The organism is Mesorhizobium sp. P3_A10 (assembly GCF_056403175.1).
Map to the genome: position 1 here is coordinate 1 of NZ_JBFUFZ010000004.1, position 54,281 is coordinate 54,281.

Consider the following 54,281-nt stretch of genomic DNA (forward strand, 5'->3'; position numbering starts at 1 on the left):
AGTCGGTCCGCAACGTCCTCTACATGGCTGCGCTCAGCGCCGGAGTGCATAACCCCATCTTCGCCGCCTTTCGCCAGCGCCTACGGGCCAAAGGCAAGGAAGCAAAGGTCGCCATTGTGGCCGTCATGCGCAAGCTTATCACCACCCTCAACGCCATGATGCGTACCAACAAATCCTGGAACCCCGCATCGATATGAAAGCACGGTTGCTCACCTGCCTGCCGGCATCCTCTCCCCGTATAGTGACGGGGAGAGGGGTCGCTGTCATCGACGATTTCGTCAATCGCCAACGTTGCAAGAAGAGCGCCGACGCTGCGGCCAGCCCTTTCTCCCCGGGGAGAAATGCCCGGCAGGGCAATGAGGGGCAGCGCCGGCTTGATAAGTGAAGGCCAATGCGACGGCCTCAGCCCTCGAGCACTTCCTTGGAAGCGACCGTGGAATCGGCATTGAGCTTGTAGATGACCGGCACGCCGGTGCCGAGTTCCAGCTTGACGATCTCCTCGCCGGATTTGCCGTCCAGCGCCATGATCAGCGCCCTGAGCGAATTGCCGTGCGCGGCGACCAGCACGGTCTCGCCGCGCAGCACGTGCGGCTGCAGATCGTGCAGATAGTAGGGCCAGACGCGGGCGCCGGTGTCCTTCAGGCTTTCGCCGCCGGGCGGCGAGACGTCGTAGGAGCGGCGCCAGATGTGCACCTGCTCCTCGCCCCACTTCTTGCGCGCGTCATCCTTGTTGAGGCCGGAGAGGTCACCATAGTCGCGCTCGTTGAGCGCCTGGTCGCGGATGGTTTTCAGATCGCTCTGGCCGACCGCGTCGAGAATGTGCTGGCAGGTCTTCTGAGCCCGGATCAGCGCCGAGGTGAAGGCGATGTCGAATTTCAGGCCGCGCGCCTTCAGCTTCTGGCCGGCCGCCTTGGCCTCGGCATGGCCCTGCTCGGTCAGGTCGACGTCGCGCCAGCCGGTGAACAGGTTCTTCAGGTTCCAATCGCTCTGACCATGGCGCACGAGCACGAGAGTTCCCGACATGTTTGCTCCTTCAAAAATCAGGGATATGGACGCGTCAGGCGAGCCCGAGCACGTCCCGCATTGAGTAGAGTCCAGGCTTCTTGCCGCGCGCCCAGAGCGCGGCCTTGACCGCGCCGCGGGCAAAGATCGCCCGGTCCTCGGCATGGTGCGACAGCGTGATGCGCTCGCCGGTGCCGGCCAGAATGACGGAATGGTCGCCGACCACCGAGCCGCCGCGCAAAGTGGCAAAGCCGATCGAGCCGGTTTTGCGCACTCCGGTGTGGCCGTCGCGCACCCTGACATCGTTGCCGGCAAGCGGAATGCCGCGTCCAGCGGCGGCGGCTTCGCCGAGCAGCAGCGCTGTCCCCGATGGTGCATCGACCTTATGGCGGTGGTGCATTTCCAGGATCTCGATGTCGAAATCGTCGGCGTCGAGCGCCCGCGCCGCCTGCTCCACAAGCACCGCCAGCAGATTGACGCCGAGGCTCATATTGCCGGATTTGACGATCGTCGCGTGGCGCGCAGCCGCCGCGATTTTTTCATTGTCTTGCGCCGAACAGCCGGTGGTGCCGATGATATGGGCAATGCGCGCCTGCGCGGCAAAGCCGGCGAACTCGACGGTTGCGGCCGGGGCGGTGAAATCGAGCACCCCATCAGCCTTGGCGAAGACCGGCAGAGGGTCGTCGCCGATCGGCACATTGATGATGCCGATGCCGGCCAACTCGCCGGCATCCTGTCCGAGATAGGGCGATCCGGCCCGCTCGACCGCGCCGGCGACGCGTGCGCCCGGGATCGTGTGGATGGCGCGGATCAGCGCCTGGCCCATACGGCCGGCCGCACCCACCACCACCAGGCCCATGTCGCCCGTTTCGCTCATACGTTCACCTTCTTTCCACGCGTGCGCGGCAGCGGAGTTTGGATTGGCTTGCTGTCATCGACAAGCCCCAGCCCCTTTTTGCCCTGCACCCGGTGGAAGCGGGCGTAGACGCTGTGCGGGTCGGCCATCAGCGAGGCATGCGTGCCCTGCTCGACCAGATGGCCCGATTCCAACACGATGATGTGGTCGGCATTGACCACCGTCGACAGCCGGTGGGCGATGACGATGGTGGTGCGCCCTTCCATGACATGGGTTAGCGCCTGCTGGACGCGCGCTTCCGCCTCGTTGTCGAGCGCCGAGGTCGCCTCGTCGAGCAGCAGGATCGGCGCATTGCGCACGATGGCGCGAGCGATCGAGACGCGCTGGCGCTGGCCGCCCGACAATGTGACGCCGTTTTCGCCGACAGGCGTGTCATAGCCTTCCGGCTGCTGGCGGATGAAATCGTCGGCCGCCGCCTGTTGCGCGGCCAACTCGATCTCGGCGTCGCTGGCGTCGGGCCGCCCGTAGCGGATGTTGTCGCGAATGGTGCCCTCGAACAGATACGGCGCCTGCGAGACATAGGCGATCGAGCCGCGCAGCGACTGCTTGGTCACCTGCGAAATGTCCTGGCCGTCGACCGTGATGCTGCCCTTGTCGACATCGTAGAAGCGCTGCAGCAGCGCCACCAGCGTCGACTTGCCGGCGCCGGACGCACCGACGATAGCGGTCATCTTGCCGGCAGCGGCGACGAAACTCAAATCTTGCAGGACCGGTGCCTCCTCGACATAGCGGAAGGACACATTGTTGAAGCGCACCTCGCCCGTGGTCACAGTGGCCTGGACCGCATTTGGTACGTCGCCCTGCTTCGGTTCGATATCGAGAAGCTCGTAGATCATGCGCGCATTGACCAGCGCGCGCTCCATGCCGACCTGCACCCGGGCCAGACGGCGAGCCGGATCGAAGGCAAGGCCCAACGCCGTGATAAAGGCAAAAACCGAGCCGGGCGGCTCTCCCAGCGCGACCGCCCGATAGCCGGAATAGGCGATGACGCCGGCAAAGGCGAAGCCGCCGAGAAGTTCGGTCACCGGGCTCAACCGTTCGGAAACGCGGGCAATCTTGTTTGACCGCTGTTCCGCGTCGTCAGCCAGTTTGCTGACCCGCTGCGACAGCTGGTCTTCCATCGTAAAAGCCTTGACGATGGCGATGCCTTGCGTCGCCTCCTGCATGCTGCCGATCAGCCGCGAATTGATCTGAACTGATTCGCGCGTGATCTTTCGCACCCGACGCATCAGATACACCACCGTGTAGATAAGCGGCGGACCGATCAGCAGCGACATGACCGACAGCAGCGGATCGTAGTAGACCATGACGCCGACCAGCGCGATCAAGGAGACGGCGTCGCGTGCCAGCGAGGTCAGCGTAAGGCTGAGGAGATCGCGGATGCTGTTGACGTTCTCGTTGATCTGCGCGGCAAGCCGGCCGGAGCGAGTTTCGCTAAAGAAATCGACGCCAAGCTTCATCAGATGGTCGAAGATGCGCTTCTGGTAGCGCGCCACCAGATTGTTGCCGATCTTGGCCAAGCTCACAGCCTGGCCATAGGTGGCGAACCCGCGCAGCACGAAAGCGCCGAGCACACCCAGGCAGATCGGAACGATGAGATCGCCGCGCTGCTTGTAGAAGATGTCGTCGACAACGTATTTCATCACCGCGGCGGTGAAGGCGGACGTCAGCGACACCAGGATCAGGCAGACGATCGCGAAAACATAGGTGCCGCGATACTCGCGGCTGTTCTCTTCAAGGATACGGCGAATGACCGCGATGATCTCGTCGGGTCGCGCCTTCCGGTTTTGCGGCTGAAGTGTCAAGTCGGGGGCATTCCGTGATTTCGGTTCATGGGCGCCGCAAGGGCGCAATTTGGCACCCCTCTTAACGCCATGACGGCGGCTTGCCTATGGCCGGGGGTGGCGAAACTTCGTCGCGGACGTATCTGTGGCCTAAGCGCGCCAGCGCCGCCCCGCCGTCTGCACGCCGAACAGGGAAGGGTTTCTGGCGTAGGCGGCAAGGCCGAGAAGCGCCGCCAGCGGGTGGGTGATGACATAGACCGGCATCGAGCGCATCAGCTCGCTGTGCGGCGCCTTGTCCTCGAAAGCGGCGCGGAAATTGCCGGCTTTCAGCGCCGGCACGATCTTTTGCGCGATGCCGCCGGTGAGAAAGACGCCGCCGCGGCTCATGAACACCAGCGCCAGGTCGCCGGCGGTGCGCCCGAGACAAGTGACGAACATCGACAGCGCTTCTTCGGCGATCCGGTCGGTTTTCGCCAGTGCGGCGGCGGTGATCTCGGCCGGCGTGGTGAAAGGCGCTGGCTTGCCGTCGGCTTTGGCCACCGCCCGGTAGACGTTGACGAGGCCACGTCCGCACAGGATCTGTTCGCCGGAAATGCGGCCCTCGAGCTTCTCAATATGCGCAAACACCTCGAAATCGCGGGCCGTGCGCGGGCCGATGTCCATATGGCCGCCCTCGCCGGGCACCGGTATCCAGTGATTGAGGGCGTGGATCAGCCCTGCGACACCGAGCCCGGTTCCCGGGCCGAGCACCACCCGTCCGGCATTGGGTTCCGGCGTGCCGCCACCGATCTTTTCCATATGCTCTTCGCCGAGCGCGACGACGGCCAGCGCCTGCGCCTCGAAATCATTGAGCACGACGATGTCGCTCAGGCCGAGATTGGCAAACATCTGCTTCGGCTTGACGATCCACGGGCAGTTGGTGAGCTGGATCTCGTCGCCGTCGACCGGCCCGGCCACCGCCAGCACCGCCGAATTCGGCCGCACCGACGAGCGGTCGAGCACGGCCGCCTGGATCGCCTCGTCGATGGTGTTGAAATTGGCCGTCTGCACGATCTGCGGCTCGCTCGGTTCGGAATTCGCGTCGAGCACGATCGAAAAGCGCGCATTGGTGCCGCCGATATCGCCGATCAGGATCGGAAACCGCAGCACCGTGTCGTCGTCACCTTGCATGGCTCTTGGTCGTCCCCATTCCGGCAGTTCGCCGCTGTTTATCGTGACTAGCGCATGACTTCGGAAAGGGAAAGCCGCTTCCGCGTCAGTTGGCCTTTACCCATCCAGACCCGACATCGGCGACCAGGACGTCTCCAGCATTGAAACCGGGGCGTTCCTCTGGCGTCAGTTGCCCGGCCGCGGGCGCGGCAGCGGAATGTGGACCTCGGGGGTCGCCGCGAAGGCATTGGCCGCAGCCGGCAGCACCGTTCCTGGGCTTTCGGCTGGCGGGGCCGGCTCTGCATCGGCAAGAGCAGGCGCAGCCGCGATCGGCACGTCGCCGCCATGATAGGTGGCGGCTTCCGCCGAGGCCGGCGCCGGCGCGTCGAGCACGGCCTGGCACTGCTTGGGCAGGTTCGCCATCGTCATGATGTCGCGCGCCTTGGGCGCATCCGGGTTCTTGTTGGGGCGCCACGGTTCCTCGGTGAACCACCAGGCCAGCGACTTGTCGCAGCCGTCGCCCGGCGTCGTCGCCTCTTGCGCCTTGCAATTGGGCGAGCCCGGCTGGCAGCCGATGCGCATATGGAAATGATAGTCGTGGCCCCAGAACGGCCTGATCTTCTGCAGCCAGCTGCGGTCGCCGGTGACGGTGTCGCAGAGCTTCTTCTTGATCCCCGGATTGACCAGGATGCGCTCGACTTCCGGATAGCTCGCCGCGCGCTTGAGAAGCCGCATATGCGCCGGCGTCCACAGCGCGTCCTTCACCAGATGGGTCTTTTCGTCGACCAGCAAAGTGGCGCTCATCGATTCGCGCTTGTCGGTCGAAAGCTTTTGCGCCGGCATCGGCGTCAGCCAGATGTCGGCGTCGAGACCGATCTGGTGCGAGGCATGGCCGGTCATCATCGGGCCGCCGCGCGGCTGCGAGATGTCGCCGATCAACAGGCCCGGCCAGCCGTCGGCCGCGGCATCGCGCGACAGTTTCTCGATCAGCGCGATCATCGTGGGATGGCCCCAGCGGCGGTTGCGCGACGGCCGCATCACCTCCCAGTTCGGACCGTCCATGGGAATGGCGACGCCGCCGGCAAAGCAGCCCTTGGAATAGAAGCCGATCGATTGCGCCGCCACCGCCGCCGGCAGTTTCTTGGCGCCGAACAGATCTTTTGCCCGTTCCTCGGCCGCCGCCGGCTGCGCGGCGGACAGGACCAGCGCCGCCAATGCCGCTACAAGCGGCATCCTGCCGGGCAATGATCGCATCGCTGTCTTCATGAAACCGGATCCCCACCGCAAGCTCGAATCATAACACGCAACGCACGACGCTTCGATCAGCGCTTCATCGGGCTGCGCGCCTCGCCGTCGCGCCAGTCGCCGCTGGCCCACATATGGTCAAAGGCGGCGCGGTAGTCCGGAAAGCGAAAGCGATAGCCCGCCGCCTTGATCGCCGTGTTGGCGACACGCTTGTTCTCGCCATAGAAGGACCGCGCCATGGGCGAAAGTTGGGCGGTCTCGAACGGAATTTCCGGCGGCGGCGTGACACCCATCAGCGAGGCGGCATAGGTAACGACATCCTGCGGCGGCGCCGGCTCGTCATCGGTGACGTTGAAGATGCCGCCTGTATTGCTCTCTGCCAGGTGCCACAGCGCACCGGCAATGTCGTCGCAATGGATGCGGTTGAACACCTGATCGGGCTTGACCAGCCGTCTAGCTGAGCCGTTGTCCAGATTGACCAGTGCATTGCGGCCCGGCCCGTAAATGCCGGACAGGCGCAGGATCGCAGTCGGTACGTGGACTTTCCGGCCGAGCTTAAGCCACTTCTTTTCAGCGGCAACGCGCATGGTAGAGCGCTTCGACACCGGTCGGCACTCCGTAGTCTCATCGACCCAAGCACCACCGTGGTCGCCATAAACCCCAACAGTTGAAAGATAGCCCATCCATTCGAGCTTGTTCGTCCATTGCTCTATTGGCTCGCTGTATGTGAGCCCGGGATCAGCTCCCGTTTCATCGGGTGGAATCGAAACGATGAGATGGGTCACATCGCTTATCTCGTTGCAAATATCGATTGCGTCGAAATTGATAGGCGAGATGCCCGCTTGCCTGAGCGCTTCGAATTTCTCCGGAGACCTTGTGGTCCCAAGGATCTTCGTGCCCGAATCCTTATTTGCGCGCGCGAACGCCATGGCAGAATAGCCGGCGCCGAATATCAGAACTTTCTTGCTTGTCATGCATGCGTCTCGATTGGAGGGGGCAACGCCAGAAGCCATTCGTTGCGCACGGCTTCTTCGCTTTCTGTTTTGACCGCCGTGGCGGCACGTTCCGCAAATTCGCTCTCAGGCACCAGCCGCGCCAGCGCCCATACGGCCGCACCGCGCACCAGCGGCGAGGCATCATCGAGCAGCGTGCGTACCGAATCGAGGAGCGAAAAATCGCCGGAATTGCCGGCGGCGATCAGCACATTGCGGACAAAGCGGTCGCGGCCGATGCGTTTGATCGGCGAGCCGGAAAAGAAAGTACGGAAGGCGACGTCGTCGAGGCTGAGCAGTTCGGCCAGCGGCGGCTCGCGCAAATCCGCACGCGCGGCAAGCTTCGCCTCCGAGGCCACCCTGGCAAACTTGTTCCACGGGCAAGCGGCCAGACAATCGTCGCAGCCATAGATGCGGTTGCCGATCTTTTCGCGGAATTCGTGCGGGATCGGCCCCTTGTTCTCGATGGTGAGATAGGAAATGCAGCGCCGCGCATCGAGCCGGTAGGGTGCCGGAAAGGCGTCGGTCGGGCAGGCGTCGAGACAGGCGCGGCAGGAGCCGCAATGGTCGATCTCGGCGGTATCGGGTTCGAGTTCGGCCGTGGTGAAAATGGTGCCGAGAAACAGCCAGGAGCCGTGTTCGCGGCTGACCAGATTGGTGTGCTTGCCTTGCCAGCCGAGCCCCGCGGCTTCGGCCAGTGGCTTTTCCATCACCGGCGCGGTGTCGACGAACACTTTCACGTCGCCGCCGGCGCGCGCCACGATCTTGCCGGCGATCTCCTTCAGCCGGCCCTTCATCACCTCGTGATAGTCGCGGTTCTGCGCATACACCGAGATCGCCCCCCGGTCGCGCCTGGCCTGCAGCGCGCGCGGATCGTTGTCGGGACCATAGTTCATCGCCAGCACGATGATCGAACGCACCTCCGGCCATAGCGTCGAGGGTTCGCTTCGGCGCGCAAGCGTCTCGGCGATCCAGTCCATCGAGCCATGAAAACCGTCGGCGACGAATTCGGCGAGCCGGGCCGGGGCCAGCGGGATCGCACCGGGCGTGGTCACGGCGACCGCATCGAAACCGGCGCGCCGCGCTTCACGGTCGATCAGCGCCCGCAGGGTTTCGCTCTTAGAAGTCGAGGTCCGCATAATGCGACACCGGTGACAGGCCGCGCACCCGGTCGGACAGAAGCGGCCGGAACGATGGCCGCGATTTGACCCGCGTGTACCATTCGCGCGCTGCCGTGTGTTCGCGCCAGTCGATCTCGCCGAGATAATCCAGCACCGACAGCGTCGCCGCCGCCGCGAGGTCGGCATAGGTGACCCTTGAGCCGGCCAGCCAGTGGCGGGTGCCGGCCAGCCAGTTGGTGTATTTCATATGCTGGCGGATGTTGGCGCGCGCCGCACGGATCGCCGCCGAATCGGGTGAGCCGCCGCCCGCCGTTTCCGGCATGACCGGCTTCAGCACGCGTTCGCGCACCAGATGCCTTGTCACTTCGCCTTCGGCCTTGGTGAGATACCAGTCGGTGAGACGGCGGATTTCGGCGCGCTCCATCGGGTCTTCGGCAAACAGCCTTTTGTCGCGCTTCAAGACGCCGCGCGTCTCGTCGAGATATTCGGCGATCACCATGGCGCCGACGATCGGTACGTCGCCTTCGGCCAGCAGGATCGGCAAGGTTCCGGCCGGGTTCAGCGCCAAAAACTCCTTGCGCCGCGTCCACGGCTTTTCCTCGATCAACGCCAGTTCCTCGCCATACTCGCCAAAGGCGAGGCGCACGAACCGGCAGGTGGCGAACATGGGGTGGTGGAAAAGCGTCAGCATGGTCCCGCGATAATAAGGCGCACTGGCGAATCGCCGGCGGCGCCGGTAAGTCTTGGCCGCCCGGATACCGGGCCGTCAGGGTGTTGCGACCTATAGGGGGACTTCCGCGCCGTGACAAGCAAGCCCTTTCGCAAGCCGTTTTCTCAAGCGCTCACCCAATGCCGAGGTTGCCATGGAAAGCCAGACCATCGTCGAAGCCCTGTTGCTCGGCCTGCTGGAGGGGCTGACCGAGTTCATCCCGGTCTCCTCCACCGGCCATATCCTGCTCGCCGGCCATTTTCTCGGCTTCCATTCGACCGGCAAGGCTTTCGAGATCCTGATCCAGCTCGGCGCCATCCTGGCCATCCTCAGCGTCTATTTCCGCCGCCTGTGGCAGATGCTGCTCGACCTGCCGCATGACCGGCTGACGCGGCATTTCGTCATCGGCATCCTTATCGCCTTCCTGCCGGCGGCCATCATCGGCGCCCTGGCGCATGATTTCATCAAGACGGTGCTGTTCGAATCGCCAAGGCTGATCTGCATCATGCTGATCATCGGCGGTGTCATCCTGCTCCTGGTCGATCGCATGAACCTCAAGCCGGTCTACCGCGATGTCGAGCGCTTCCCGACCCGGCTCTATCTGCAGATCGGCCTGTTCCAGTGCCTGTCGCTGATCCCTGGCACGTCGCGCTCCGGCTCGACCATCGTTGGCGCGTTGCTGCTTGGCGTCGACAAGCGGGCAGCGGCGGAATTTTCTTTCTTCCTCGCCATCCCGACCATGGTCGGCGCCTTCGCCTTCGACCTGTTCAAGAACCGCAACGTGCTGTCGAGCGCCGACCTGCCGATCATCGCCATCGGCTTCGTCGCCGCCTTCGTCACCGCCCTGATCGTCGTCCGCTTCCTGCTCGATTACGTCTCGCGCAACGGCTACTCACTGTTCGGCTGGTGGCGGCTGGTGGTGGGTATTGTCGGGCTGGCGGCGTTGTTCGTTTGGGGGTGAGTGGTCCGCAACCTCCGCGACTTCGTCATCCACGGGCGGAGCAAGGAGCGTAGCGACGCAGCGCAGACCCGAGGATCCATGCCGTGACGTCGATCGGAGAGTACAGCGATCGCGAATAGCCCGCCAGGCACCCTGCTTAGTCCTCCAGATTCTGCACCGCAGAAGCGCCGGTAGGTCGCGGCATGGATCCTAGGGTCTCCGCGACGTCGCTTCGCGACTGCTTCGCCCTAGGATGACGAAGGAAGGGCGCTGACCTCTGCTAATCCCGCCCATAAAACACATTCTCGACATGCACCGGCCAGCGCCAGGGCAGCACCGCCACCATGTCAAACCGCATCGACAGTTTGCCGTAGTCGCGCTGCCGCATCAGCCACAGATCGGCGGCGCCTTCGATGCGGCGCTCCGATTCATGAGCGATGGCCTCCATCGCCTCGATCAGCGTGCGCCGTGCCTTCACCTCGACGAACAGCACCAGATTGCCGCGCCGCGCGATCAGGTCGATCTCGCCGAGTTTCGTGCGGTAGCGGCGGGCCAGGATACGGTAGCCTTTCAGCATCAGCGCTGCCGCCGCCAGCCATTCGCCGCGATGGCCGCGCCGATAGGCTTTTTGGCGGCTGGCGGCGGGGCGCTCAGCCACCGCTGCTTTCTCCGCCGCCGTCCTTGAGTTCGAGCAGCCGGCGGTAAAGCGCCTGCTTCTGGCCGCCGGTCATTTTGGCGGCTTCCGCCGCCGCCTTCGAGGCCGGCATCTCGGCGGCGAGCGACAGCAGCAGCCGGTCGATGTCGGCGGGTTGGTCGGCCTTGGCCTCGGCGGGGCCGACGCAGATGACGATTTCGCCCTTCGGCGTATCGGCGGCCGCGTAGTGGTCGGCCAGCACCTGCAACGTTCCGGTCCGCATCTCCTCAAACGTCTTGGTCAATTCCCTGCCGATCGCGGCTTTCCGCTCGCCGCCCAGCGCTTCCACCATGGCGACAAGCGTCTCGGCCAGCCGGCGCGGCGATTCGAAAAAGATCAGCGTCGCCGGCACCGCCCTGAAGGTCTCCAGCTTGGTCAACCGCTGCCCGGTTTTCACAGGCAAAAACCCGGCGAACAGGAAGGCGTCCGACGGCAGGCCGGATGCCGTCAACGCCGCCAGCGGTGCCGACGGGCCGGGGATCGGCACGACGCGAATGCCGTGGTCGATGGCCTCGCCGACCAACCGGTAGCCCGGATCGGAGATCAGCGGCGTGCCGGCATCCGAGATCAGCGCCACGCTCTGCCCGGCCTGCAAGGCCGCGATCAGTTTCGGTCCGGCCTCACCGGCATTGTGCTCGTGATAGGCCGTGGTGCGCCGGCGGATGCCGTAGCGGTCGAGCAACACGCGCGAAACCCGCGTGTCCTCGCAAGCGACCATGTCGGCGGCGGCCAGCGTTTCCAGCGCCCGCAGCGTGATGTCGGAGAGATTGCCGATCGGCGTTGCCACCAGATAGAGCGCCGGCTCCAGCGGCCGCACTGAAATCTCGGTCTGCCCGATCACATAGCTGCGTTTGTCGCCGGTCACCGATACGTCTCCGTTAGAGCGCCGCGCGTCCATCGGATGCGCAAGGGACGCTCCAACATTTCGAATGCGTTTACCCTGTTTGGCACGGCGCCGGTCCGGTTGCAAAACGTGACGGCGATGTAATGTGGCCGCCATGCCTTTGCCACAGTGGGGAACGAAACCAAGCCCGGCGAATTTATGCCTGAGTCTCTGAGGAGGAGGACAGGATGGACAGCCTGAAGATCCAGGACGTTTTCGAGCCCTACTATGCCGGCCGCAACCGTGTTGCCGCGCCCAGGGACAAACGCTTGTTTGCCAAGACCGAGAACAGCCTCACCAGAGAGCGGGTCGCGATCGCCTTGCCGACGAACGTCCGGCTTTCCGACAACAAACCAGACAGCACGACGGAGCACTGACCGGACGATGCCCAATCGCTTCGATATTTTCATCACCCGTCTTGAAACGAAAAGCGCACGGGATGGCGTGCCGCCGCATCCGATGAACGACCAGCACAGCGTCCGCCGCGACAAGGCCGATGCCAAGCCGGCCCGAACCGGACAGACGCATGCCGAGAAGGGCCGCGCCAAGCGCCAATTCAAGCACGACGCCTGATTGCCGCAACTTTCTCGATAGACAGCGACAGTCCTCCCTTCGTCATCCACGGGCGGAGCAAGGAGCGCAGCGACGCGGCGCAGACCCGAGGATCCATTCCGTGACTTCAAAGCGTTGCAACGGTTCAGAATCCTGCCGCCTCATTCCTGAGCAAACGTCGCGGCATGGATCCTCGCCCGAGGATGACGAACGCGTAGGTGTTGCGCACCGGACGACATAGTCAGCCGAGATACCGCGATACCCGCGCCTTCAGAAGCTCAATCAGCTCCAGGTCCATGAATTCGTAGTCGTCGGGGATATCGAGGCAGATCACCCGAGCCTTGCTCAGGCTGGTTTTGAATCTCTTCTGCAGTTTGGTGCGGTGCGTCTTTTCCATGACGAAGATGATGTCGGCCCACGCCACCAGCTCATGCGTCAGCGGGTTGTCGGCATCGTGGTTGGTCCCGGCCGACGCCACCTCGATATCCTGGCGCTTGGAAAACACCTGCTCGGCAGTCGGGCTGCGCAAGCGGTTCTGGCTGCAGACGAAGAGGACGTTCTTCAAAGGGGTTATCTCGCCAAATCCGCTACGACGGCATCAAGCACGATCATGCCGGCTGCCGTGGCGCGCAACCGGGCGTTGCCGATCGGTGCCACCAGCCCTTCTTCCTGCAGCACCGTCAGCCGCGCGCTCGACAGGCTGCGGCCGGAAAACGCTTCGTAGCGGGAGAGGTCGATGCCTTCGGCGAGCCTCAAGCCCATTAGCAGGAACTCGTCGGCCTCTTCGGCGCGCGTCAGGATCTCGCCGCCGGTGACGCCATGCCCCTTGGCCTCGACCAGATTGGCCCAGGTCTCCGGCATTCTCTCGGCGATCGTGACTGTGCGGCGGCCGTTTTCGATGAAGCGGCCATGCGCGCCGGGACCGACGCCGACATATTCGCCATAGCGCCAGTAGGTCAAATTGTGCCGGCTTTCCGCGCCCGGCCTGGCGTGATTGGAGATCTCGTAAGCCGGCAGCCCGTGCGCCGCGGTGACCTCCTGCGTCAGCGCATAGAGGTCGGCGGCGTGGTCATTGTCTGGAATGGCAAACTTCTTCGCCGCATGCAGCGCATGGAACGGCGTGCCTTCCTCGATGGTCAACTGGTAGAGCGACAGATGGTCGGCGGCATGGCCGATCGCCTGTTCGAGCTCGGTCTGCCACGCCTCCGGCGTCTGGCCGGGCCGGGCATAGATCAGGTCGAAGGACAGCCTTGGGAATATTTGCCGCGCGAGCCCGATCGCATGCAACGCTTCGTCGACATTGTGCAGGCGGCCGAGAAAACGCAAATCCTTGTCGTTCAGCGCCTGCACGCCGAGCGACACCCGGTTGACGCCGGCCGCGCGATAGCCGCGAAAGCGCTCGGCCTCGACCGAGGACGGATTGGCTTCCAGCGTCACCTCGATGCCGGCGGGCACCGTCCAGTTCTTGGCCACCGCGTCCAGCACCGCCGCCACCGTCTCCGGCTTCATCAGCGACGGCGTGCCGCCGCCGAGAAAGATGCTGGTGACGTCGCGCGGTCCAGTGCGTTCGCGCATGGTCGCCAGCTCGGTCTCGAAGGCGCGGGCAAAACGCTCCTGGTCGACCGGCTGGTGGCGGACATGGCTGTTGAAGTCGCAATACGGGCACTTGGCCGCGCAGAACGGCCAATGGATGTAGACGCCGAAGCCGGGGCTGCGGTCGAGGGGCATAGTCATGCCGGGCCCAATCATTCCGAACCGAGTCGCGCTTGGGCGAATTTCTGGAAGGCGCGGGCGCGGTGCGACAATGCGGTCGCCTGGCCGGGCTTCCAGCCGTGTTTTTCCTCGGCACTCATCTCGCCAAAAGTCTTGTCGAAACCATTGGGCAAAAACACCGGGTCGTAGCCGAAGCCGAGCTCGCCGCGCGGCGGCCACACCAGCGTTCCTTCGGCCTCGCCGCGATAATATTCTGCTTCGCCATCGGGAAAGGCCAGGCAAATGACGGCGACGAAGCGGCCCTTGCGCTGTTCGGCCAAGGCGGCGCCGACTTCCTGCAGCGCCACTTCGGTGCGCTGCATGGCCATGCCGAAGTCGCGCGAACCGTCAGGTGTCTCAGCCCAGTTGGCGGTGTAGACGCCGGGCGCCCCGTCGAGCGCATCGACGCACAGGCCGGAATCGTCCGACAGCGCCGGCAGGCCGGTCGCCTTGGCCGCGGCCAGCGCCTTGATATAGGCATTTTCCTCGAACGTGGTGCCGGTCTCGTCCGGCTCCGGCAGGCCATACGCCTTGGCCGATTTCGCTTCGAAGCCGAACGGCCCCATCAGATCGGCGAATTCGCGCAGTTTGCCGGCGTTATGGCTGGCAACGACGATTTTCTTGCCATCGAGAGAATGCATCAAAGGCCCCAGATCCTTGGCTCGGCGAATTCGATCGAATTGCCCGAGGGGTCGCGAATATAGATCGAGCGGCCGCCTTGCGGCCATTCGAACTCGCTTTCGATTGCGATCTTTTTCGCCTCGAGATGCGCCTTCCAGCGGACCATCTCGTCGGCACTGGCCGCAAAGCAGAGATGGCCGTCGCCAACCGTGCCGTGCGGCGGCACCTTCAGCCGCGCATCGGGTGCCGGCGGGATTTTGGTCGCCTCGGCGTTGAAGATTAGCAGCACGCCCGGCCCGCAGCGGAAGAAGATGTGCCTGCCGTCGACCTTGCCGAGCAGGTCGAGGCCGAGGATGTCGGTGTAGAAGGCTTCCGCGGCAGCCAGATCGGTGACGTAGACGGCCGATTCGAGGATGGCGGAAGGTTTCATGGAAAACCTATGCGACCGCCATCTGCTGCAGGCTGACCAGCCGCTGAATGCCTTTCTTGGCCAGGCCCATCAGTGCCGCAAACTGGTCCTCGGAGAAAGGCTCGCCCTCGGCGGTGCCCTGGATCTCGACGATGCCGCCCTTGCCGGTCATGACGAAATTGGCGTCGGTGCCGGCCGAGGAATCCTCGACATAGTCGAGGTCGATGACCGGCTGGCCGTCATGGATACCGCAGGAAATCGCCGCGACATGGTCTTTCAGCACCTTGGCGACGCTGGCCATCTGCCGTGCTTCCATCCAGCGCAGGCAATCATAGAGCGCCACCCAGCCGCCGGTGATCGAGGCGGTGCGGGTGCCGCCATCGGCCTGGATGACATCGCAATCGACGGTGATCTGCTGCTCGCCCAGCGCCTGCAGGTCGACCACGGCGCGCAGCGAACGGCCGATCAGCCGCTGGATTTCCAGTGTGCGGCCGCCTTGCTTGCCGGCGGAGGCTTCACGGCGCATGCGCTCGCCGGTCGAGCGCGGCAGCATGCCATACTCCGCCGTCACCCAGCCCTTGCCGGAATTGCGCATCCAGCCCGGCACCTTCTCCTCAAGGCTGGCCGTGCACAGCACATGCGTGTCGCCGAACTTCACCAGGCACGAGCCTTCGGCGTGCTTGGAGACGCCGCGCTCGAAGGAGATGGCGCGCATTTCGTCGAATTGGCGTTTGGAAGGGCGCATTCAGGCTGTTTTCCTATGTTTTTCGGAATCGTGGCCGGCTTGTAGCCGCATGGGGCCCATGGCGCAAAGGAAAATGGCCGGACGACCTGACCACAGACGCTGGGTGATCTGACACAGACACCGGGTGATCTGACACAGACACCGGGTTGCGCGGGCGCCGGTGAAGTCTATATCCTTTAGCCGGAGGTTTTTGGCTCGAATGACCAAGGCAGTCGCCGAACCCAGTTTGCTGTCACCCGCGCTGCAGTCGCTCGACATGCGCTCGCGCGATATTTTTCGGCGCATCGTCGATTCCTATCTGAAGGACGGCGAGCCTGTGGGTTCGCGCAGCCTGTCGCGTATCCTGCCGTCGTCGCTGTCGCCGGCCACCATCCGCAATGTGATGAGCGACCTCGAGCATCTCGGCCTGATCTACGCCCCGCACATTTCCGCCGGCCGTTTGCCGACCCAGGCCGGGCTGCGGTTTTTCGTCGATGCTTTCATGGAACTCGGCGATCTCTCTGACGAGGAGCGCCGCATCATCGAGGCGCAGGTGCGCGCCTCCGGCTCGGGCGCGACGCTGGAACACATGCTGACCGAGGCCAGCCAGATGCTGTCCGGCATGTCGCGCGGCGCCGGCCTGGTGCTGACCGCCAAGAACGAAGTGGCGCTCAAGCACATCGAATTCATCCAGCTGGAGCCGACCAAGGCGCTGGCGGTGCTGGTGTCGCAGAACGGCGACGTCGAGAACCGTGTCATCGACCTGCCCGCCGGCGTCACCGTCTCGCAATTGCATGAAGCCTCCAACTTCCTCAACGCCCATATCCGCGGCCGTACGCTGGCCGAGGCGCGGGTCGAGATCGCCCGCATCAAGGAAGAGACCAAGGCAGCACTCGACACGCTGTCGCAGGATCTGGTGGAAAAAGGCCTGGCGGTGTGGGCCGGCGCCGACAGCGGCCTGCCGGCGCGTCTCATCGTGCGCGGCCGCGCCAATCTGCTGGAAAATGTCACCGCCCACGCCGATATCGAGCTGCTCAGGCACTTGTTCGAGGACATGGAGACGCAGGATGGGCTGATCCAGCTGCTCGACCTCGCCGAGGAGGGCTCCGGCGTACGTATCTTCATAGGTTCGGAAAACAAGCTGTTTTCGCTGTCGGGCTCGTCGCTGGTCGTCGCGCCCTATCGCGACAAGGACGCCCGCGTCATCGGCGCGCTCGGCGTCATCGGTCCGACCCGGCTGAACTACGCCCGCATCGTGCCGATGGTCGACTATACGGCGCAGCTTATTTCCCGCATGCTGCGCTAGGTGTGTTGGTATTCAGGTGATGCCGGCCTGCGAAAGGCGGTCTTCTGCGCTTCCGGTGCTCACGTACCCAAAAGTACGCTCCACTCCGGTTCTCGAAGACCACCATTCTCGGCTCGGCCTGACCTGAATCTCAACACACCTCGTGCCAAATCGAAGAACAGGCTGCGCAAGGAGAAAAAGAATGGCTTTCGAAGAGATCAAGGCGCAGATCAGCCTGTTGCTCGAAGAGATGGTCAACCAGCCGGAGGATCAGCATGAGGTGCAGGAACAGCTGCGCGAGAAGCTGAGGGAAATGCGCGCCATGGGCCTGCCGCTGCCGGCCGACCTGGTCGAGTTGGAAAAGCGCCTCGATGACGATTTCTACGCCGCCGGGACCTGAGCTGCCGATACCGCGCACCAAACGTTGAGGCGGAACGATTGTCGGGCCGGCTCGTTCAACCGTTTCGACGCCACCTTGAGGTCAGTATGATCCGATTTGCCGGTCTGACGGCCATTTCCGCTGCCTTGTTTTTCGCCATGGCGGCATTTGCCCAGGCCGATCAGCCGCTGCTGAAAGGCGCAGCCGCCTTTGGCGACTGGAGGGACGACAGGCCGGGCGTACGGCGCTTGATCCGGCCTGAGGATCTGCAGGCGCCCTTCTTTACCGAATCCGCTTCCAACGGCGCCGGGCTGGCGGACCGGCCGGAAGGCGCCAAGCCGATCATGGCGCCGGGCTTTTCGGCCGAGATGATCGCCTCGGGCATCGCCAGCCCGCGCGTCGTGCGCGTCGCGCCCAATGGCGACCTGTTCGTCGCCGACAGCAGGGCCAACCAGATCCGCGTCTATCGTCTGACGCAGGGCAGCGCCAAGCCTGCCGAGGAAGCGATCTTCGCCAAAGGCCTGACCCAGCCCTACGGCATCGCCTTCTATCCCCAGGGTGACAGTCCGCAATGGGTCTATGTCGCCAACAGCAACAGTGTCGTTCGCTTTGCCTATCGCGACGGCGACCTCGAGGCTTCCGGCCAGCCGGAAACCGTCGTCGCCAACATTCCTTCGACCCACCACTGGACCCGCGACATCGCCTTCTCGCCTGACGGCAAGACGCTCTATCTCTCGGTCGGCTCCGGTTCGAATGTCGCCGAGGGCATGGGCAAGCGGCCGAAGGGCGGCCTGGACGCCTGGGCGAAGTCGATGCCGCTTGGCGCTGCCTGGGGTGCCGAGGACGGCCGCGCCGATGTGCTGGCCTTCTCGCCTGACGGCAAGAATGGCCGCATCGTCGCCACCGGCCTGCGCAACTGTTCGGGCATGACCGTGCAGCCGGCCAATGGCGCGCTGTGGTGCGTCGTCAACGAGCGCGACGCGCTCGGCGACAACGTGCCGTTCGAATATGCAACGACGGTGAAGGACGGCGCCTTCTACGGTTGGCCCTGGTACTACATCGGCAACAATGAGGATCCGCGCCACAAGGGCGAGCGCCCCGATCTCGCCGGCAAGGCAACCATCCCCAACGTGCTGATCCAGGCGCACTCGGCGCCGCTCAACATCGCCTTCTATACCGGCGGGAATTTCCCGGCCGACTATCAGGGCGACGCCTTCGTCGCCTTGCACGGCTCGTGGAACCGCGGCATCCGCACCGGCTACAAGGTGGTCAGGTTGCGGTTCAAGGACGGCAAGCCAACGGGCGAATATGAGGACTTCATCGCCGGCTTCGTCATCTCGGACGACGAGGTCTGGGGCCGTCCGGTCGGCGTGGCGGTGGCCAAGGATGGCGCGCTGATCGTCACTGAAGACGGCAACGGCACCATCTGGCGCATCACCTATGGTGGGTCCTGACCTACTGGTGCAATCGAATCCTGCCCTGAGGGAATTCACCCGCATCCGGCTTTGCGCTAAAGCTGGAGCATGACCCTTACCGGCTTCCTCGCCTACAGTGCCGCTCTCGGCATCGCCGCCGCCATTCCCGGCCCCGGCGTCACCGCACTGGTGGCGCGGGCGCTCGGCTCCGGCTTCCGCTCGTCGCTGGCCATGTCGTTCGGGCTGATGCTCGGCGACCTCACCTATCTGACCGCCGTGGTGCTCGGCCTCGCCTTCGTCGCCCAGACTTTTGGTATGGTTTTTCTCGCCATCAAATGGCTCGGCGTCGCCTATCTCGCCTTCCTCGGCTGGCGCTTCTGGACCAGCGGCATCACGCCCGAAACGGTCGAGGCGAAAAAGGGCGAGGGCGGACTGCTGTCCAGCTTCATCGCCGGCCTCACCGTCACGCTCGGCAATCCGAAGACGATGATCTTCTACCTCGCCATCACGCCGACCATCGTCGACCTGAAGACCATCACGCTCGTCGACTACGGCATCCTCGTCGCGCTCACCGTCGTCGTGTTGCTGGTGGTGCTGGTGCCCTATCTCGCGCTGGCCGCCAAGGCGCGCTGGTTCCTGAAGTCGCCGCGCGCGCTGAAAGCGCTGAACCGCACCGCCGCCGGCTTCATGGTTGGGGCGGCCGCAGCGATTGCCGCCCGCCAATAAGCTGTATTGATATTCAGGTGATGCCGGCCTGCAAATGGCAGCTTCTTGCGCTTCCGGTGCTCACGTACGAAAAGTACGCTCCGCTCCGATTCTCGGTATCAACCATTTTCGGCTCGGCCTGACCTGAATCTCAACACACCTTGGTGTGCGATCAGTCCTGATCTCATCATGCTCTGGTTTCAGCCAAACCATTCCTGTTGTATGGCCTTTCGCGAAATGCCTTTCCGGTGCAACGGCATCTTCAGCATGCACCCCACTCGGATATTTCCGGTCGACAGCTTATCTTGCCGGCCATACCCTGACGCCTAGAGTCCTTGCCTGAAATCCTGGGAGCGAAACCAATGAACAAGCCCGTCACCTCAGCGCGCGTGCCCGGCCGCGGCCGCATCTACAATTCGATCACCGAGACGATCGGCGACACACCGCTGGTACGGCTCGACAAGTTCGCCAGGGAAAAGGGCGTCGTCGCCAATCTTCTGGCCAAGCTCGAATTCTTCAACCCTATCGCCTCGGTCAAGGACCGCATTGGCGTGGCGATGATCGAAGCGCTCGAGGCATCCGGCAGGATCACGCCCGGCAAGACCACGCTGGTCGAGCCGACCTCCGGCAATACCGGCATCGCGCTTGCCTTCGCCGCGGCCGCCAAGGGCTACAAGCTGATCCTGACCATGCCCGAGACCATGTCGGTCGAGCGCCGCAAAATGCTGGCGCTGCTCGGCGCCGAGCTGGTGCTGACCGAAGGCCCGAAAGGCATGAAGGGCGCCATCGCCAAGGCCGACGAGCTGGCCGCGACGCTGCCCGACGCCGTCATTCCGCAGCAATTCGAAAATCCCGCCAATCCGGAGATCCACCGCACCACGACGGCCGAGGAAATCTGGAACGACACCCATGGCGAGGTTGACATCTTCGTCGCCGGCATCGGCACCGGCGGCACCATCACCGGCGTCGGCCAGGTGCTGAAGAAGCGCAAGCCGTCGGTCCACGTCGTCGCCGTCGAGCCGGAAGCGTCGCCGGTGCTGTCCGGCGGCCAGCCCGGCCCGCACAAGATCCAGGGCATCGGCGCCGGCTTCGCGCCAAAGATCCTCGACACCACGATCTATGACGAGATCGTCAGGGTCTCGAACGAGGATTCGGTTGCCAATGCCCGCCTCGTCGCCCGCCTCGAAGGCGTGCCGGTCGGCATCTCGTCGGGTGCCGCCCTGCAGGCCGCGATCGTCGTCGGCTCGCGGCCGGAGAACAAGGGCAAGAATTTGGTGGTGGTCATCCCGTCCTTCGCCGAACGCTATCTGTCGACGATCTTGTTCGAGGGGCTGGGGTCGTAGGTTTCGCGACGAGGGAGGCAGGGCTGGATTCGTCGCGATCCTTCGCGCCCCCCCTCCTGCCCTGCCGGGCATCTCCCCCACAAGTGGGGAGATCGGCTGTCATCCGGGCTTTCGCCAATCGCCAGCGTTGCAGGATTGAGCGGAGCGACGAAGCCACGGCTTCGATTCAATAACCCCGTTCGAGGTCGATCTTGTTGGACAGAGGCTCTCCTCTTGCGACTTGACCGCACAGATCGGCGGCCTGGTCGATTCCAGAATCCACCCAGAAGCTCGCGACATGAGGGGTGATGGTCACCCTGGGATGAGTCCACAACGGCGATGAAGACTCCAGGGGTTCACGCTCAAACACGTCAAGACAAGCACCAGAAAGCTGACCTTCGTCGAGAGCGCGGATCAGGTCGGCTTCGTTGACATGCGCGCCCCTGCCGACATTCACAAGGTAGGCACCTCGCTTCATTTTTCCAAAGGCACTGGAGTTGAGTATCCCACGAGTGTCACCAGTCAGGGGAAGTGAACAGATAACGTAGTCCCGACTTGTGAGCGCGTCCGCAAGCTGGGCACCACCAAAGTAACTATGTATGCCAGGAAGCGTCTTTTGATGGCGAGACCAGACTGCCGTGTCGTAGCCCAGGTCCGCAAACAGCTTTGCGGCCCAGCCACCGATCCGGCCTGCACCCAGCACAACAATTCTTGTCTCGGAGATCTTCCGCGGCGCGAGCGGATTCCAAAACTTGCCGGCTTGCAGACGCATGTAGTCCGCAACATGCCGTTGCTGGCAGAGAACGCGAAGGACGATGTACTGCACCACTTCCGAAGCCTGCTCACGCGTTGCGAGCCTGATGAGCGGAACACCCTTGGGGAAGCTCTGAAGATCAATACCCTCGACCCCGGCCCCCAAATAGACGACGGCGATTAGCCCCGTCATGGCGTCAAAAAAGCCAGGACTGGCGCCCTTGTCGATCAGCACAATATCTATGTCACTTTTGTTCCCGGCGTCTGGCCAAAGCCTGAACTCCAGCTGTGGCACGCGGGCTTTCAGCCCAGCAGCCCATACTTGTGCATCAATGTAGTCAGGATACTCATTGACCATGAGAACGGTAATGGGCTCGCCGAACACTTCGCCCCCCAGGTTCAGGCAATCAGGCGTCCACCGGATGACCGTTCTGTTGAGGCCGAGGTTTGCGCAAACTGGCACCAGTTGCAAGACCAGACCCAGGCAAAATGGCGTTCATACGCGTCCAGGCGGCGGCGGCTCGTTGCGGCGGCCGCACTCGGCCTGAACAAATTGCCGGCAGCGAGGCGCTACTTGCCGCCTCAATTCTTCAGCGCCGCGCGCTTTGTCTGCAGGAACCGGCGCACCGCCGGGTCGCGTTCGAGGCCGATCGCCCGGTCATAGGCCTCGCTGGCCTGCGGTATGTTGCCGAGCCTGGCCAGCAGACCGGCGCGGGCCGCCCAATAGGGCTGGTAGTCGTCAAGCCGCTTGTCGTCACCCAGCACGTAAAGCGCCGCCAGCCCTGCCGCAGCACCTTCGGCCTCGGCAATCGCCACCGCGCGGTTGATCGCCACCACCGGCGAACCGGCAATCACCGACAAGGCATCGTAGAGCTCCCGGATCGCCACCCAGTCGGTCCGGCCGGTCAGCCGCCGTGTCGTGTGGGCGGATTGCACAGCCGCCTCGAGCTGGTAGCGGCCGATGACGCCTTTGCAGGCGGCGTGCCTGAGCAAAGCCTCCGCTTCGTCGATCAGGGCATCATCCCACAGCGCTAGATCCTGCTCGGCGAGCGGCACATAGTCTCCCTCGGCGTTGCGCCGCGCCGCGCGCCGCGCTTCGGCAAACAGCATCAGCGCCAGCAGCCCCAGCGCCTCCGGTTCGTCGGGCATCAGCGAGGCGACCAGCCGGCCGAGCCATATGCCTTCGGTGGCGAGATTGCGCCGCTGGGTCTCGGTGCCGGCCGGGTCGGACCAGCCTTCGGCAAAGGCGGCGTAGATCGCCTCCAGCACCGTGTCCAGCCGCTCGCCGAGCTCTGCCCGCTCCGGCACGCGGAACGGTATGCCGGTCTCGCGGATGCGCGACTTGGCCCGCACCAGGCGCTGGCTCATCGTCGCCGGCGACACCAGGAAAGCGGAAGCGATCGTTGCCGCGTCGAAGCCCAGGACGGTCTGCAGGATCAGCGGCGCCCGCACGCCGGCCTCGATCGCCGGATGGGCGCAGGCAAACATCAGCCGCAGCCGCTCGTCAGGCAGGTCTTCGTCGGTCATGCGCGCCTCCATTTCCTCGGCGATCAGCTTGAGGTGGTCGCGGCTCGCCTCGCTGGTCAGCCTGCGTCTGACGGCGTCGACGCTGCGCCGCCGCGCCACCGCCAGCAGCCAGGCTTCAGGCTTTTCGGGCACGCCGGTTTGCGGCCAGCGCTCAAGCGCCGCGGCAAAGGCATCGGCCAGCGCGTCTTCGGCGCCAGCCACGTCGCGCGTGCGCGCGGCAAGATAGGCAACCAGCTTGCCGTAGCTCTGCCGGGCAGCAGCTTCCGCCGCCGCCCGTGCAGTGTCTGGTCTGCCGGCTGTCACGCAGTGTATGCTGGCATGTATTCTGCCATCGGCCAGATCGGCCGCACTTCCATCGTGCCGGTGCCGGCACCCGGGCAGCGCGCCGCCCACGAGATCGCTGCGTCCATGTCAGCCGCCTCGATCAAATAGTAGCCGCCGAGCTGCTCCTTGGTGTCGGCATAGGGGCCGTCAATCACATTGGTCTTGCCGCCGGCCACCCGCACGGTGGTTGCGATCTTCGTCGGTTTCAACCGCTCCCCGGCCAGGAACACGCCGGCCTTCTTCATCGCTTCGGTATAGGCGCCATAGGCGGCGCTCATCTGGACCGCCGCATCCTTCGGCGCGGCTGCCATTGCGGCTTCGTTGGAATAGATAAGAAGCAGATACTGCATGGTCATCTCCCGTGGTTACAGGGCCGCATCGGTGCGGGCCGAACGTATGTCGCGCGACCACGCCCGATTTCGACAGGCGCTCGAAAAATCTTCGTCCCTGGCGGCGCGTTGCGCAACACACAAGCTCGCTATTGGCGCTAATTGCCCAGCGCTACAGGCTCCAGGTTCTGTCTGGAGCCTTGCGAGCCGGCCGGCTCAAGCCAGCCACGGTAGCGCACGATCATGCCGGTGAGCGGGTGTGAAATCTCGACATGGAAACGAAATCGGCCGTCTTCCACGGCCTCATACGATGTCGAGCGCGGGCACAGAAACATTGGCAGCGGCAGGCCGAAAAGGCTCCAGCGGCGCAAAACCAGCGACAGCCGCCCGTCCCCGGCCACCAGCGCCATGGCGAAGTTCAGCGGGCCGAAGCGTTCGCACAGCAGCCGCTCCGAGCGGCCACGGCCTCTGAACTGGCGGCTTGAAAAACGGTGCTCACCAAAGGTCCGCGTCCAGGTTTCCTCGCCCTTGTCGGCTTCGAAATCGACACGGACCGGGGTGTCGAAGCTCGCGGCGGGAAAGCCGACTAGCCAGGCCGCTAGCCGGCTAAGGATAGTGCGCCCACGCTCGACGTTGGCGCGCCCTTGCGCCGTCGTGGCGTGGTCGTGCATGGCGCGGATCTCTTTTGGCAGACTTTGCCAGGCGTCGCTGAGCAAGGCGGCATAGAGCGGCTTTTCGCGGTCGGCGGCATCGTCCCTGAAGCCGGTGTAGATGGTCTTGCCGACAAACAGGTTTTCGTAATCCTCGAGTTCCAGGTCATGTGCGGCCGCCCGCGCACCTGGCGCCGGGTTTTGTCCGTCCAACGTCTTGCGGACCAGCGCCTCGACCGCCATCGCCGGGATCAGCGGCCCGTCATCGCCTTCCGCCAAAAGGTGCCATGAGCGTTTGACCGCGGCACCCGCCTGGTCGGCCCCTTCCACCGCGACGAACATGCCGCCGCGATGCTCGCCCCAGCGCAGCCGGTTCGTCGCAAAATGCATCAGCGGGGCGAGCGGCGACAGCGAGCGGACCAGTCCAATGCGCACCAGCCAGGCGAGGCCGATCAAGGCGCGATGCAGCACCTCGGGAACCGGTCCAGCGCCCATCCAGATGGTCTTTGCCGCAGGCCAGAGGTCGGCCAGCGCCCGCAGGTCCGGCACGTCGACCAGCGAGAACAGCGTGTTGTGCAGCGGTACACGGCCCGGCGGCGCGATGGTGGTGCGCATCTGTTCGGTCAGCGGATGGCCTTGGCGCGGCTGGCCGTCGCGCGTGAGCTGGACCGGCTGCCCGGCATAGCCAGCAATGGCGCGGATGACGTTTTCGCCGACGCCGGCATAGGGTGACGGCGCGATGCCGCCGCGAATGCTGTCGACGCGCGTCATCTTGGAGGACAGGCGGCGTACCACCGCTGCCGTCAGCACCGGAAAACTGGAGACACCGGACAGCATGAACAGGCCAGCCACTTTCGCCGCCACGTCGAAGGCGGAAACGCCGGCGACGAAATCCGAACCGTCGGCGAGATCGAGATAGTTTACGCCGTTACCGATGCAGGCCTCGATCAGCCGGTAGCGTCCCTCGCCATAGGCCTGGAACGGGCCGCTGGCGTCGACGACGATGTCGGGCCGCAGCGACGCCAATTGCGCGTTGAGGTCGCCATTGCGATCGAACTGGGTGGGAATGAGGTGAGCAACGGCATGGCCTCGGCTCTTGCAGAAGGCTTCGGCCTTGGCGAGCGAGCGGCCGGCGACACACAGGGTCAGCCGCGGCTCGTTTTCAAGCAATTCGATGATGCGGCCGCCAAAGATGCCATAGCCGCCGACGACAAGGACTTTCATCGCGGCTCACCTCGGCTTTGCATCCTAGCCAATCAACCGCCCCCTCAGCTCGGCCGACGGGATGTCGCAACTGTCCTTCTTGCCGAACAGCGCATAGCGGTTCCCAGCGATGCGATCGTAAAGCCAGTTGCGAAGCGGGCGCGGCAGCAGGAGCAAGACCCTTGCCACCCGCCACGGCCAGCCCAGTTCGGCCATCACGGCAACGAGACTCTCGAGGCGCATGAAGGCCGCCCCGTCGATGAGGACGAGATTGGTTTCGTAGCTGTCGGTGCGCAGCCCGTATTTTTGAAACAACGCCTCGCCGAACGCCGACTGCGCCGTGGCGAAGCGGAAGCGGCTCTTGCGGTCGAGCCTCACCACCATGCGCACGAAGCCTGAGCACAAAACGCAGACGCCGTCGAAAACGATCAGCGCCCGGTTCTCGCCGAACACGGTATTTTCCTGGGGATGGTTCGGTTCGGGCGGGTGGGTCATGTTGGCCCGGCTGCTTTCGCGCAATGACATTTGTGCTACTTAAACGACGTTCTGCGGATCGGTCCACGAAACTTCCGCCAAGGGCCAGGATCGGGCGCGGTGGTCCCAAGGAGAACCCACTGGCGTTCGAACGGCTTTCAAATTCTTACCATTCAAGGAATGGACAATGTCACAGGTTCAAACCCGCGCAGCGGGAATGATGGCTCAGCACGGATTCCTGGGCGTACCCGTCGAGACTTTCGAGGATGCAGGGCGCAGGCAATTCGTCGCGCTGCTCGGTGAGGGTCTTTGCCCGGAGTCAAAGGTTCTTGATATTGGCTGCGGTTGTCTGCGCACGGCGTATTGGCTGATACGCTTCCTCGATCCCGGCTGTTATCACGGTATCGAACCGGCCCTCTCTCGAGTCGAGTATGGACTTCAGCACCTGTTTTCACCTCAATTGCTGGCAGCCAAACAACCTCGGTTCGATTTCAACCCGCATTTCGACTCGTCGGTTTTCGCCACCAGGTTCGACTATTTCCTGGCGGGGTCGATTTGGACGCACGCCAGCAAACGGCAGATTGAAGCGACGCTCGAGTCCTTTCTTCGAGATTCGATTCCAACCAGCGTCTTTCTCCCCTCCTATCTCCCGGCGCTCAATACGAATGACGACTACCAGGGAGACCGTTGGGTCGGAACCAGCCACGAATCCGATACGCCTGGCGTGATCAGGCATGCGCTGCCTTGGATCGCGGAACAATGTCAGAGACGGGGGCTGCGCGTGCAGGAAATTCCGGGCGACGCTTTTGACGGCCAATATTGGCTGCGGGTCAGCCACATGTAACCCACACCGGCTGTGCTCACGCCGAACCTGCCGGCGGCGGCTTTAAAGCCTCGGCGTTGTCGCACGTCGTCTGTTGGCGAGCACAGGGCGCTCGACACGATAGGTGGTTGCGCGGTGGTTTGCGCCCGGTCTGCAGATCCGGCTGTTGTGACGGGTCTCGAACGTCATGATCAGTGCGCGCTGACGCCGAGCGAGTTGCCACGACGTGCACAGGCTGGGCCCGGGCCGCGCATGTAATAGCGCTCGGGCCGATAGCTCGGCGCGACGAATTCGCGGATGGCGGCGGCATAGCCAGCGATGTGATGCCAGAAGTTCATTTTACTTGGTCCCTGTCCCGATTTCGGATGTCCCTTCCGAATTACGGGCATCATAGCGTCGAGGCGTGAATAGTCGGTGAACACGATGTTAATCTCTGGTCGAAAAGGCCCTGGTTCGTGGCCGGAATGCGGCTGATTCGGGGTCTTTCGGTGCAGTTCGTCGGCATTTCGCCCAATGTGACTTTTGCATCACATATGTTTCGCCTGAATGTCGCTTGGGCGCGCTTCTGTTTCAATATTCGCCGGCGCCACGAAATTTCCGTTCGCGCCGCCGGAAAGTCAGGAGCCAGGAAACCGGCTGCGGCGGGGTGGAGTTCCGCAGCAGGACATCGAACCCTATAATAGGTCGAGCCTCGTTCCAGGATTGCGCAGCGGCGGAGGAAGTCGTGCAGGAAAAACAGAACGCCTCGAGCGGGTCCGTCACCGCGAAAATCGTCGTCAAGCTCTCGCATCCGGACAAGCTGCTGTGGCCGGAGGAAAAAATCTCCAAGCAGGACCTGCTCGACCACTACGCGCTGGTCTGGCCGCGTATGCAGCAATTCGTCGTCAACCGGCCGCTCAGCCTGGTGCGGGCGCCGGGCGGCATTGACGGCCCGCGCTTCTTCCAGAAGCACGCTTCGGCCGGCATGCATGAAAAGATCGCCAGGATGAAGGATCCGACGGATGGCGAGGAGATCTTGTTCATCCGCGACTTCGACGGCCTTGCCGCTCTGGTCCAGAACGGCGTGGTCGAGGTCCACATCTGGGGCTGCACCATCGACGAGCTGGAAAAGCCGGACCAGATCGTTTTCGATCTCGACCCGGACGAAGGCGTCGACGTCAAGGCGGTGCGCGAGGCCGCACTCGACATCCGCGCGAGGCTCGATGAATTGTCCTTGCCCAACCTCGTCAAGACATCGGGCGGCAAGGGCTACCATGTCGTCGTGCCGTTAAAACCGTCGGCGGATTGGGAGGAGGCAAAAACCTTCTCCCATGATTTCGCCCGCGCCCTGGAACAGGCGGCACCGGACCGCTACACGGCGACGCTGTCGAAGAAGGCACGCACCGGAAAGATCTTCGTCGACTATCTACGCAACGGCAGGGGTTCGACGACGGTCGCCCCGTATTCCTCGCGCGCCAAGAAGGGCGCCACGGTGTCGATGCCGGTGACCTGGGCAGAGATCGAAGCCGGCCTGGCACCGAACGCCTTCTCGATCGGCGATGCCACGACTCTGAAGCGGTTGGAGGAGGCTGATCCGTGGGCGGATTTCTTCAAGCTTGGGAAGGTGCTGAAAAGGGGGTGACCACTGCGCACGCAGCGATCCTTCGCGCCCCCCTCTGTCCTGCCGGACATCTCCCCCACGAGGGGGGAGATTGGCAGTTCCGCTGATGGCGCCTGCTCTTGCAACGTAGAAGATTAGCGAAGGCCGGCGTGACGTCCGATCTCCCCCGTGTGGGGGAGATGTCCGGCAGGACAGAGGGGGGCGCTGTCCCGCCGACCTCTTAGCCTAAAAACACCCTCTCGAACGCCTGCTTGCCCACCGGCGAAAACACCACGGCGCGGCTGTCCTTCTCGCGTCGCGCCCATTTTTCCGAGATGATCTTGTCGAGGATGGCGGCGCCCAGCGTGCCGGCCAGATGCGAGCGCCGCACGCTCCAGTCCAGGCAGGCGCGGCACACCGGCCGTCGCGGCTTGGCGGAGACGTCGATGCCGATCGCGGCGAAATGCGAAGCGGCCGCCGGCCCGACCCGGATCTCCTTGTCCTGCGCAGCAGGATGTTTTTGTCGACGAGCCGGTCAAGCATCGCCACCGCCTGTTCGCCGGCAAGGTGGTCGTAGCAGACCCGCGCCACGCGCATGGCCGCATCGCGCGGTCCTGGCCGCACCCGCTGCGGCCCGACCGAAGCGGCGACGCCGGTGATGGCCTCGATCATGCCCGCCACTTGCGGGCCGGCGAGACCGTAATAGCGATGCCGACCCTGGCTCGCCACCGTCAGCAGCCCGCCCTCCAGCAGTTTGCCCAAATGCGAAGAGGCGGTCGGCAGTGACACGCCGGCCTCCATCGCCAGTTCGCTCGCCGTTAGCGCGGTCCCGCCCATCAGTGCATTCAACATGTTTGCCCGCGCTGGATCGCCGACCAGGCTGGCGATGCGGGCTATGTCGGGTCCTTCACGCATAGTTCGTCCCTCATCGAAGCATTCTTGTCAGATAATCACTATTCTGGGCTGAGTTCAAGGAGACGACGATGACAACAACAGCCGCTTCCACCTCCGCACTTGTCGCCCGCCTGCCGTTCCCGTTCATCGCTTTGTACCGGCTGGGCTTGCGCCTCCTGGCCCGCTGCTACGACCGCCATCGGCAGCGTCTCGACCTCGCCGAGATCGACGATCATCTGTTGCGCGACCTTGGCCTGACAGCTGAAGACGTGCGCCGCGAATGTGCGAAATCCTTCTGGCAGACATGACCAGCGAGGGAATTGCCTAGCACATCGATCCGCACAACGTTTCGACCCTGCTCAAACTGTCCGCGCAAGAAATACCCAATCGTCAAGGAGACAAAAATGGCCATCACCTGTTTCATCCGCTACGAGATCGACCCGTTCGGCAGAGCGGCGTTCGAGGAATATGCCCGCAACTGGGGCCAGGCCATTCCGCGCTGCGGCGCCGATTTGATCGGCTACTACGCGCCGCATGAGGGGTCAGCCACCACGGCCTATGCCATGTACAACATCGACAGCCTGGCCGCCTACGAGGCCTACCGCGCCCGGCTCGCCGCCGATCCGGCTGGCAAGGCCAACTATGAATTCGCCAGGCGGGAAAAATTCATCTTGAAAGAAGACCGCATCTTCCTGAAGCTGGCTTCAGGCCCACACGCGCCCTTGGTGAAAACATGATCGCTGTCATCTTCGAGGTCGAGCCGGCGGCCGGCAAGCGCGATGCCTATCTCGGCATCGCCGCCCAGCTGCGCCCGCTGCTCGATGGCATCGACGGCTTTCTCTCGATCGAACGCTTCCAGAGCCTGGCCGACCCGAACCGGGTCCTGTCGCTGTCGTTCTGGCGCGACGAGGAAGCAGTCAAAGCCTGGCGCAACACCGAGGAGCACCGGCAAGCGCAGCAGGCCGGCCGCGGCGGTATCTTTGCCGGCTATCGTCTTCGCATCGCGCACGTCGTGCGTGATTATGGCTTGAGCGAAAGGGAAGAGGCGCCGGCGGATAGCAAGGCGGTGAATGGGTGAGGCGTCTCGGCGCTATCGCGCCGATCCACCTTCCCCCACAAGGGGGAAGGAAGAGGCAGCGCTAAGCATTCCCGATCAGCACGCCGGCCGCAAACACCAGTGCGCCGCCCAGCACCACCTGGAAGGCGGCGCGCAGGAATGGGGTCTGCATGTAGCGGTTCTGCACAAAGGCGATCGCCCATAATTCGAAGAACACCACCACCGCGGCCACACCGGTCGCCGTCCAGAAGCTTGGGATGAGATAGGGCAGTGCGTGACCGAGGCCGCCCAGCGTCGTCATGATGCCGACGGTTAGTCCGCGTTTCACCGGCGAGCCGCGACCGGACAATTTGCCGTCATCGGACGCGACTTCGGTGAAACCCATCGAGATGCCGGCGCCGATCGAGGCGGCGAGGCCGACCAGAAGCGTCTGCCAGGTATCGTGTGTGGCAAAGGCAGCGGCAAAGATCGGCGCCAGCGTCGACACCGAGCCGTCCATCAGTCCGGCCAGCCCCGGCTGCACATAGGTCAGGATGAACTGGCGCTGCTCGGCCGCCGCCTCTTCGTCCTTGACCTCGCCCGAAACATGTTTTTGTTCCAGCTGGTGTGCCGAGCTCTCATGGCCTTGTTCGGCCGCCGCCAGATCGCCGAGCAGCTTTCTGGTCGAGGCATCGGTGGTGCGCTTGGTCGCCTCGACATAGAACAGATAGGCTTGCCGCTCCATCGCCTCGGCCTGCCGGCGCACATGCTCGATGCCGAGTGGCCGCACCAGCCAGTCGGGCTTGCGCTCATAATAGCCCCTCACATGGTCGCGGCGGATCAGCGGAATGCGTTCGCCGAAGCGCTTGCGGAAAAGCTCGATCAGTGCGTCGCGATGACCGTCTTCCTCTTCCGCCATCGCCTCGAACACTTTTGCCGATTGCGGAAAGGTGTCCGCCAGCCCGTCGGCATAGGCGCGGTAGATGCGGCCGTCATCTTCTTCGGACGAAATGGCCAGCGCCAGGATCTCTTGTTCCGAGAGCGATTCGAAGGAGCGGCGGCCAAAGCCGAAAACACGCGAAAGCATGACAAATTCACCCTAGTTTAGAATTGTTCTAAACTAGGGTTTGGTGTTCTCGGGGTCAACCGCGCGCGTCGCCCGGCGGTCAAAATTATTTGAACCGGAAATCCGGCAGGCGCCCTTCATTATTGATGAAGGTTCACCTATATAGCTGAATCTAAGCCAAGATAAAGGGACCCCTTCGAGATGACGGCAAAACCGCACGCCCACACATTTGACCCGAAACCCGTTCTCGATCTCATCGCCAGCATCGAGGCCGACCTGCAGCGCCTGAAGGGCCTTGTCGAACAGCAGGTCGAAAAATTCGATCCCGCCAACCCGCACAACAAGGCCCCCGACGGCAAGCTGACCGAGGAGGGCGTCGAGTGCTGCTACCGCATGTTCGACGAGGGCAAGTCGCGCTATTCGGTGGCCCAGCAGATGAAGATCTCCTTCGCCGCCGCCACGCATCGGTTCAACAACTGGCGGAAGTTGGGTGGCAGCAAGAGGCAGAGGGCGTTGCTAGGGTGAACTTGCGAAGTGTCGGCGGGACAGCGCCCCCCTCTGGCCTGCCGGCCATCTCCCCCTCGAGGGGGGAGATCAGGCGCTCCGCCGGCGTCGCCAAATCTCCAACCTTGCAGAGATGAGCGACACCTCGAAGCTGCCAATCTCCCCCCTTGAGGGGGAGATGCCCGGCAGGGCAGAGGGGGGTGTGACGGGCGTGGCGCTGCAGACGGTGCATCCGTTCATTCCCCGCCAACCGATTTTGTAACGGTCACATCTTTTCCATGGTGCGCAGCGGCCTTTTGCGGGCATCATGAAAGGCAACATGTCTTTCCGCAGGACTTCACCATGACCACCCCTCCCGGCATTGCCGACATTCGTAGCGCCGCAGCAAAACTCTCCGGCCTGATCGTCGAAACGCCGCTGATCGAATCGGCTGAACTGAACAAGCGCTTTGGCGCCCGCATCCTGTTCAAGCCCGAGACTTTGCAGCGCACCGGTTCGTTCAAGTTCCGCGGCGCCTACAACAAATTGTCGTCGCTGAGCGAGGCGGAGCGCAGCCGCGGCGTCGTCGCGTTCTCGTCGGGCAACCACGCGCAAGGCGTCGCCGCTTCCGCCGCCATGTTCGGCGTCAAGGCGGTCATCGCCATGCCCGCCGACGCGCCGGCGATGAAGATCGGCAATGTCCGCAAGATGGGCGCCGAAGTGGTGCCGTTCGACCGCTTTCGCGATGACCGCATGACCGTGGTGCGGCCTTACATGGACAAAGGCATGGTGCTGGTGCCGCCCTTCGACGACCCGGCCATCATCGCCGGCCAAGGCACGATCGGCCTTGAGCTGATGGCTCAAGCCAAGGCGCTCGGCGTCAGCCTCGACGCGGTCCTTATCCCTTGCGGCGGCGGCGGCCTGAGCAGCGGCATTTCGGTCGCGGTCAAGGATGCTTCGCCGCATACCGCCGTCTGGGCGGTGGAGCCCGAGCATTTCGACGACACCCGCCGCTCGCTCGTCAAGGGCGAAAGGGTCTCCAACGAACCCGGCCACAGCTCGATCTGCGACGCAATCCTCACCGCCGAACCGGGCGAAATCACCTTCGCGATCAACCGCAGGAATCTGGCCGGCGCGATTGCCGTCTCCGACAAGGCGACAGCCCAGGCAATGCGCGATGCCATGGCCTATCTCAAGCTGGTGGTCGAGCCCGGCGGCTGCGTCGCGCTGGCGGCGCTGTCATCGGGCGAGATCGATCTCGCCGGCAAATGCGTTGCCGTGGTGCTGTCGGGCGGCAATGTCGATTTCGGCACCTATGCCGAGATCATGGCGGCCGCCTAGATGGCGCGCCAGTTCGGGGTCTTTCCACTCCAGCAAGGATGAGAGGGCGTTAGGCCACTCTGCCCCACGGGAGCGGTCAAAGCGCGAACGTCTTGCCGACCGCGGATGGAGCGACCCTCTCGCCATAGGCGGCCGCAAGTGCGCTCACGGCGCGCCAGCCCGTGCAGTGCCCGGGTGATATCAATTGCAGGTCAAACTGCGCCAGCGCCTCGACCGTCTCCTGGATGATCGGCTCGGTGATCCCGGAGAGGTGGAAGCCGCCAAACACTCCATAGAGCGGAATATCCGGAAACCGTGCCCGGGCGTGCGTCAGAACGTTGATCAGGCCGGCGTGCGAGCAGGCGGTGAAGACGACTTGCCCCTTGCCGGCCACGTGGATCGCCACATAGCGCTCGTCCGGCATAATCTCGTCCAGTTCCCAGCTGCCTGCAGCGGTCTGGCGATACTGGCCGGGAAACCCGCGTTCGAATCGGGTCACGCGAGGGATTTCGCCGCTGATATAGAATGTCTCGTCAAAAAGCAGTTGCTCGTCCCGGGTAACGACGACATCGGCGCCATTTCCGGACAGGACTTCCACGCTCGGCACCAGTTCCATCGGGCGAAACTGCCCATCGGCGGATTTGGTCGCCCGCAAGGCGAACATATCGGGATGCATGTAGGTCGGGACGGGCTGCCCGCCATTGCCCATCGCGATCATCTGGAGGGCGCGTGGCATTGCACCCGCATGATCCCAGTGACCATGCGACAGCATCACCGCGCCGACTTCCCCGAGATCGACGCCGAGCCTGACCACGTTGCGCTCGAACACCCATTCCTCAGGCCCGGTGTCGAACAGGAGCGTGCGGCTGGCGGACGCGGTGCGGGCGGTAATCAAGCAGGAAAGCCCGTGCGCGGCGCAGCACAGGCATTTCCCGGTCAACCATGGCATCCCGCGGCGACGCAGGCGGGCGAACTCGGTCTCGACGAAACCAGGATTCGACGAGAGACTGTCGGTCGCGTTGTCGACCAGAAAGATGACCTCCGCCGTATCGACGACTCTCATGGAAGCGGCCCGCCTGACGATGCATTAGAAGTCATCACTCTATCCAATTCCCGTGCCGAGCACAGCTCCGACACGCGTCCGGTGCTTTTCCTGGACCTAGTCCAGCGTCCGCCTGAACCGCACCAGCGCCACGCCCGCAAACAGTGCCACGAACACCAGCAGCCAGCCGATCTCCGTCGCCACCGCCGGCAGTTCGGCGCCCTTCAGCATGACCGCGCGGATGATGCGCAAAAAATGCGTCAGCGGCAGGATCTCGCCGAACAGTTGCGCCCAGCCCGGCATGCCGCGATAGGGGAACATGAAGCCGGACAACATGATCGACGGCAGGAAGAAGAAGAAGGTCAGCTGCAGCGCCTGCATCTGCGTGCGGGCGATGGTCGAAATCGTGTAGCCGAGCAGCACCAGCGCCAGCACGAAGATCAGCACGGCGGTGAGCAGCAGCGACATCGAGCCGGTGAAGGGAATGGCAAACAACAGCTTGGCCGCCGCCAGCACCACCACCACCTGCACCGCGCCGACCGCCAGATAGGGCAGCACCTTGCCCATCATGATCTCGAGCGGGCTGGACGGCATCGCCAGAAGGTTCTCCATCGTGCCGCGCTCGGTCTCGCGCGTCAGCGCGATCGAGGTCATCATCACCATCGTCATCTGCAGGATGACGCCGAGCAGGCCGGGCACGATGTTGTATTGCGAGATGCCTTCGGGATTATAGCGCCGGTGCACCACCACTTCGAGCTGGCCCCTGGCCGCCTCGGCTGCCGTCTCCTGCGTGCCGCGTGCCCTGAGCAGCGCCTGGTTGGCGACGGTGCCGAGCGTCGAGATGGCGCCGCTGGCCACCGCCGGATCGGTGGCGTCCGCCTCGATCAGGATCTGCGGGCTGTCGCCGCGCTCGACACGGCGGGCGAAATCGGCCGGGATGGTGACGACGAAGGCGACGTCGCCGCGCGACATCAGGAACTCGGCTTGCGCGGCACTTTGCGCGACATAGTCGAAGCGGTAGTAGCCGGTGGTCTGCAGCGCCGACACCATGGCCCGCGTGTAGGGGTCGCTGCTTGTCGCCACCAGGGCCGCCGGCAGGCTCTTCGGATCGTTGTTGATGGCGTAACCGAACAGCACCAGCTGCATCAGCGGCACACCCAGCATCATGGCGAAGGTGATGCGGTCGCGCCGCATCTGGATGAACTCCTTGATCAGCAGCGCGCCAAGCCTGGCGAAGGAAAACACGCTGTTCATGCCATATTGTCCTTCGAGCCGGACATGAACTGGATGAACACGTCTTCCAGGCTGGTCTCGCCCGGCGTCACCGTCACGCCCTTGTGCTCCTTCTCGACATCGGCGAGTGCTGCTTGCAATTTCTTTTTGTCGGAGCCGACGACATGCAGCGTCGCGCCGAACGGCGCGACCTGGTCGACGCCGGGGCGGCCAACAAGCGCCGCTGCAACCTGGTCGAGGCGTGGGCCTTGCACGACGAAGGTCGTCAGCCCGGCATTTTTCACCACCTCGTCGACCGTGCCGGTGGCCAGCATCTTGCCGTAGGAAATGTAGCTGATGCGGTGGCAGCGCTCAGCCTCGTCCATATAGTGGGTGGACACCAGCACCGTCAGCCCGCCATTGGCGAGACGATGGATCTCGTCCCAGAATTCGCGGCGGGCTTTTGGGTCGACGCCCGCCGTCGGTTCGTCGAGCAACAATAATTTCGGCTTGTGCATGATGCAGGCGGCCAGCGCCAGCCGCTGCTTCCAGCCGCCGGACAGCGTGCCGGCCAGTTGGTCTTTTCGCGAGGTCAGGCCGAGATCTTCCAGCGTTCGGGCGACATGCTCGGCAACCGGCTTCAGCTGGTAGAGCCGCGCCACGAATTCGAGATTCTCGCCGATCGTCAGATCCTCGTAGAACGAGAATTTCTGCGTCATGTAGCCGACTTCGCGTTTGATGCGCAGGCTGTCGGTACGGATGTTGAAGCCGAGCACCGTGCCTTCGCCTTCATCCGGCGTCAGCAGGCCGCACATGATGCGGATGGTCGTTGTTTTGCCGGAGCCGTTCGGGCCGAGGAAACCGACGATCTCGCCTTCGGCCACCGTCATCGTCACATGGTCGACGACGGTCTTGTCGCCAAAGCGCTTGACCAGGCCATGGACGTCGATGGCGTTCATTTGTCCGCGTCCATCAGATCGACATCGACGATCTGCCCCGGCTGCAAGGCGCTGGCGTCGCCCTCCGGCCGTGCCTCGACCAGGTAGACCAGCTTCTGCCGGTTCTCGAGCGAATAGATCACCGGCGGCGTGAATTCCGGGTCCGGCGAAACGTAGCTGACGCGAGCCTTCACCTCCGGGCCGCAGCCGTCGCAATGGACGCCGAGCAGCGTGCCGACCTTGACCGACGAAAACGCGCTTTCCGGTATGTAGACGCTGAGCTTCACCGCGCCGTCCGGCAGTATCGAAATGACCGGCGCTGTCGGCCCGGCGGTGTCCCCGGGATTGCGGATGACGTCATTGACGCGACCGGGCGAGGGCGCCGTCAGCACGCGCTTCGACAGCCGCCACTCAGCCTGTTCCAGCGTCGCCTGCGCCTGCTTGACCTGGTTGTCGGCGGCCTTGATCGTCTCCGGCCGTGCCGGCAGGCCGCCGACGGCGAGATTGGCCTCGGCCTGGCCGACCTGCGCATTGGCCGTCTCCAGCGTGGCGGACGCCGTATCGAAATCGGCCTGCGTGCCGGTGCCGCGCTTGAACAGATCGCTGGCGCGGTCGTATCTGCGCTTGGCGTCGGTGGCTTGGGCGCGCGCCATGTCGACTTCCGCCTTGAGCACCGCGATTTCTTCCGGCCGCTTGCCAACTTGCAAATCGGCGAGCTGCGCCTGCGCCTGGGCGAGGCCCGCCTCTGCCAGCGCAACGGCAATCTTGGCGTCGGCGCTCTCCAGCGTCACCACCGGCGTGCCTGATACGACGCGGTCGCCGCGCTTGACCGCGACTGTCTCGACCTGCGCCACCTCGATCGGCGCCAGCAGCACATAGTCGCCCTCGACATAGCCGACGGCCAGCGGCGCGGCCGGCGCGCAGGCGCCGAACAGCTGCGCGGCGAGCGGCAGCGAACAGAGAAAGCTCATAGTCTTTGCCCCTTCCTTGCGGCCAGTATCGCGCTGAGATTGCTCGATGTCGCCGCCACCACCTTGGCCGCCTCGGCGGCGCCGATGTCGTGCCAGCCCATGCGCCGCATCACCGCCTCGCGGCCGATGCGGAAATAGATGACCTGGCCGATCAGCGTGAACACGGTGAGCCTTGTCGCCTCGCTTTCGGCCGGCTCGCCGGTCGCCTGCTCCCAGATCAGGCAGAGCCGGCGATGCGTCGGCTCGAACACGCCGTCATAAATGCGGTCGAGGGCTGCGGTCGGATGCGACAATTCGCGAAGTACAAACTGTACGATCTCGCCTGCCTGTGGGCTGGCCACAATAAAGGTGACCATCCGCTCCAGTGCGGCGAAGAGTTGCGCCCGCGCCGCTTCCGGGTCGCCGGCCGCTGGCGGACTGCCCATCGCCTGGCCGGCAATGGTCTGGATGGTGTCGACGATGTAGTCGGCCGCGGCCGCGCGAAGCCCTTCCTTGCCGCCGAAATGATAGGCGATCGAGCCGATATTGGCCTTCGCCTCGGCTGCGATCTCGCGCGTCGAGGTGCCGTCATAACCTTGCCGCCCGAACAGCTTCAGCGACGCGTGCACGAGTGCGGCGCGCGTCATGTCGGGGCGGGAGGCGTTCGGATTCTTGCTCATGCCCATCATTTAATCAATCGATTGATTAAATGTCAAGTCCTTGCGTGCTGACCTGGATTTGCGTGGTTTGGTTGCACGTGGTCGAAGGCAACCTGAGATGGCTTGCCATATCCGGGCCGCCGCGCTTTAGTGCGCGACCATGGGCAAGGAAGTCGAGCGTAAATTCCTGGTCTCCAGTGCCGAATGGCTGGAGCTGGCTGAGGCGGATATCCGCATTCGCCAGTTTTATCTTGCCGCAGCACCGGGCCGCACCGTGCGCGTGCGCATCAGCGATGGTGTCTCGGCCAAGCTGACGCTCAAATTCGGCAGCACGGCCCGCGAACGCGACGAATTCGAGTATTCGATCCCGCTGGCGGAGGCGCAGGAGATGCTGGCTTTCGCCATCGGGCGTGTCATCGAGAAGACACGTCACCATGTTAGGCACCGCGGCTATCTCTATGAAGTCGATGTTTTCGGCGGCATGCTGGCTGGCTTGGTGGTCGCTGAGCTCGAGACGCCGGAGGACGTGCCGGACGAAATGCTGCCAGATTGGCTCGGCCGCGAAGTCACCGGCGAGTCCAGATTTTACAACGCGTCGCTCGCCCTTGGGGGGGTTCCGGAGATCGCCGCATGAGTTTTCGTATCGATCCACGTCTGCCGCTGACCGGCGAGGTCAGGCGCATCCTTGCCGAAGAGATCGGCAAGGCATTGGCCCATCTCGACGTCGCGCACAGCCGGCCGGAGCAGGCGCTGCACAAATGCCGCAAGCGGTTGAAGAGCGCGCGTGCCTTGCTGCGCCTGGTCCGTTCCGGGGACGAAACGTTCTGTAACGCCGAAAATCATTGTTACCGTGAGGTGGCGGCCCTACTGGCCGGTCCGCGCGAGGCGACCGCGCTGGTCGAAACGATCGACCGCCTGGCGGCAAGCTTCCCCGAACACAGCGCCAGCGGCGGCCTCGATGCCGTGCGCGACACGCTCGTCGCGCGCCAGCACGCGATGCATGGCGGCGCCGGTCTCGGCGCTGCCATCGGGGCAGCGATTGCCGCTTGCGAAGAGGGTCTCGCGCGCGTCGAAAAGCTTGCTCTGCCCGACCAGCCGGAGCAGGCCGCCGATGTGCTTGCTGAGGGCGCCCGCATCACCTTGCGCCGCGCCAGGAAGGCGCTGGACAAGGCCGGATCGCGCGGCGAAGCCGATGATTTTCACGACCTGCGCAAAGCTGCCAAGACCCACAGCATGCATCTGTCGCTGCTCGGCAGGCTGTGGCCGACGCCGATCAAGACCCGGCGCAAGGCGGTCGACGAACTGGGCGAGCGGCTGGGCGAACTGCATGATGTCTTTGTCATGCGCGCGCTGCTCGAGGCCGCTGACCAGCCTCTCGGCGAGCCGCAGGACACGAAACTTCTCGCAAAGCTGCTGAAGCGCTCGGAGAAAAGCCTGAAAAAATCCTGTCTCGCCGAAGCCGCCGAACTGTTCGGCGACAGCCCGAAGCGCTCGACACGGAAGCTTGCGCGCAAGGTGCGCGACGATCTGGTCGGCGCGGCGGCGCAGGAAGACACGAACGCGACGGCCGGCTGACTCATGCACACGATGGTGGCGGAGTTCTGCGCTTTACGAATACCCCCACCCTTAATCCCTCCCCACAAGGGGGAGGGAGACTCCGTAGGCGCTGAAACTCGGCAGATTGGTTGCGTCAGCGCTCTAACATGGCGCGCGGCAGCGTTCCCTCCCCCTTGTGGGGAGGGTTAGGGTGGGGGTCCTCCTTCGCAAGAATCCATATGCGGCAGCCCTGCCCTCGCAGGGGACAAGGCCGCCGCTGGCCCTCGCCCACCACGCCGTGCTAGTCACGCTCTACGATGACTGCGCCCGCCGAAACGCTTCTCGATCGCCTTGGCCGCTGGCTTGCCGGCAGGCTGCAGGATGAATCCTCCGGCTATGAGCCCTACACGCCGTCCGACGCCGAAACGCTGCGCCGCACCCTCGAGCCTGGCGACATCCTGCTTGTCGAGGGCAACCAGAAGATCTCGGCGGCCATCAAATACCTGACCCAGTCGACCTGGTCGCATGCCGCCTTTTATGTCGGCGACGCCCTGGCTGAACCCGAGGACGGATCGGAGCGGCGGCGGCTGATCGAGGTCACGCTCGGCGAAGGTTGCGTCGCCGTGCCGCTGTCGCGCTATCGCACCTACAACACGCGCATTTGCCGGGCCAGCGGCCTGGCGCCGGAAGATCGCGACAAGGTCGTCGCCTTCATGATCGGCAAGCTCGGCCTCAAATACGATCTCAAGAACATTTTTGACATGCTGCGTTTTTTCCTGCCGACGCCGCCGGTGCCGGTGCGGTGGCGCCGCCGCATGCTGGCTTTCGGCTCCGGCGACCCGACGCGCGCTATCTGCTCCACGCTGATCGCCGAGGCCTATGGCCAGATCCGCTATCCGATCCTGCCCGAGATCACCCGCGCGCCCGGCCGCGCCTCGGCGCAGTCGACCTATATGCGCAAGGAAATCCTGCACATCCGCCACCACTCGCTCTACACGCCGCGCGACTTCGACCTGTCGCCGTTTTTCCGCATCGTCAAACCGACGCTGGAATTCGGTTTCGACTATCGGGCGGTGACATGGGACGACAAGGCAGGCACAGACGTCGCAGCCGCGAAGGCTGGAGCAATCGCCTCAGACACGTGATGGCTTTCGGCCTGGGTCAGGATATGTCCCGATGGCGCGGCCTACCGCTATCCGGCCGAGGTGCAGGCGTTTCACATGGCGGCCTACATCATGCCGAAACCGCAAGAGCGCCCTGGTTTTCGGCTCTGCGTTCGACCCAGACATGGACCGGTTCGTCCCGGCCGCGGATGCTCACCGGTCCATGATCGCGCGCATTCAACTGTGTCGTGGGCGATTCCGCCTGCGCGGCCTCAATCAGTCGTGATCCAAAGCAAATATTCGCGTGAAGCTCACGACAGAGCGCCTGCAAACGGCTGGCGACGTTGACAGTGTCGCCCACCACGGCGAAGGACAGGTTGCGCTCGCTGCCGACCGCGCCGATGACGACTGCGCCATATTGTACACCGATCCGAACGTCCAGCGGCGGGTATCCCCTGGACACCCGCTGCACATTCCAGTCTTGGAGAGCGGCGACCATCGCTTCAGCGCACTGGATGGCCCGAGTCGCGTCGTCATGGCTGGCTTGCGGAACCCCGAATGTCGCCATGATGCAATCGCCGATATAGTTGTCGACGGTGCCATTGTGGTCGAAAACGACCTGCTCCATGCGACGGTGGAACTGACGCAGAAGTTCGAACACGGCTTCGGCCGGATGATCCTCGGAATAGTGTGTGAAGCCGACGATGTCGGCGAACAGCACCGCGATATCCTGCCGGCGGACCGGGCCGAAGGGCTCGTCATCCGTGGCGAGCTGGTCGACGACATTGGGCGAAAAATGCCGGGCGAGATTGGCGCGGGCGCGCTCTGCCTTGACATAGTCTTCCGACAGATGTCGGGAACGAGAGACGACCAGCGCCATGATCGCGCCGATAATCAGCACAACCAACACGTTGGTCGCCTGCGCGAATGTATCGACGAAATTGGGGTTGAGGTAGAGGTTCAGTCGCTCTGTCACCGGCAGCGAATAGAGGTTCTTCGCCGGAATGACGGTTCCCGGATAAGAAATCACCCATCCCACGCCGATCGCCCACGTCAAGGCCGCGAGCGCGCCGAGATAGAGCGCCAATCGTGTCGAAAGGGTCAGCGCGCCAAGGCATACGAAAATCAGCAGGAATTTGAAGCTGCCCTCGCGAAGTTGCATCGCGGCCGGCGCGACCTCCAGGGAAAACGGGTTGGGCGTTATCAGCAGAACGGTCAACAGAATGATGTCCAGCGTACCGACGAGGTACCCGATCCACCATGGAGCCGTGCGACGGCGCGCAAACAGAAACTGGATCAGGCCGACGAGCTGGAACAGCACAAGGCCCGCCAGCACGAAGAGCAGCGAGGCATCCCAGCGGCTGATCAATGAAAAGAAGCAGGAGATCACGGCGAGCGATGCTGTACGCGCCCAGAACTGCAGTGCAGCACCCTGGCGTTCTGCGCGCGCCCGCAAATTTTTCAGGCGCGAATAGCGGCGAAGTTCAAGTGTTGGCGCGGTCGGCATGGGATCACTTCGATTTCACGGGGAGGTGTCACGCATTGGGCAAACCCGCCCTCTACAGTCTGGCAAATCAGTGCGCGAACTCTATCATGAATGTGGTTTCATTTTTGAAACGCGGCTGCAAAGAGCAAAAAAGTCCAGACAAAAGATCATCGTGAAAACCGAAGAGGACAGGCGGAGGCTCCCCTGTTCAGGTCACCAAGAATCGCAGCGCCCGGCGTCATTCTCCACATGGATGCGTTCGGCCCGCGGTCGGCGCTGGGCGGCATGGCGGAACGCCTGGCTGCAGAGGCTATACCGTGTTAGTGCCGGATCTGATTGGCCGTGTCAGGCCGGCAGCGGCCGCCGTCCCTTCGCAGCCACTGCAGGCCGCGCACCGGCGTCGCGCGGGTGCGGCCCGATCGGCATGATCGCCGGGAACGGCGTCGCGCCGAAGGCGAAGGTCCATTTGTAGCCGGTGAGCCCGTCCTCGGGCGTCGTGTGCTGGTCGTGATGAGCAAGCAGCTTGGCGCGCTCCGCCAGTTCCTCCGCCTCGCGCCGCACCATCTCCGCCGTCTCCGGCCGCATCCGCCTGGAGAAGCTGACGAAGGTCGCCTCCTTTTCCATATGGGAGATGGCCCAGCCAATGAAGTTCTTGTTGGTCATTTCGAACAGCGGCCGCAGCGGCCCTTCGAAATTCCACTGGATCGGCGTTTCGACCAGCAGCCTGGCCGTGAGGCCGCGGCCGAGCGCCACCAGCCCCAGCTCCTCGAGGTCGCGCAGATAAAGGAACATCGAGGCTTCGCTCAAGCCGTGCGAGCGCATGATGCCTTCGGGGGTGAATTTTTCCGACAGCATGACGAAGATGAACAGCAGTGCCGACCGGCCGGCGAGCTTGAGCTCGATTTCCGGTGCCACGCGGTTGGCCGGCCCTGGCCCCCGGCTCATCGAGCCGAGCACGTTTTCCAAGTCCACGCCTGCTGCCGAGCAGATTTCCACCAGCCGGTCGAGCTTGCAGTTGCGTTCGTGAAAAATCCGCTTCACCGTCGGCTCGGAAACGCCCATGCGCTCGGCCAGCACGCGATAGGTGACGCCCTTCGCCTTCAGCGTCCGCTTCAGCGCCTCGAAGATCAGGCCATTCATGAGATGCACCTCTTTTGCGCGATTTCGTATCGGTATCCGATACTAGCGGCAATCGGCCTTCCGCAAAAGTATCGAAAAGCCTAGCTCTCCGCCATCACCTAAGGAGACCAGTTATGAAAGCCCTCATCACTTCCACATTCCTCGCCATCGTCGCTATGGCGATCATGCCCGGTGCCCAGGCCGGCGAAATCTGGCGCGCGACAGGTCTCGAGCAGCCGGAATCGGCGCTGTTCGATGCCGCCAACAAGCGCATCATCGTCTCCAACATCGTCGGCAACCCAGGCGAAGCCGACGGCAACGGCTATCTCTCGGTGCTGTCGCTGGACGGCAAGGTGATCACCCCGCACTGGACCGACGGCATGGACGCGCCCAAGGGCATGGCGATTTCGGGCGGAAAACTCTATGTCGCCGACATCACCAAGGTCCGCGTCGTCGATCTCGCCAGCGGCAAGCTCGTCGCCAGCATCGATGTGCCGAATGCCGTCTTCCTCAACGATATGACAGCGGACGCCTCCGGCAAGGCCTACGTCACCGACATGCTGGCCGACGCGATCTACCGCATCGACGGCGACACACCGGAACTGTTCGTCAAGGACGCGACCCTTGCTTCGCCCAACGGCGTCTTCGCTGATGGCAGCAGGTTGATCGTCGCCTCTTGGGGCAAGGGCATCAAGGCTGACTTCAGCACCGCCGAGCCGGGTGGCCTGCTGGCGGTCGATCTCGCCAGCAAGGCGATCTCGCCATTGCCCGGCGCGGAAAATTTCGCCGACCTCGATGGCGTCATCGCCATTGGCGACACCATCTACGCCACCGCCTACATGACCGGCACGCTCTACCGCTACAAGCAAGGTGGCGCACCGGAGGCAATCGCGACCTTCAAGCCGGGCAGCGCCGATATCGGCACCGACGGCAAGTCGACGATCTATGTGCCGCTGATGGACGAAGGTGAGGTCGCGGCGATCAAGCTCGACTGAGCGTTGGAATAACGCGTCGGCGATGGCGCGGCGCTAACCCCGCCGCGCCGCGTCGATTGCCGCGACGTCGATCTTTTTCATGTCCATCATCGCGTCAAACGCCCGCTTGGCTTCGTCGCCGCCGGCGGCCATCGCCTCGGTGAGTGTGCGCGGCGTGATTTGCCACGACACGCCCCATCTGTCCTTGCACCAGCCACACACGCTCTCCTCGCCGCCATTGCCGACAATGGCATTCCAGTAGCGGTCGGTCTCCTCCTGGTCGTCGGTGGCGATCTGGAACGAGAAGGCCTCGCTCTGTTTGAACACGGAACCGCCGTTGAGGCCAATACAAGGAATGCCGGCAACCGTGAATTCGACCGTCAACACGTCGCCCTTCTTGCCTGACGGAAAGTCGCTCGGTGCACGGTGGACCGCGCCGACCGCGCTATCGGGAAAGGTCTTGGCGTAGAAGCGGGCCGCAGCCTCCGCCTCCTTGTCGTACCAGACGCAAATCGTGTTCTTCGGCATGCGTGCTCCTCTCGATTGCCCTTCCGCTCCTGCAAAATAGGTCGCCGTCCGCCCTTCTCAACCCTGGAAACCAGTCGCCAACGGAGCCAATCGCGGTGTCTGCTGGCGAATCGGCGCTTGCGCCATTAGATGACGCTCACCTCCAACGCCAACGCGGTTCCCCTCATGAAAAAAATCGGCTTTCTGTCATTCGGACATTGGACGCCCTCGTCCCAGTCGCAGACACGCTCTGCTGCCGATACCCTGCTGCAATCCATTGATCTCGCCGTCGCCGCCGAAGAACTTGGCGCCGACGGAGCCTATTTCCGCGTGCATCACTTCGCCCGCCAGCTCAGCTCGCCGTTTCCGCTGCTTGCCGCGATCGGTGCCAAGACCAGCCGCATCGAGATCGGCACCGCCGTGATCGATATGCGCTATGAGAACCCGCTCTACATGGCCGAGGACGCCGGTGCTGCCGATCTGATTGCCGGCGGGCGTCTCCAGCTCGGCATCAGCCGTGGATCGCCCGAGCAAGTCATCGACGGCTGGCGCTATTTTGGCTTTGCGCCGGCCGAAGGCGAGAGCGACGCCGACATGGCCCGGCGCCACACGGATGTGTTCCTCGACATTTTGAGGGGCCAGGGCTTTGCCCAACCCAACCCGCGGCCGATGTTTCCGAACCCGCCGGGGCTGCTGCGTCTCGAGCCGCATTCGGAAGGGCTGCGCGAGCGGATCTGGTGGGGCGCCGCCACCAACGCCACGGCGCAATGGGCGGCGAAACGGGGGATGAACCTGCAGAGTTCCACGCTGAAGTTCGACGAGAGCGGAAAACCATTTCACATCCAGCAGGCCGAGCAGATCCGCCTGTTCCGCGCCGCCTGGAAGGAGGCCGGGCATGCACGCGAGCCGCAAGTGTCGGTCAGCCGCAGCATCTTCGCGCTGGTCGATGATCGCGACCGCGCCTATTTCGGCCGCAGCGACAGCCAGGATCATTTTGGTTATATCGAGCCCGAAAAACTCGCCGTCTTCGGACGCAGCTATGCCGCCGAGCCGGACGTGCTGATCGAGCAGCTGAAAGGCGACGAGGCGATCGCGGAAGCCGACACGCTGTTGCTCACCGTGCCCAACCAGCTCGGCGTCGACTACAACGCGCATGTCATCGAGGCGATCCTGACCCATGTCGCTCCGGCGTTGGGGTGGCGGTGAGCCTGTATCGTGGGCCCCGGCCACAAGGATCATCCGCCGCTGGCTCGTTTGGAGCTGCCGGCTGACACCGCCGTTCTCGCCCGCACCCTCATCGGCAAGCTCGTGGTGCGGGAGTTGCCGGAGGGCGTCCTCAGCGGCCGCATTGTCGAGACCGAGGCCTATGTCGTCGGCGACGCCGCCGGGCATGGCTACCGGGGGATGACGGAGCGCAACCGTTCACTGTTTCTCGAACGCGGCCACGCCTATGTCTACCTCGCCTACGGCGTGTCCTACATGCTGAATGTCTCGAGCGAGGTGCAGGGGATCGGAACCGGCGTCCTGATCAGGGCGCTCGAGCCGCTCGAAGGCATCCCCATCATGCGGCTCAACCGCGGCGTCGAGCGCTTGCGCGACCTGGCGCGCGGACCGGGACGGCTCGCCAAGGCGTTGCTGATCGATCGTTCGCTCGACGGCCTCGATCTCTGCCGGCAAGGTCCGCTATGGCTCGCAAGCGATGACTATGAGCCCGGTGATATCGGGCAGAGCATCAGGATCGGTATTTCGAAAGATGCGGACCGCCTGCTGCGGTTTTATCTCAAGGGCAGCCCGTTCGTCAGCGGTCCGAGATTGCTCAACGGATAGGGGCGCCGCCTCCAATCGTATTGGCCCTCCACATCGACGGTGCTGCCATCTGGCTCTGCTCTTTGCTCTGGGATACGCGGCAGCACATGAGTGCCGCCGTGAAGACATCCAGCCTGACCGGGGCCGTTTCCCCGATGATCCCGGTGCTCGTCTGCGCGCTGGCAATCTGCCTGCTGTCCGGGATGGACGCGGCGATGAAGACGCTGGTGATCGCCGTCGGCGTCTACAACACGGTGCTGTGGCGCAGCATGGTCGCGACCGTCGTCGCCGGCGCTGCATGGTCGGCGGGGCCGCGCTCAAGGCCAACCCTTGCGGTGCTGCGGCTGCATGCGCTGCGTGCCGCAATTGTCGGCATCGTTCTCCTTTGTTTCTTCTGGGGTCTCGCCAGGTTGCCACTGGCGGAAGCGATCGGGCTTAGCTTCGTCGCGCCCTTGTTCGCCCTCTTCCTTGCCGCGCTGTTGCTGGGCGAACGTATCCGGCGGCAGGCGATCTGGGCATCGCTGGCCGGCATAGCCGGCGTCGCCATCATACTGACCGGCCAGTTCGGCCAGGCAAGCGCTTCGCAGGACACGCTGCTCGGCACGGTGGCGGTGCTCGTCTCGACGGTGTTCTACGGCTACAATCTGATCCTCTCCCGGCAACAGGCGCTGGTCGCCAAGCCGATCGAGATCATGCTGTTCCAGAACCTGTTTGTCGCGATCTTCTTCGGCCTCGCCGCGCCGTGGCTGGCTGTCGCTTTGCCGACCAATCTCTGGCTTCCCCTGGTCGGGGTGATGATGCTGTCGCTCAGCGGCCAATTCCTGATGAGCTGGTCCTACGCCCGCGCCGAAGCGCAATATCTGATCCCCACGGAATACTCGGCCTTCATCTGGGCGATCGCGCTTGGCTGGTTCTTCTTCGACGAGGCGCTGGCCTGGACGACGCTGGCAGGAGCATGCCTGATCGTCGCCGGCTGCCTGATCGCCGCGCGCGCCAACCCGAAGCTTGCCGAGCCGATCGAGGCGACAGTTTGAGCAGCCGCACACTATCGCCCTCGAGGGCATCGCTGATGACCGCCTGTTGAAGCCGCCTACTGCTTCAACACGGCGAGGAAAGCGGGCACGTCCTCAAGCGCCGCCGCACGAGCGGCCGGGTTCAGCCCAGCGTGCGCAAACGTGGCGAATGATCCGGCGACACAGGGAGCGCGCCGAAGAGTCGGACTGCGAGCCCATGGCCAAGAAAACGAGTAGGGTGTCGGGAGTCACATTGGTCGTTCGTCCTTAGGATGAACATCGAAAGAACTGGACATCTGACCAACCACCCGGAGCTCCAATGACCCCCACCATCACAGCCTTTGAACGCTCGCCCGACCGCGGCAGGGGACTTTCACGTGACATGCGTGTTCGCTGGGCGCTCGAAGAAGTGGGCCAACCCTACGACGTCAGGCTTGTTTCGTTCAGCGAGATGAAGGAGCCGGCGCATCGCGCGCTGCATCCTTTCGGGCAGATACCGACCTATGAGGAAGGCGATCTCGCTCTGTTCGAGTCAGGCGCCATCGTGTTCCATATCGCGCAGGGCCATGCCGGCCTGCTGCCGGACGATGCGAATGCCCGGGCGCGCGCCATCACATGGATGTTTGCCGCGCTCAGCACGATCGAGCCGCCCATCCTGGAACGGACAATGCCCATGATCGTGGAGCGCGACAAGCCCTGGTACGCGGAGCGCATGCCCATGCTCGACGGACGCGTCCGTCAGCGGTTGGACGAACTCTCCAACCGGCTTGGCGATGCCGACTGGCTCGAAGGCGCGTTCAGCGCCGGCGACCTGCTGATGGTGACGGTGCTGCTTAGATTGCGCACATCAGGCATGCTGGAGGACTATCCAACCCTCTCCGCCTATATCGCCCGCGGCGAAGCGCGGCCTGCCTACAAACGGGCTTTCGAGGCGCAACTGGCGGTGTTCACCGCCGCCTCGACCGGCTGAGGGTAGCCATGCTGTTCATGGATACTTTGTCCGATTTGCGATCGCGTCCTGAAGGCTTGTGTCGCCCTGCAAATCCTTTGGCAGCGGCAGACTTGAGCACTGCAGATGCACCTCGCGGGAAAACAATTTTCTCTGCTTCTGCTCATGCTCCTTGATGGCTGCCACGAGCCCCAGTGAGTACGGGCCAAGCATGACGCCGAAGCCCCATCCCGGGTGCTCCTTTTCGCGCGCTTCATAGGTCGAAGCCGCCATGCGCGCTTGCTGGCATTCCGGCGACAGCCATTTCGGATCTTGCTGCGAAAGCGACGCTCCATAGTCGACCGGAGAGGTCACGCACCCCGCCAATGTCGCGGCCAACGCGACCAACATTGCAAGTCTCATCCCGAGCCTTCCTGAAGCATTTTGGAGAGTACACAGAACTCTTCTGCCCATAGTAGATGGCTGCGATGAGGCAGCCCGGGACACGGTTATCGCGATCAATGGTTTTCCACAACTCACGCCGTTCGTTGTTCAACGCGGTTGCACCTGCGCGAGCAGCGCCTCAATCATAGGGAGCATGTTTCTAACGATGATCGCATCACCCGCTGCATTTGGATGGTCGTTGTCCGCTTGCAGCAACTCCGGATGCCCAGTCACGCCCTCCTTGAAGTCGGCGTAGAGCAAGTCTCCATGCTTGGTCGCTAGCTCGGAGAACATCTTTGAAAACGGCTCGGCATAGTCAGCCCCGTGCCCAGCAGAGAGGATAGACGAGCAATAGCCATAGGCCGCGGTTCCAACCACAAGCACTGGAACGCGCTTCTGGGCGAGGATACCAAGAATCTGGTCGAGGTTTGCTCGCGTGTGATCCAGGTCGATACGAGCGCAATCGTTCTGACCCAATTCAACGATGACAACGTGGTTTGCAGGGCGCGCCTGCAGCTCAAGGCCGTCCTTGGATTCCGTCAGCCAAGCGAGACCCCGTTTGCTGGTCGCCATATACCCCACCTCGACGATTGTCACTGGGTGCCCGGCAGCGTTCAGCGCAGACTTTAGCCCGGCTGCAAAGGTCTCGGTGGCAGCGACTCCATAGCTGTTGATGTAGCTGTCGCCGAGGGTGACGATTGTCGGAGGTGCATCCTCGGCATCCAAATTGCCGGCTAACCCCAACATTGCGGAAAATGCGGCAAGGGCCACAAACGAGACGTCACGCAGTTTTGTCATGGTCTGCCTCCCAGCCGGACCATTCGAGGCTATCCTGGCCTAAGCCTCAGAGCCCGCGATGGATCGCAACAGCACATTCTCACGACCGCATCGGCGAAGGAAGGTGGCCACCCCATGCTGACATTGTGGCTGATTAAACGGAGAGCAGCGGTCGCGGCTCAGAAGGACCACTAAGCGCCAGAGCGGTCGTTCGCCGCCGGTTTCTCGAATGACCGGAGCGGGCCGAGAGCGAACCGGCAGCTTCGAGTCGCGAATCTTCAAGAGCGGACATTCAGGTTGGCGTGGGCATCGTCGTGACTTGACCTAAAGGGGAGGTGAGCGCACCCGAGGCGGCTCGTAATCGATCTCGAAGGTGCTGTTGGTCAAATTTGCCGGTGGGTGCCACTCGTTCGCCGGTAGGTGCAATTGCCGAGTGCTTGGCTTGCAAACGGCGCGCATTGATCGCAGTCCGAAACGGGCTCAGACGGCAATTTGAAGCGCCCCGTAACGCTTTACTTCAGCCTCGATCTCCCTGACCAAGGTCTCTAGCGCGGGGTTTCGGGGGTTGCGCGCGCGCCTGATTACATAAGCTAAGTCTGGAGGCTTGGGGAATTTGTTGTCGACAATCTCCATATTGGGCTGCAGGTACCGCTGGCTCAAGAGTGCGACCCCGAGCCCCGCGGTTACGCCTGCAATGATTCCGGCTGCGCTGGAGCATTCGAACACGGTCTCGAACACCGTATCCTCGTCCTGCCCGACGTCGATGCCCCAGCGCCGGTAAAAGCAATTTTCATCGAAGGAAAGAAATGGGACCGGTGCCCCGTTCGACAGAAACAGGTCTCGAGATTTCACCCAATGCAGCGTCTCGCGGAACAGGAGGATGTCAGCGGGGCGGACCTCGTGCTGGAACACCTGGATGATGGCGGCATCAAGAGCTCCTTGGCTGAGCTGCTCCTGCAAGACGAGGCTCATGCGCACTTGCGTGCGGACGGTTACATCCGGGTAGAGCCGGCGAAACCGACCAAGAATGCGCGAAAGGTCCGTGCAGGTCGTATCCTCGGTCATTCCCAGCGCGATCTTGCCTTGCAACGTGCTTTTCGACAGGCTCAGAACGGCCTCATCATGGATGCCCAGAATGCGCCGCGCATAGCCAAGCAAATCCTGTCCGGCCGTGGTGAACACCGGCGCGTTTGCTTTCCGGGCGAGGATTTCGCAGTCGAGACTCGTTTCGAGTCTCTTGATCTTGTGGCTGACGGCCGACTGCGACAGGCCGAGAATCTCGGCCGCGCGCGTGACACCGCCGTGCCTCTCGATCGCAACCAGTGCGCGCAAGGCGTCGACATCCAGGCGGCGGCTCATCACTCCAGCCATGACAACTCCCGCTCCAAATCGAAGCTACGCGTCTATTTCTGATCTTCAGATGCGTTTCAGGCAACATGGTATGCTGATTTTCGTGGGGATTTCATGAACGTATCGAAATTTGTCATGTGCAAACGAGCATGCGTGTTGGCAATAGTCTGCGCCAACGTTGGTCGTGATCCACCTCCGGATCATGGGCGCAACTGAACAAAGAGATCACATGACGCTCCGGCAAACCAAAACCCATCGCCTCGTATGGCCAATAATGGCGACGGCCCTGGTCGTAAGCTGGAGTTCCGGGTTCGTCGGTATTCGCTATGCCAGCGAGAATGCCGATGTCATGCTGGTGCTGTTCTGGCGAACCTTGATGTCCGGATTGATCCTCTTGCCATTTGCTCTCCTGATCGGACCGCGCATAAACGCGCGTGCCTTGATCCAGCAGATGGTCTTCGGCGTGGCGATGATGTTCCTCTATCTAGGCGGATTCGCGCTTGCCATCGGTCAGCGCGTGCCGACTGGCCTTGTCGCGCTGATTTCCGATCTTGTGCCTCTAGCCATCGCAGCCTTGTCGCAGCCGGTCCTGGGACACCGATTGACCGGGAGACAATGGATCGGCACGGCTCTCGGAGTGACGGGCGTGATCCTCGTGTCGGTGGACAGCCTGACCCTCGGGACGGCCCCGGCCTGGGCATATATGTTGACAATCGCTTCCATGATGGTTCTGGCGGTGGCAACGGTGGTGCAAAAGCGGATGGGGACGCTCAATATGCCCATCCATCAAAGCCTATGCATTCAATGCCTGACGGCGGCGATCCTTTTCGCCGTCTGCGCCGAATGGAATGGCGGGCTGATGCCGCCCCTCGATACCCGTTTCGGGTTCGGCATCGCTTGGTTGGTGCTGTTTTCGACGTTCTTCTGCTACAGCACATATTATGTGAGCCTGCGCCTCTACACGGCCTCACAGGTCAGTAGTGTGATCTATCTCAGCCCACCGGTGACCATGCTGTGGGGCTGGTCGATGTTCGGCGAGCCGCTTTCGACGGCGATGTTCGTTGGCCTTGCGGTGACACTGTTCGGTGTTTGGTTCACGTCGTCGCGCAGCGCACGTCTAAGGACTTCGAGCTCAGTCAGCAGCGCATCGGGTAGTCAGTCGATGACGGCTCGTGCGATGGACCGGGCATTTTCCCAGTAGGCTTTGTACCCGAGTTGAAACCCACACCTCGCGCCGGTGGCTTAGCGCACGCTCATTTATCACCGAGAGCGAAATCGAGATGATTGACCGCGATCCACGGCGGCGTCGATTCAATCATGGACATCAAGGAGGAGAACCCATGAAGCTCACAGATTTCAAAGCCCTGACCTTCGACTGCTACGGCACGCTCATAGATTGGGAATCCGGCATGATCGACAGTCTGAAGCCGCTGACAGAAAGGGCTGCCCGCAGCTTGAGCCGGAACGAGATACTGGAGGCGCATGCCCGGCACGAATCCAGTCAGCAAAAATGGACTCCAGGGAAGCGTTACCGCGACCTTCTGCCGGTCGTTTACAAGCGACTTGCGGAGGAGTGGGGTGTCATCGCAACCCGAGAGGAATGCCTGGCGTATGGCGAAAGCGTGAAGGATTGGCCGGCCTTTGCCGACTCCGCGGACGCCTTGCAATACCTCAGAAAGCACTACAAGCTGATCATACTCTCCAACGTCGACAACGAGAACTTTTCGTTCAGCAACAAGAAGCTCGGCGTTGATTTCGATGCTGTCTACACGGCGGAAGATATCGGCTCCTACAAACCTTCCAACCGGAACTTCGACTACATGCTCGAAAAGCTCGATACAATCGGAGTCGAGAAGCGACAGATTCTACACACCGCGGAAAGCATGTTCCATGATCACGCTCCCGCCAACCGCTTCGGTCTTACATCGTGCTGGATCTATCGCCGGCATTCCGATCAGGGCTTCGGCGCCACGATGAACCCCGGCGACGCACCGACGGTGGATTTCCGCTTCGACAGCATGGCCGACTTCGTCAAGGCGCACGCTGAAGAGTTGCGGGTGGCTGATAACCAAGCCGCCAAGCCGCCTATTGCGTGAGAGCATGCGCCGGCCCAACCGATCTAGAAGAAGACAGGCGCGGAACATCGGCCGGCACGGTGTTGATCCTGCTCTTCCTTCCCGCGCTCCATGCGTGGTTCCGGATCAAGTCGACTGCGGATGAGATCCACGAGGTTTCGACGGAGGAACCCGAACCGCGACTAGCAATGCTGCAGAGTAGCGGTTCAAATTCTGACCGCTGGGTTGCCATGTTAGGTCTGGAGGATGGCTTGCGATTGACTGGAATTGGCGCACCCCCGACCGCCAGCGCGGTCGCCGGTAATGTCCGCTTCGTTACTGGCGGATATGACGCGCTTTGCGCCCATCCGCGCCGTGGAAAAATGTGCCGGATCCGGGTCAAACGCGGCCTAAACCGGCGGGCGTTCCATGTTCAGAATATATGCAATTAAATATTCTAATTAGGTACATTATCCTGATGTTGTAGCCGCGGTCGGCTATTCCGTCTCCAGTTTTCCGTTGAGCTGCGCCCGCGCATCCCGGATCGAGGCGGCGTAGGTCACCAGTGGGCGCTTGACGCCGTGGTTGATCAGCGTGCGCCGTATCTGCGGTGAGGCGCCTGAGATGATGAAGCGCACGCCGGCGCGCTTTGCCTTGTGGGCGGCGCCCTCGATGACATTGGCCGCCGTCGAATCGAAGAATGGCACGGCCGAGCAATCGAGGATGAAGTTCTTGCGCTGGTCGGCGATGCGGTCGAGCACGGTGCCGACGGTGGAGGCCGCGCCGAAGAAGAACGCGCCCGAGATGCGGTAGACGACGGTGTCGGCGTCGCTCGACTCGCCGGCATCATAGGCACTAGGGCTGTCGGCGACATCTTCCTGCACCAGCGGCAGATCCGCCTCCACCGCAATTGACTTGGCCATGCGGTCGATGAACAGGATCGAGCCAAGCACGAAGCCGACGACGATGCCTTCGGTCAGGTCGCGGAAGACGACGATCAGGAAGGTCGCCATCAGCACCAGCGCGTCGCCGCGCGAGGCGCGCAGCAACGTGGCGAAAGCCTGTTTTTCGAACATGTTCCAGCAGACCACGGCCAGCACCCCGGCAAGGGCGGCAAGCGGGATGTAGCTGGCCAGCGGTGCGGCTACCAGCATGAAGACCAGCAGGAACAGTGAATGCAGCATGCCCGAAACCGGTCCGTGCGCGCCGGCCCGCACATTGGTGGCGGTGCGGGCGATGGTGCCGGTGGTGCAGATGCCGCCGAACAGCGCGGAGGCGATGTTGGCGAAACCTTGCGCCACCAGCTCGCAATTGGAGCGGTGC

Annotated in this window: 58 protein-coding genes and 3 pseudogenes (1 of these 61 running past the window's edge); 26 read left to right on the forward strand and 35 right to left on the reverse strand. The window is 63.4% G+C overall.

Annotated elements, in window-relative coordinates; genetic code table 11:
- Window positions 1–197: pseudogene (locus AC1DXU_RS16715) on the forward strand (IS110 family transposase); the annotation flags it as partial.
- 205 nt (window positions 198–402) lie between these two features.
- On the opposite strand, the gene AC1DXU_RS16720 reads toward AC1DXU_RS16715, so the two are convergent.
- From AC1DXU_RS16720 to AC1DXU_RS16755, 8 genes are all read right to left on the reverse strand, one after another.
- Window positions 403–1,023, reverse strand: coding sequence for a 2,3-bisphosphoglycerate-dependent phosphoglycerate mutase (locus AC1DXU_RS16720; RefSeq protein WP_477310338.1), 621 nt, complete (start codon window positions 1,021–1,023; stop codon window positions 403–405).
- Between the two features lie 34 nt (window positions 1,024–1,057).
- Entirely contained in the window at window positions 1,058–1,879 is an 822-nt protein-coding gene (gene dapB, locus AC1DXU_RS16725) for a 4-hydroxy-tetrahydrodipicolinate reductase (RefSeq protein WP_477310340.1), read from the reverse strand.
- The gene (locus tag AC1DXU_RS16730) at window positions 1,876–3,723 is read right to left on the reverse strand and encodes an ABC transporter ATP-binding protein (protein WP_477310342.1); all 1,848 of its coding nucleotides are present in this window, start codon (window positions 3,721–3,723) and stop codon (window positions 1,876–1,878) included. Before AC1DXU_RS16730 ends, dapB begins: the two co-directional genes overlap by 4 nt.
- Window positions 3,724–3,852: 129 nt before the next feature.
- Entirely contained in the window at window positions 3,853–4,872 is a 1,020-nt protein-coding gene (locus tag AC1DXU_RS16735) for a glucokinase (protein ID WP_477370408.1), read from the reverse strand.
- A gap of 165 nt (window positions 4,873–5,037) precedes the next feature.
- Window positions 5,038–6,117 carry a penicillin-insensitive murein endopeptidase gene (mepA, locus tag AC1DXU_RS16740; RefSeq protein WP_477370411.1) on the reverse strand — a complete coding sequence of 360 codons (1,080 nt, stop codon included), beginning with the start codon at window positions 6,115–6,117 and terminating at the stop codon, window positions 5,038–5,040.
- A gap of 56 nt (window positions 6,118–6,173) precedes the next feature.
- Complete coding sequence (locus tag AC1DXU_RS16745; RefSeq protein ID WP_477371578.1) at window positions 6,174–7,070, reverse strand: SDR family oxidoreductase; 897 nt, start codon at window positions 7,068–7,070, stop codon at window positions 6,174–6,176.
- Window positions 7,067–8,227 (reverse strand): tRNA epoxyqueuosine(34) reductase QueG, encoded by a 1,161-nt coding sequence (gene queG / locus AC1DXU_RS16750; RefSeq protein ID WP_477370414.1) that lies wholly within the window; start codon window positions 8,225–8,227, stop codon window positions 7,067–7,069. Before queG ends, AC1DXU_RS16745 begins: the two co-directional genes overlap by 4 nt.
- Complete coding sequence (locus AC1DXU_RS16755; protein WP_477240230.1) at window positions 8,208–8,900, reverse strand: glutathione S-transferase family protein; 693 nt, start codon at window positions 8,898–8,900, stop codon at window positions 8,208–8,210. The genes queG and AC1DXU_RS16755 overlap by 20 nt, the downstream gene beginning before the upstream one ends.
- A 172-nt stretch (window positions 8,901–9,072) precedes the next feature.
- Here AC1DXU_RS16755 and AC1DXU_RS16760 point away from each other — a divergent pair, with 172 nt between their 5' ends.
- A complete protein-coding gene (locus AC1DXU_RS16760) occupies window positions 9,073–9,879 on the forward strand; it encodes an undecaprenyl-diphosphate phosphatase (RefSeq protein WP_477370417.1) in 807 nt (268 codons plus the stop codon).
- Between the two features lie 259 nt (window positions 9,880–10,138).
- On the opposite strand, the gene AC1DXU_RS16765 is transcribed toward AC1DXU_RS16760, so the two are convergent.
- Together AC1DXU_RS16765 and rsmI are read right to left on the reverse strand one after the other, a co-directional pair.
- Window positions 10,139–10,516, reverse strand: coding sequence for a YraN family protein (locus tag AC1DXU_RS16765; RefSeq protein WP_477310354.1), 378 nt, complete (start codon window positions 10,514–10,516; stop codon window positions 10,139–10,141).
- Complete coding sequence (gene rsmI, locus AC1DXU_RS16770; RefSeq protein WP_477370420.1) at window positions 10,509–11,417, reverse strand: 16S rRNA (cytidine(1402)-2'-O)-methyltransferase; 909 nt, start codon at window positions 11,415–11,417, stop codon at window positions 10,509–10,511. The genes AC1DXU_RS16765 and rsmI overlap by 8 nt, the downstream gene beginning before the upstream one ends.
- A 206-nt stretch (window positions 11,418–11,623) precedes the next feature.
- On the opposite strand from rsmI, the gene AC1DXU_RS16775 reads away from it, so the two are divergent.
- Both AC1DXU_RS16775 and AC1DXU_RS16780 read left to right on the forward strand, forming a co-directional pair.
- A complete protein-coding gene (locus AC1DXU_RS16775) occupies window positions 11,624–11,812 on the forward strand; it encodes a hypothetical protein (protein ID WP_477310358.1) in 189 nt (62 codons plus the stop codon).
- 7 nt (window positions 11,813–11,819) lie between these two features.
- Complete coding sequence (locus AC1DXU_RS16780; RefSeq protein ID WP_477310360.1) at window positions 11,820–12,008, forward strand: hypothetical protein; 189 nt, start codon at window positions 11,820–11,822, stop codon at window positions 12,006–12,008.
- Window positions 12,009–12,228: 220 nt separating this feature from the next.
- Here AC1DXU_RS16780 and AC1DXU_RS16785 read toward each other — a convergent pair whose 3' ends face one another.
- From AC1DXU_RS16785 to rph, 5 genes are read right to left on the reverse strand one after another with little or no spacing between them, the layout of a single operon-like run.
- Complete coding sequence (locus tag AC1DXU_RS16785) at window positions 12,229–12,552, reverse strand: low molecular weight protein tyrosine phosphatase family protein (RefSeq protein WP_477310362.1); 324 nt, start codon at window positions 12,550–12,552, stop codon at window positions 12,229–12,231.
- Between the two features lie 5 nt (window positions 12,553–12,557).
- Window positions 12,558–13,721, reverse strand: a complete 1,164-nt coding sequence (hemW, locus tag AC1DXU_RS16790; protein WP_477310364.1) for a radical SAM family heme chaperone HemW — start codon at window positions 13,719–13,721, stop codon at window positions 12,558–12,560.
- An 11-nt stretch (window positions 13,722–13,732) separates the two neighbouring features.
- Entirely contained in the window at window positions 13,733–14,380 is a 648-nt protein-coding gene (rdgB, locus tag AC1DXU_RS16795) for an RdgB/HAM1 family non-canonical purine NTP pyrophosphatase (RefSeq protein WP_477370423.1), read from the reverse strand.
- Window positions 14,380–14,790 (reverse strand): VOC family protein, encoded by a 411-nt coding sequence (locus AC1DXU_RS16800; protein WP_477370426.1) that lies wholly within the window; start codon window positions 14,788–14,790, stop codon window positions 14,380–14,382. The genes rdgB and AC1DXU_RS16800 overlap by 1 nt, the downstream gene beginning before the upstream one ends.
- Before the next feature lie 7 nt (window positions 14,791–14,797).
- The gene (rph, locus tag AC1DXU_RS16805) at window positions 14,798–15,514 is read right to left on the reverse strand and encodes a ribonuclease PH (protein ID WP_477240250.1); all 717 of its coding nucleotides are present in this window, start codon (window positions 15,512–15,514) and stop codon (window positions 14,798–14,800) included.
- Between the two features lie 199 nt (window positions 15,515–15,713).
- On the opposite strand from rph, the gene hrcA reads away from it, so the two are divergent.
- From hrcA to cysK, 5 genes are all read left to right on the forward strand, one after another.
- On the forward strand, window positions 15,714–16,799 hold the full coding sequence (gene hrcA / locus AC1DXU_RS16810; RefSeq protein ID WP_477310370.1) for a heat-inducible transcriptional repressor HrcA: 1,086 nt from the start codon (window positions 15,714–15,716) through the stop codon (window positions 16,797–16,799).
- Between the two features lie 181 nt (window positions 16,800–16,980).
- Window positions 16,981–17,178 (forward strand): hypothetical protein, encoded by a 198-nt coding sequence (locus AC1DXU_RS16815; protein ID WP_477370429.1) that lies wholly within the window; start codon window positions 16,981–16,983, stop codon window positions 17,176–17,178.
- A gap of 86 nt (window positions 17,179–17,264) precedes the next feature.
- Window positions 17,265–18,611, forward strand: coding sequence for a PQQ-dependent sugar dehydrogenase (locus AC1DXU_RS16820; protein WP_477370433.1), 1,347 nt, complete (start codon window positions 17,265–17,267; stop codon window positions 18,609–18,611).
- 69 nt (window positions 18,612–18,680) lie between these two features.
- Window positions 18,681–19,298, forward strand: a complete 618-nt coding sequence (locus AC1DXU_RS16825; RefSeq protein WP_477370437.1) for a LysE family translocator — start codon at window positions 18,681–18,683, stop codon at window positions 19,296–19,298.
- Window positions 19,299–19,639: 341 nt separating this feature from the next.
- The gene (gene cysK / locus AC1DXU_RS16830; protein WP_477310376.1) at window positions 19,640–20,620 is read left to right on the forward strand and encodes a cysteine synthase A; all 981 of its coding nucleotides are present in this window, start codon (window positions 19,640–19,642) and stop codon (window positions 20,618–20,620) included.
- A 166-nt stretch (window positions 20,621–20,786) separates the two neighbouring features.
- Here the strand turns inward: cysK and AC1DXU_RS16835 are convergent, their stop codons facing one another.
- From AC1DXU_RS16835 to AC1DXU_RS16855, 5 genes are all read right to left on the reverse strand, one after another.
- A complete protein-coding gene (locus AC1DXU_RS16835; RefSeq protein WP_477371580.1) occupies window positions 20,787–21,815 on the reverse strand; it encodes a 2-hydroxyacid dehydrogenase in 1,029 nt (342 codons plus the stop codon).
- A 119-nt stretch (window positions 21,816–21,934) separates the two neighbouring features.
- Window positions 21,935–23,182 carry an RNA polymerase sigma factor gene (locus tag AC1DXU_RS16840; protein ID WP_477370440.1) on the reverse strand — a complete coding sequence of 416 codons (1,248 nt, stop codon included), beginning with the start codon at window positions 23,180–23,182 and terminating at the stop codon, window positions 21,935–21,937.
- Window positions 23,179–23,553 (reverse strand): YciI family protein, encoded by a 375-nt coding sequence (locus AC1DXU_RS16845; protein ID WP_477370443.1) that lies wholly within the window; start codon window positions 23,551–23,553, stop codon window positions 23,179–23,181. The genes AC1DXU_RS16840 and AC1DXU_RS16845 overlap by 4 nt, the downstream gene beginning before the upstream one ends.
- Window positions 23,554–23,690: 137 nt before the next feature.
- Complete coding sequence (locus AC1DXU_RS16850) at window positions 23,691–25,406, reverse strand: DUF4166 domain-containing protein (protein WP_477370445.1); 1,716 nt, start codon at window positions 25,404–25,406, stop codon at window positions 23,691–23,693.
- A 24-nt stretch (window positions 25,407–25,430) separates the two neighbouring features.
- Window positions 25,431–25,880, reverse strand: coding sequence for a thiol-disulfide oxidoreductase DCC family protein (locus AC1DXU_RS16855; protein ID WP_477371582.1), 450 nt, complete (start codon window positions 25,878–25,880; stop codon window positions 25,431–25,433).
- 166 nt (window positions 25,881–26,046) lie between these two features.
- Here AC1DXU_RS16855 and AC1DXU_RS16860 point away from each other — a divergent pair, with 166 nt between their 5' ends.
- Complete coding sequence (locus tag AC1DXU_RS16860; protein WP_477370448.1) at window positions 26,047–26,703, forward strand: class I SAM-dependent methyltransferase; 657 nt, start codon at window positions 26,047–26,049, stop codon at window positions 26,701–26,703.
- Window positions 26,704–26,873: 170 nt separating this feature from the next.
- Here AC1DXU_RS16860 and AC1DXU_RS16865 read toward each other — a convergent pair whose 3' ends face one another.
- Window positions 26,874–27,020 carry a hypothetical protein gene (locus tag AC1DXU_RS16865; protein WP_477240272.1) on the reverse strand — a complete coding sequence of 49 codons (147 nt, stop codon included), beginning with the start codon at window positions 27,018–27,020 and terminating at the stop codon, window positions 26,874–26,876.
- A gap of 302 nt (window positions 27,021–27,322) precedes the next feature.
- On the opposite strand from AC1DXU_RS16865, the pseudogene ligD reads away from it, so the two are divergent.
- A pseudogene (gene ligD / locus AC1DXU_RS16870) lies at window positions 27,323–28,303 on the forward strand (DNA ligase D); the annotation flags it as partial.
- Between the two features lie 199 nt (window positions 28,304–28,502).
- Here ligD and AC1DXU_RS16875 read toward each other — a convergent pair.
- Window positions 28,503–29,176 (reverse strand): annotated as a pseudogene (locus AC1DXU_RS16875) (ArsR/SmtB family transcription factor).
- A gap of 68 nt (window positions 29,177–29,244) precedes the next feature.
- On the opposite strand from AC1DXU_RS16875, the gene AC1DXU_RS16880 reads away from it, so the two are divergent.
- The 3 genes from AC1DXU_RS16880 (at window position 29,245) to AC1DXU_RS16890 (ending at window position 30,233) form a co-directional block, all read left to right on the forward strand.
- Window positions 29,245–29,463 carry a DUF1127 domain-containing protein gene (locus tag AC1DXU_RS16880; RefSeq protein WP_477370451.1) on the forward strand — a complete coding sequence of 73 codons (219 nt, stop codon included), beginning with the start codon at window positions 29,245–29,247 and terminating at the stop codon, window positions 29,461–29,463.
- A 96-nt stretch (window positions 29,464–29,559) separates the two neighbouring features.
- Window positions 29,560–29,892, forward strand: coding sequence for an NIPSNAP family protein (locus AC1DXU_RS16885; RefSeq protein WP_477370454.1), 333 nt, complete (start codon window positions 29,560–29,562; stop codon window positions 29,890–29,892).
- Complete coding sequence (locus AC1DXU_RS16890; RefSeq protein WP_477370457.1) at window positions 29,889–30,233, forward strand: antibiotic biosynthesis monooxygenase family protein; 345 nt, start codon at window positions 29,889–29,891, stop codon at window positions 30,231–30,233. Before AC1DXU_RS16885 ends, AC1DXU_RS16890 begins: the two co-directional genes overlap by 4 nt.
- 61 nt (window positions 30,234–30,294) lie before the next feature.
- Here the strand turns inward: AC1DXU_RS16890 and mbfA are convergent, their stop codons facing one another.
- Window positions 30,295–31,278, reverse strand: coding sequence for an iron exporter MbfA (gene mbfA / locus AC1DXU_RS16895; protein ID WP_477370460.1), 984 nt, complete (start codon window positions 31,276–31,278; stop codon window positions 30,295–30,297).
- 180 nt (window positions 31,279–31,458) lie between these two features.
- On the opposite strand from mbfA, the gene AC1DXU_RS16900 reads away from it, so the two are divergent.
- On the forward strand, window positions 31,459–31,782 hold the full coding sequence (locus AC1DXU_RS16900; RefSeq protein ID WP_477370463.1) for a hypothetical protein: 324 nt from the start codon (window positions 31,459–31,461) through the stop codon (window positions 31,780–31,782).
- A gap of 321 nt (window positions 31,783–32,103) precedes the next feature.
- The gene (locus tag AC1DXU_RS16905) at window positions 32,104–33,081 is read left to right on the forward strand and encodes a threonine/serine dehydratase (RefSeq protein WP_477370466.1); all 978 of its coding nucleotides are present in this window, start codon (window positions 32,104–32,106) and stop codon (window positions 33,079–33,081) included.
- Window positions 33,082–33,157: 76 nt separating this feature from the next.
- Here the strand turns inward: AC1DXU_RS16905 and AC1DXU_RS16910 are convergent, their stop codons facing one another.
- The 5 genes from AC1DXU_RS16910 to AC1DXU_RS16930 form a co-directional block, all read right to left on the reverse strand.
- The gene (locus AC1DXU_RS16910) at window positions 33,158–34,123 is read right to left on the reverse strand and encodes an MBL fold metallo-hydrolase (protein WP_477310402.1); all 966 of its coding nucleotides are present in this window, start codon (window positions 34,121–34,123) and stop codon (window positions 33,158–33,160) included.
- A 96-nt stretch (window positions 34,124–34,219) separates the two neighbouring features.
- The gene (locus AC1DXU_RS16915) at window positions 34,220–35,356 is read right to left on the reverse strand and encodes an ABC transporter permease (RefSeq protein WP_477370469.1); all 1,137 of its coding nucleotides are present in this window, start codon (window positions 35,354–35,356) and stop codon (window positions 34,220–34,222) included.
- Window positions 35,353–36,273 (reverse strand): ABC transporter ATP-binding protein, encoded by a 921-nt coding sequence (locus AC1DXU_RS16920; RefSeq protein WP_477370472.1) that lies wholly within the window; start codon window positions 36,271–36,273, stop codon window positions 35,353–35,355. Before AC1DXU_RS16920 ends, AC1DXU_RS16915 begins: the two co-directional genes overlap by 4 nt.
- Window positions 36,270–37,223 (reverse strand): HlyD family secretion protein, encoded by a 954-nt coding sequence (locus tag AC1DXU_RS16925; protein ID WP_477370475.1) that lies wholly within the window; start codon window positions 37,221–37,223, stop codon window positions 36,270–36,272. Before AC1DXU_RS16925 ends, AC1DXU_RS16920 begins: the two co-directional genes overlap by 4 nt.
- Window positions 37,220–37,882 (reverse strand): CerR family C-terminal domain-containing protein, encoded by a 663-nt coding sequence (locus AC1DXU_RS16930; RefSeq protein WP_477370478.1) that lies wholly within the window; start codon window positions 37,880–37,882, stop codon window positions 37,220–37,222. Before AC1DXU_RS16930 ends, AC1DXU_RS16925 begins: the two co-directional genes overlap by 4 nt.
- Before the next feature lie 139 nt (window positions 37,883–38,021).
- Here AC1DXU_RS16930 and AC1DXU_RS16935 point away from each other — a divergent pair, with 139 nt between their 5' ends.
- The 3 genes from AC1DXU_RS16935 (at window position 38,022) to AC1DXU_RS16945 (ending at window position 40,542) form a co-directional block, all read left to right on the forward strand.
- Entirely contained in the window at window positions 38,022–38,495 is a 474-nt protein-coding gene (locus AC1DXU_RS16935; RefSeq protein WP_477310412.1) for a CYTH domain-containing protein, read from the forward strand.
- Window positions 38,492–39,436 carry a CHAD domain-containing protein gene (locus AC1DXU_RS16940; protein ID WP_477370481.1) on the forward strand — a complete coding sequence of 315 codons (945 nt, stop codon included), beginning with the start codon at window positions 38,492–38,494 and terminating at the stop codon, window positions 39,434–39,436. Before AC1DXU_RS16935 ends, AC1DXU_RS16940 begins: the two co-directional genes overlap by 4 nt.
- Window positions 39,437–39,714: 278 nt before the next feature.
- The gene (locus tag AC1DXU_RS16945) at window positions 39,715–40,542 is read left to right on the forward strand and encodes a C40 family peptidase (RefSeq protein WP_477370484.1); all 828 of its coding nucleotides are present in this window, start codon (window positions 39,715–39,717) and stop codon (window positions 40,540–40,542) included.
- 88 nt (window positions 40,543–40,630) lie between these two features.
- Here the strand turns inward: AC1DXU_RS16945 and AC1DXU_RS16950 are convergent, their stop codons facing one another.
- Together AC1DXU_RS16950 and AC1DXU_RS16955 are read right to left on the reverse strand one after the other, a co-directional pair.
- Entirely contained in the window at window positions 40,631–42,007 is a 1,377-nt protein-coding gene (locus tag AC1DXU_RS16950; protein ID WP_477370487.1) for an adenylate/guanylate cyclase domain-containing protein, read from the reverse strand.
- A gap of 324 nt (window positions 42,008–42,331) precedes the next feature.
- Window positions 42,332–43,126 carry a helix-turn-helix domain-containing protein gene (locus AC1DXU_RS16955; protein ID WP_477310420.1) on the reverse strand — a complete coding sequence of 265 codons (795 nt, stop codon included), beginning with the start codon at window positions 43,124–43,126 and terminating at the stop codon, window positions 42,332–42,334.
- 113 nt (window positions 43,127–43,239) lie between these two features.
- Between AC1DXU_RS16955 and AC1DXU_RS16960 the strand changes: the two genes are divergently transcribed.
- Entirely contained in the window at window positions 43,240–44,100 is an 861-nt protein-coding gene (locus AC1DXU_RS16960; RefSeq protein WP_477370490.1) for an SMP-30/gluconolactonase/LRE family protein, read from the forward strand.
- Window positions 44,101–44,133: 33 nt separating this feature from the next.
- Here the strand turns inward: AC1DXU_RS16960 and AC1DXU_RS16965 are convergent, their stop codons facing one another.
- Window positions 44,134–44,607 carry a VOC family protein gene (locus AC1DXU_RS16965; RefSeq protein WP_477370493.1) on the reverse strand — a complete coding sequence of 158 codons (474 nt, stop codon included), beginning with the start codon at window positions 44,605–44,607 and terminating at the stop codon, window positions 44,134–44,136.
- A gap of 165 nt (window positions 44,608–44,772) precedes the next feature.
- Here AC1DXU_RS16965 and AC1DXU_RS16970 point away from each other — a divergent pair, with 165 nt between their 5' ends.
- The 4 genes from AC1DXU_RS16970 (at window position 44,773) to AC1DXU_RS16985 (ending at window position 48,375) form a co-directional block, all read left to right on the forward strand.
- Complete coding sequence (locus AC1DXU_RS16970; protein WP_477370496.1) at window positions 44,773–45,792, forward strand: LLM class flavin-dependent oxidoreductase; 1,020 nt, start codon at window positions 44,773–44,775, stop codon at window positions 45,790–45,792.
- A 9-nt stretch (window positions 45,793–45,801) separates the two neighbouring features.
- The gene (locus AC1DXU_RS16975; RefSeq protein WP_477370498.1) at window positions 45,802–46,413 is read left to right on the forward strand and encodes a DNA-3-methyladenine glycosylase; all 612 of its coding nucleotides are present in this window, start codon (window positions 45,802–45,804) and stop codon (window positions 46,411–46,413) included.
- An 86-nt stretch (window positions 46,414–46,499) separates the two neighbouring features.
- Window positions 46,500–47,426, forward strand: a complete 927-nt coding sequence (locus AC1DXU_RS16980; protein ID WP_477370501.1) for a DMT family transporter — start codon at window positions 46,500–46,502, stop codon at window positions 47,424–47,426.
- A gap of 298 nt (window positions 47,427–47,724) precedes the next feature.
- Window positions 47,725–48,375: a glutathione S-transferase family protein gene (locus tag AC1DXU_RS16985; protein WP_477370504.1), complete on the forward strand. Its 651-nt coding sequence runs from the start codon at window positions 47,725–47,727 to the stop codon at window positions 48,373–48,375.
- 15 nt (window positions 48,376–48,390) lie between these two features.
- On the opposite strand, the gene AC1DXU_RS16990 is transcribed toward AC1DXU_RS16985, so the two are convergent.
- The 3 genes from AC1DXU_RS16990 to AC1DXU_RS17000 form a co-directional block, all read right to left on the reverse strand.
- Window positions 48,391–48,756, reverse strand: a complete 366-nt coding sequence (locus AC1DXU_RS16990) for a hypothetical protein (RefSeq protein ID WP_477371584.1) — start codon at window positions 48,754–48,756, stop codon at window positions 48,391–48,393.
- Window positions 48,757–48,885: 129 nt separating this feature from the next.
- Window positions 48,886–49,575 carry a GDSL-type esterase/lipase family protein gene (locus AC1DXU_RS16995; protein ID WP_477370507.1) on the reverse strand — a complete coding sequence of 230 codons (690 nt, stop codon included), beginning with the start codon at window positions 49,573–49,575 and terminating at the stop codon, window positions 48,886–48,888.
- 459 nt (window positions 49,576–50,034) lie between these two features.
- A complete protein-coding gene (locus AC1DXU_RS17000; RefSeq protein ID WP_477370510.1) occupies window positions 50,035–50,925 on the reverse strand; it encodes a LysR family transcriptional regulator in 891 nt (296 codons plus the stop codon).
- Between the two features lie 208 nt (window positions 50,926–51,133).
- On the opposite strand from AC1DXU_RS17000, the gene AC1DXU_RS17005 reads away from it, so the two are divergent.
- A complete protein-coding gene (locus tag AC1DXU_RS17005) occupies window positions 51,134–52,105 on the forward strand; it encodes a DMT family transporter (RefSeq protein ID WP_477370513.1) in 972 nt (323 codons plus the stop codon).
- A 139-nt stretch (window positions 52,106–52,244) separates the two neighbouring features.
- Entirely contained in the window at window positions 52,245–53,000 is a 756-nt protein-coding gene (locus AC1DXU_RS17010) for a haloacid dehalogenase type II (protein WP_477370516.1), read from the forward strand.
- Window positions 53,001–53,455: 455 nt separating this feature from the next.
- On the opposite strand, the gene AC1DXU_RS17015 is transcribed toward AC1DXU_RS17010, so the two are convergent.
- Window positions 53,456–54,281: the final stretch of a SulP family inorganic anion transporter gene (locus AC1DXU_RS17015; RefSeq protein WP_477370519.1), read on the reverse strand. Its footprint extends 878 nt past the window's final position; the window shows 826 of its 1,704 coding nt (coding positions 879–1,704); its start codon lies off the right edge, out of view; its stop codon occupies window positions 53,456–53,458.

Coding starts and splice junctions, on each gene's coding strand:
- AC1DXU_RS16900 (WP_477370463.1), top strand. CDS start 31,459: ATGACGGCAAAACCGCACGCCCACACATTTGACCCGAAACCCGTTCTC.
- AC1DXU_RS16885 (WP_477370454.1), top strand. CDS start 29,560: ATGGCCATCACCTGTTTCATCCGCTACGAGATCGACCCGTTCGGCAGA.
- AC1DXU_RS16930 (WP_477370478.1), bottom strand. CDS start 37,882: ATGAGCAAGAATCCGAACGCCTCCCGCCCCGACATGACGCGCGCCGCA.
- AC1DXU_RS17000 (WP_477370510.1), bottom strand. CDS start 50,925: ATGGCTGGAGTGATGAGCCGCCGCCTGGATGTCGACGCCTTGCGCGCA.
- AC1DXU_RS16995 (WP_477370507.1), bottom strand. CDS start 49,575: ATGACAAAACTGCGTGACGTCTCGTTTGTGGCCCTTGCCGCATTTTCC.
- AC1DXU_RS16905 (WP_477370466.1), top strand. CDS start 32,104: ATGACCACCCCTCCCGGCATTGCCGACATTCGTAGCGCCGCAGCAAAA.
- queG (WP_477370414.1), bottom strand. CDS start 8,227: ATGCGGACCTCGACTTCTAAGAGCGAAACCCTGCGGGCGCTGATCGAC.
- AC1DXU_RS16865 (WP_477240272.1), bottom strand. CDS start 27,020: ATGAACTTCTGGCATCACATCGCTGGCTATGCCGCCGCCATCCGCGAA.
- AC1DXU_RS16775 (WP_477310358.1), top strand. CDS start 11,624: ATGGACAGCCTGAAGATCCAGGACGTTTTCGAGCCCTACTATGCCGGC.
- AC1DXU_RS16800 (WP_477370426.1), bottom strand. CDS start 14,790: ATGAAACCTTCCGCCATCCTCGAATCGGCCGTCTACGTCACCGATCTG.
- AC1DXU_RS16745 (WP_477371578.1), bottom strand. CDS start 7,070: ATGACAAGCAAGAAAGTTCTGATATTCGGCGCCGGCTATTCTGCCATG.
- AC1DXU_RS16760 (WP_477370417.1), top strand. CDS start 9,073: ATGGAAAGCCAGACCATCGTCGAAGCCCTGTTGCTCGGCCTGCTGGAG.
- AC1DXU_RS16890 (WP_477370457.1), top strand. CDS start 29,889: ATGATCGCTGTCATCTTCGAGGTCGAGCCGGCGGCCGGCAAGCGCGAT.
- AC1DXU_RS16925 (WP_477370475.1), bottom strand. CDS start 37,223: ATGAGCTTTCTCTGTTCGCTGCCGCTCGCCGCGCAGCTGTTCGGCGCC.
- mepA (WP_477370411.1), bottom strand. CDS start 6,117: ATGAAGACAGCGATGCGATCATTGCCCGGCAGGATGCCGCTTGTAGCG.
- AC1DXU_RS16850 (WP_477370445.1), bottom strand. CDS start 25,406: ATGAAAGTCCTTGTCGTCGGCGGCTATGGCATCTTTGGCGGCCGCATC.
- AC1DXU_RS16860 (WP_477370448.1), top strand. CDS start 26,047: ATGTCACAGGTTCAAACCCGCGCAGCGGGAATGATGGCTCAGCACGGA.
- AC1DXU_RS16735 (WP_477370408.1), bottom strand. CDS start 4,872: ATGCAAGGTGACGACGACACGGTGCTGCGGTTTCCGATCCTGATCGGC.
- hemW (WP_477310364.1), bottom strand. CDS start 13,721: ATGACTATGCCCCTCGACCGCAGCCCCGGCTTCGGCGTCTACATCCAT.
- rdgB (WP_477370423.1), bottom strand. CDS start 14,380: ATGCATTCTCTCGATGGCAAGAAAATCGTCGTTGCCAGCCATAACGCC.
- AC1DXU_RS16755 (WP_477240230.1), bottom strand. CDS start 8,900: ATGCTGACGCTTTTCCACCACCCCATGTTCGCCACCTGCCGGTTCGTG.
- AC1DXU_RS16880 (WP_477370451.1), top strand. CDS start 29,245: ATGACAACAACAGCCGCTTCCACCTCCGCACTTGTCGCCCGCCTGCCG.
- dapB (WP_477310340.1), bottom strand. CDS start 1,879: ATGAGCGAAACGGGCGACATGGGCCTGGTGGTGGTGGGTGCGGCCGGC.
- AC1DXU_RS16945 (WP_477370484.1), top strand. CDS start 39,715: ATGACTGCGCCCGCCGAAACGCTTCTCGATCGCCTTGGCCGCTGGCTT.
- cysK (WP_477310376.1), top strand. CDS start 19,640: ATGAACAAGCCCGTCACCTCAGCGCGCGTGCCCGGCCGCGGCCGCATC.
- AC1DXU_RS16720 (WP_477310338.1), bottom strand. CDS start 1,023: ATGTCGGGAACTCTCGTGCTCGTGCGCCATGGTCAGAGCGATTGGAAC.
- rph (WP_477240250.1), bottom strand. CDS start 15,514: ATGCGCCCTTCCAAACGCCAATTCGACGAAATGCGCGCCATCTCCTTC.
- AC1DXU_RS17005 (WP_477370513.1), top strand. CDS start 51,134: ATGACGCTCCGGCAAACCAAAACCCATCGCCTCGTATGGCCAATAATG.
- AC1DXU_RS16965 (WP_477370493.1), bottom strand. CDS start 44,607: ATGCCGAAGAACACGATTTGCGTCTGGTACGACAAGGAGGCGGAGGCT.
- AC1DXU_RS16825 (WP_477370437.1), top strand. CDS start 18,681: ATGACCCTTACCGGCTTCCTCGCCTACAGTGCCGCTCTCGGCATCGCC.
- AC1DXU_RS16970 (WP_477370496.1), top strand. CDS start 44,773: ATGAAAAAAATCGGCTTTCTGTCATTCGGACATTGGACGCCCTCGTCC.
- AC1DXU_RS16950 (WP_477370487.1), bottom strand. CDS start 42,007: ATGCCGACCGCGCCAACACTTGAACTTCGCCGCTATTCGCGCCTGAAA.
- AC1DXU_RS16960 (WP_477370490.1), top strand. CDS start 43,240: ATGAAAGCCCTCATCACTTCCACATTCCTCGCCATCGTCGCTATGGCG.
- AC1DXU_RS17010 (WP_477370516.1), top strand. CDS start 52,245: ATGAAGCTCACAGATTTCAAAGCCCTGACCTTCGACTGCTACGGCACG.
- AC1DXU_RS16815 (WP_477370429.1), top strand. CDS start 16,981: ATGGCTTTCGAAGAGATCAAGGCGCAGATCAGCCTGTTGCTCGAAGAG.
- AC1DXU_RS16915 (WP_477370469.1), bottom strand. CDS start 35,356: ATGAACAGCGTGTTTTCCTTCGCCAGGCTTGGCGCGCTGCTGATCAAG.
- AC1DXU_RS16980 (WP_477370501.1), top strand. CDS start 46,500: ATGAGTGCCGCCGTGAAGACATCCAGCCTGACCGGGGCCGTTTCCCCG.
- AC1DXU_RS16935 (WP_477310412.1), top strand. CDS start 38,022: ATGGGCAAGGAAGTCGAGCGTAAATTCCTGGTCTCCAGTGCCGAATGG.
- AC1DXU_RS16855 (WP_477371582.1), bottom strand. CDS start 25,880: ATGACCCACCCGCCCGAACCGAACCATCCCCAGGAAAATACCGTGTTC.
- AC1DXU_RS16920 (WP_477370472.1), bottom strand. CDS start 36,273: ATGAACGCCATCGACGTCCATGGCCTGGTCAAGCGCTTTGGCGACAAG.
- AC1DXU_RS16845 (WP_477370443.1), bottom strand. CDS start 23,553: ATGCAGTATCTGCTTCTTATCTATTCCAACGAAGCCGCAATGGCAGCC.
- AC1DXU_RS16820 (WP_477370433.1), top strand. CDS start 17,265: ATGATCCGATTTGCCGGTCTGACGGCCATTTCCGCTGCCTTGTTTTTC.
- AC1DXU_RS16955 (WP_477310420.1), bottom strand. CDS start 43,126: ATGAATGGCCTGATCTTCGAGGCGCTGAAGCGGACGCTGAAGGCGAAG.
- hrcA (WP_477310370.1), top strand. CDS start 15,714: ATGACCAAGGCAGTCGCCGAACCCAGTTTGCTGTCACCCGCGCTGCAG.
- AC1DXU_RS16985 (WP_477370504.1), top strand. CDS start 47,725: ATGACCCCCACCATCACAGCCTTTGAACGCTCGCCCGACCGCGGCAGG.
- AC1DXU_RS16990 (WP_477371584.1), bottom strand. CDS start 48,756: ATGAGACTTGCAATGTTGGTCGCGTTGGCCGCGACATTGGCGGGGTGC.
- AC1DXU_RS16780 (WP_477310360.1), top strand. CDS start 11,820: ATGCCCAATCGCTTCGATATTTTCATCACCCGTCTTGAAACGAAAAGC.
- AC1DXU_RS16910 (WP_477310402.1), bottom strand. CDS start 34,123: ATGAGAGTCGTCGATACGGCGGAGGTCATCTTTCTGGTCGACAACGCG.
- mbfA (WP_477370460.1), bottom strand. CDS start 31,278: ATGCTTTCGCGTGTTTTCGGCTTTGGCCGCCGCTCCTTCGAATCGCTC.
- AC1DXU_RS16940 (WP_477370481.1), top strand. CDS start 38,492: ATGAGTTTTCGTATCGATCCACGTCTGCCGCTGACCGGCGAGGTCAGG.